At 69.9% G+C, this 56,867-nt stretch carries 49 protein-coding genes and 1 tRNA gene (2 of these 50 only partly in view); 26 read left to right on the top strand and 24 right to left on the bottom strand.

Annotated elements, in window-relative coordinates; all coding sequences use genetic code 11:
- Together GRI72_RS07015 and GRI72_RS07010 are read left to right on the top strand one after the other, a co-directional pair.
- On the top strand, window positions 1-280 hold the final stretch of the coding sequence (locus GRI72_RS07015) for an FAD-dependent oxidoreductase (protein WP_160733197.1). The gene continues 935 nt to the left of window position 1, outside the view; the window shows 280 of its 1,215 coding nt (coding positions 936-1,215); its start codon lies off the left edge, out of view; the stop codon is at window positions 278-280.
- Window positions 281-323: 43 nt separating this feature from the next.
- A complete protein-coding gene (locus GRI72_RS07010; protein WP_160733196.1) occupies window positions 324-689 on the top strand; it encodes a RidA family protein in 366 nt (121 codons plus the stop codon).
- A gap of 120 nt (window positions 690-809) precedes the next feature.
- Here GRI72_RS07010 and ggt read toward each other — a convergent pair whose 3' ends face one another.
- From ggt to GRI72_RS06945, 13 genes are all read right to left on the bottom strand, one after another.
- On the bottom strand, window positions 810-2,573 hold the full coding sequence (gene ggt, locus GRI72_RS07005; RefSeq protein WP_160733195.1) for a gamma-glutamyltransferase: 1,764 nt from the start codon (window positions 2,571-2,573) through the stop codon (window positions 810-812).
- A 14-nt stretch (window positions 2,574-2,587) separates the two neighbouring features.
- A complete protein-coding gene (locus tag GRI72_RS07000) occupies window positions 2,588-2,998 on the bottom strand; it encodes a VOC family protein (RefSeq protein ID WP_160733194.1) in 411 nt (136 codons plus the stop codon).
- Window positions 2,999-3,005: 7 nt separating this feature from the next.
- The gene (locus GRI72_RS06995) at window positions 3,006-4,262 is read right to left on the bottom strand and encodes a dicarboxylate/amino acid:cation symporter (RefSeq protein ID WP_160733193.1); all 1,257 of its coding nucleotides are present in this window, start codon (window positions 4,260-4,262) and stop codon (window positions 3,006-3,008) included.
- Window positions 4,263-4,550: 288 nt separating this feature from the next.
- On the bottom strand, window positions 4,551-7,631 hold the full coding sequence (locus GRI72_RS06990) for a TonB-dependent receptor domain-containing protein (RefSeq protein WP_160733192.1): 3,081 nt from the start codon (window positions 7,629-7,631) through the stop codon (window positions 4,551-4,553).
- Between the two features lie 127 nt (window positions 7,632-7,758).
- Window positions 7,759-8,658 carry a LysR family transcriptional regulator gene (locus tag GRI72_RS06985; protein ID WP_160733191.1) on the bottom strand — a complete coding sequence of 300 codons (900 nt, stop codon included), beginning with the start codon at window positions 8,656-8,658 and terminating at the stop codon, window positions 7,759-7,761.
- Between the two features lie 64 nt (window positions 8,659-8,722).
- Window positions 8,723-9,268, bottom strand: coding sequence for an NTP transferase domain-containing protein (gene mobA, locus GRI72_RS06980; RefSeq protein ID WP_160733190.1), 546 nt, complete (start codon window positions 9,266-9,268; stop codon window positions 8,723-8,725).
- A 4-nt stretch (window positions 9,269-9,272) separates the two neighbouring features.
- Entirely contained in the window at window positions 9,273-10,535 is a 1,263-nt protein-coding gene (locus tag GRI72_RS06975) for a molybdopterin-binding protein (RefSeq protein WP_160733189.1), read from the bottom strand.
- Window positions 10,532-11,323 carry a uroporphyrinogen-III C-methyltransferase gene (cobA, locus tag GRI72_RS06970; RefSeq protein WP_160733188.1) on the bottom strand — a complete coding sequence of 264 codons (792 nt, stop codon included), beginning with the start codon at window positions 11,321-11,323 and terminating at the stop codon, window positions 10,532-10,534. Before cobA ends, GRI72_RS06975 begins: the two co-directional genes overlap by 4 nt.
- Window positions 11,320-13,884: a nitrate reductase gene (locus tag GRI72_RS06965; RefSeq protein ID WP_160733187.1), complete on the bottom strand. Its 2,565-nt coding sequence runs from the start codon at window positions 13,882-13,884 to the stop codon at window positions 11,320-11,322. The genes cobA and GRI72_RS06965 overlap by 4 nt, the downstream gene beginning before the upstream one ends.
- A gap of 6 nt (window positions 13,885-13,890) precedes the next feature.
- Window positions 13,891-14,250, bottom strand: coding sequence for a nitrite reductase small subunit NirD (gene nirD / locus GRI72_RS06960; RefSeq protein ID WP_160733252.1), 360 nt, complete (start codon window positions 14,248-14,250; stop codon window positions 13,891-13,893).
- Entirely contained in the window at window positions 14,250-16,736 is a 2,487-nt protein-coding gene (gene nirB, locus GRI72_RS06955; protein ID WP_160733186.1) for a nitrite reductase large subunit NirB, read from the bottom strand. The genes nirD and nirB overlap by 1 nt, the downstream gene beginning before the upstream one ends.
- A 222-nt stretch (window positions 16,737-16,958) precedes the next feature.
- Window positions 16,959-18,299, bottom strand: coding sequence for an alginate export family protein (locus GRI72_RS06950; protein ID WP_160733185.1), 1,341 nt, complete (start codon window positions 18,297-18,299; stop codon window positions 16,959-16,961).
- Between the two features lie 82 nt (window positions 18,300-18,381).
- Complete coding sequence (locus GRI72_RS06945) at window positions 18,382-19,635, bottom strand: nitrate/nitrite transporter (protein WP_160733184.1); 1,254 nt, start codon at window positions 19,633-19,635, stop codon at window positions 18,382-18,384.
- Between the two features lie 98 nt (window positions 19,636-19,733).
- Here GRI72_RS06945 and GRI72_RS06940 point away from each other — a divergent pair, with 98 nt between their 5' ends.
- Entirely contained in the window at window positions 19,734-21,422 is a 1,689-nt protein-coding gene (locus tag GRI72_RS06940) for a bifunctional protein-serine/threonine kinase/phosphatase (RefSeq protein ID WP_160733183.1), read from the top strand.
- 233 nt (window positions 21,423-21,655) lie between these two features.
- On the opposite strand, the gene GRI72_RS06935 is transcribed toward GRI72_RS06940, so the two are convergent.
- The 4 genes from GRI72_RS06935 to yghU form a co-directional block, all read right to left on the bottom strand.
- Window positions 21,656-22,870, bottom strand: coding sequence for an ABC transporter substrate-binding protein (locus GRI72_RS06935; protein WP_160733182.1), 1,215 nt, complete (start codon window positions 22,868-22,870; stop codon window positions 21,656-21,658).
- Window positions 22,867-23,448: an ANTAR domain-containing response regulator gene (locus tag GRI72_RS06930; RefSeq protein ID WP_160733181.1), complete on the bottom strand. Its 582-nt coding sequence runs from the start codon at window positions 23,446-23,448 to the stop codon at window positions 22,867-22,869. The genes GRI72_RS06935 and GRI72_RS06930 overlap by 4 nt, the downstream gene beginning before the upstream one ends.
- Window positions 23,449-23,542: 94 nt before the next feature.
- A tRNA-Gln gene (locus GRI72_RS06925) sits at window positions 23,543-23,617 on the bottom strand.
- 88 nt (window positions 23,618-23,705) lie between these two features.
- A complete protein-coding gene (gene yghU, locus GRI72_RS06920; RefSeq protein WP_160733180.1) occupies window positions 23,706-24,551 on the bottom strand; it encodes a glutathione-dependent disulfide-bond oxidoreductase in 846 nt (281 codons plus the stop codon).
- A 96-nt stretch (window positions 24,552-24,647) separates the two neighbouring features.
- Between yghU and GRI72_RS06915 the strand changes: the two genes are divergently transcribed.
- The 4 genes from GRI72_RS06915 to GRI72_RS06900 are packed head-to-tail and all read left to right on the top strand — an operon-like array spanning window position 24,648 to window position 29,118.
- Window positions 24,648-25,649: a DNA topoisomerase IB gene (locus tag GRI72_RS06915; protein ID WP_160733179.1), complete on the top strand. Its 1,002-nt coding sequence runs from the start codon at window positions 24,648-24,650 to the stop codon at window positions 25,647-25,649.
- The gene (locus GRI72_RS06910) at window positions 25,646-26,161 is read left to right on the top strand and encodes a CinA family protein (protein WP_160733178.1); all 516 of its coding nucleotides are present in this window, start codon (window positions 25,646-25,648) and stop codon (window positions 26,159-26,161) included. Before GRI72_RS06915 ends, GRI72_RS06910 begins: the two co-directional genes overlap by 4 nt.
- A complete protein-coding gene (locus tag GRI72_RS06905) occupies window positions 26,158-28,227 on the top strand; it encodes an NAD(+) synthase (RefSeq protein WP_160733177.1) in 2,070 nt (689 codons plus the stop codon). Before GRI72_RS06910 ends, GRI72_RS06905 begins: the two co-directional genes overlap by 4 nt.
- A 3-nt stretch (window positions 28,228-28,230) precedes the next feature.
- Window positions 28,231-29,118, top strand: coding sequence for a DMT family transporter (locus GRI72_RS06900; RefSeq protein WP_160733176.1), 888 nt, complete (start codon window positions 28,231-28,233; stop codon window positions 29,116-29,118).
- 13 nt (window positions 29,119-29,131) lie between these two features.
- Here the strand turns inward: GRI72_RS06900 and GRI72_RS06895 are convergent, their stop codons facing one another.
- Entirely contained in the window at window positions 29,132-30,214 is a 1,083-nt protein-coding gene (locus tag GRI72_RS06895) for a branched-chain amino acid aminotransferase (RefSeq protein ID WP_160733175.1), read from the bottom strand.
- 522 nt (window positions 30,215-30,736) lie between these two features.
- Window positions 30,737-31,279 carry a hypothetical protein gene (locus GRI72_RS06890; protein ID WP_202388956.1) on the bottom strand — a complete coding sequence of 181 codons (543 nt, stop codon included), beginning with the start codon at window positions 31,277-31,279 and terminating at the stop codon, window positions 30,737-30,739.
- Between the two features lie 54 nt (window positions 31,280-31,333).
- Here GRI72_RS06890 and GRI72_RS06885 point away from each other — a divergent pair, with 54 nt between their 5' ends.
- The 6 genes from GRI72_RS06885 to GRI72_RS06860 all read left to right on the top strand — a co-directional run bounded on the left by GRI72_RS06885 (window position 31,334) and on the right by GRI72_RS06860 (window position 35,860).
- The gene (locus tag GRI72_RS06885; RefSeq protein ID WP_160733174.1) at window positions 31,334-32,071 is read left to right on the top strand and encodes a TlyA family RNA methyltransferase; all 738 of its coding nucleotides are present in this window, start codon (window positions 31,334-31,336) and stop codon (window positions 32,069-32,071) included.
- Between the two features lie 154 nt (window positions 32,072-32,225).
- A complete protein-coding gene (locus GRI72_RS06880) occupies window positions 32,226-32,777 on the top strand; it encodes a TspO/MBR family protein (protein ID WP_160733173.1) in 552 nt (183 codons plus the stop codon).
- A gap of 55 nt (window positions 32,778-32,832) precedes the next feature.
- Window positions 32,833-33,084, top strand: coding sequence for an accessory factor UbiK family protein (locus tag GRI72_RS06875; RefSeq protein ID WP_160733172.1), 252 nt, complete (start codon window positions 32,833-32,835; stop codon window positions 33,082-33,084).
- Window positions 33,085-33,114: 30 nt separating this feature from the next.
- Window positions 33,115-33,717, top strand: coding sequence for a DNA repair protein RecO (gene recO / locus GRI72_RS06870; RefSeq protein WP_160733171.1), 603 nt, complete (start codon window positions 33,115-33,117; stop codon window positions 33,715-33,717).
- The gene (gene leuB / locus GRI72_RS06865; RefSeq protein WP_160733170.1) at window positions 33,714-34,772 is read left to right on the top strand and encodes a 3-isopropylmalate dehydrogenase; all 1,059 of its coding nucleotides are present in this window, start codon (window positions 33,714-33,716) and stop codon (window positions 34,770-34,772) included. Before recO ends, leuB begins: the two co-directional genes overlap by 4 nt.
- Window positions 34,769-35,860 (top strand): glycosyltransferase, encoded by a 1,092-nt coding sequence (locus GRI72_RS06860; RefSeq protein WP_160733169.1) that lies wholly within the window; start codon window positions 34,769-34,771, stop codon window positions 35,858-35,860. Before leuB ends, GRI72_RS06860 begins: the two co-directional genes overlap by 4 nt.
- A gap of 4 nt (window positions 35,861-35,864) precedes the next feature.
- Here GRI72_RS06860 and GRI72_RS06855 read toward each other — a convergent pair whose 3' ends face one another.
- Window positions 35,865-37,136: a phospholipid carrier-dependent glycosyltransferase gene (locus GRI72_RS06855; protein WP_160733168.1), complete on the bottom strand. Its 1,272-nt coding sequence runs from the start codon at window positions 37,134-37,136 to the stop codon at window positions 35,865-35,867.
- 523 nt (window positions 37,137-37,659) lie between these two features.
- Between GRI72_RS06855 and GRI72_RS06850 the strand changes: the two genes are divergently transcribed.
- The 4 genes from GRI72_RS06850 to apaG all read left to right on the top strand — a co-directional run bounded on the left by GRI72_RS06850 (window position 37,660) and on the right by apaG (window position 41,664).
- Entirely contained in the window at window positions 37,660-37,887 is a 228-nt protein-coding gene (locus tag GRI72_RS06850; protein WP_160733167.1) for a hypothetical protein, read from the top strand.
- Window positions 37,888-37,979: 92 nt separating this feature from the next.
- A complete protein-coding gene (locus GRI72_RS06845; protein ID WP_160733166.1) occupies window positions 37,980-39,185 on the top strand; it encodes a trans-sulfuration enzyme family protein in 1,206 nt (401 codons plus the stop codon).
- Between the two features lie 53 nt (window positions 39,186-39,238).
- Window positions 39,239-41,197 (top strand): alpha/beta hydrolase family protein, encoded by a 1,959-nt coding sequence (locus tag GRI72_RS06840; protein ID WP_160733165.1) that lies wholly within the window; start codon window positions 39,239-39,241, stop codon window positions 41,195-41,197.
- Window positions 41,198-41,265: 68 nt separating this feature from the next.
- On the top strand, window positions 41,266-41,664 hold the full coding sequence (gene apaG, locus GRI72_RS06835) for a Co2+/Mg2+ efflux protein ApaG (RefSeq protein ID WP_160733164.1): 399 nt from the start codon (window positions 41,266-41,268) through the stop codon (window positions 41,662-41,664).
- Window positions 41,665-41,713: 49 nt separating this feature from the next.
- Here the strand turns inward: apaG and GRI72_RS06830 are convergent, their stop codons facing one another.
- Window positions 41,714-43,213, bottom strand: coding sequence for a Ppx/GppA family phosphatase (locus tag GRI72_RS06830; protein WP_160733163.1), 1,500 nt, complete (start codon window positions 43,211-43,213; stop codon window positions 41,714-41,716).
- Window positions 43,210-45,393, bottom strand: a complete 2,184-nt coding sequence (locus GRI72_RS06825) for an RNA degradosome polyphosphate kinase (RefSeq protein WP_160733162.1) — start codon at window positions 45,391-45,393, stop codon at window positions 43,210-43,212. Before GRI72_RS06825 ends, GRI72_RS06830 begins: the two co-directional genes overlap by 4 nt.
- Window positions 45,394-45,498: 105 nt before the next feature.
- Between GRI72_RS06825 and GRI72_RS06820 the strand changes: the two genes are divergently transcribed.
- Window positions 45,499-46,323, top strand: coding sequence for a LysR substrate-binding domain-containing protein (locus GRI72_RS06820; RefSeq protein ID WP_160733161.1), 825 nt, complete (start codon window positions 45,499-45,501; stop codon window positions 46,321-46,323).
- Here the strand turns inward: GRI72_RS06820 and GRI72_RS06815 are convergent.
- Together GRI72_RS06815 and GRI72_RS06810 are read right to left on the bottom strand one after the other, a co-directional pair.
- The gene (locus GRI72_RS06815; protein WP_160733160.1) at window positions 46,320-46,625 is read right to left on the bottom strand and encodes a hypothetical protein; all 306 of its coding nucleotides are present in this window, start codon (window positions 46,623-46,625) and stop codon (window positions 46,320-46,322) included. The two genes, GRI72_RS06820 and GRI72_RS06815, sit on opposite strands and share 4 nt — an antisense overlap.
- 4 nt (window positions 46,626-46,629) lie before the next feature.
- Window positions 46,630-46,791 carry a peptide ABC transporter permease gene (locus GRI72_RS06810; RefSeq protein ID WP_160733159.1) on the bottom strand — a complete coding sequence of 54 codons (162 nt, stop codon included), beginning with the start codon at window positions 46,789-46,791 and terminating at the stop codon, window positions 46,630-46,632.
- Window positions 46,792-46,900: 109 nt separating this feature from the next.
- Between GRI72_RS06810 and smpB the strand changes: the two genes are divergently transcribed.
- The 8 genes from smpB to alaS all read left to right on the top strand — a co-directional run.
- Window positions 46,901-47,383, top strand: coding sequence for an SsrA-binding protein SmpB (smpB, locus tag GRI72_RS06805; protein ID WP_160733158.1), 483 nt, complete (start codon window positions 46,901-46,903; stop codon window positions 47,381-47,383).
- Between the two features lie 133 nt (window positions 47,384-47,516).
- Window positions 47,517-48,107, top strand: coding sequence for a DUF2062 domain-containing protein (locus GRI72_RS06800; protein WP_160733157.1), 591 nt, complete (start codon window positions 47,517-47,519; stop codon window positions 48,105-48,107).
- A gap of 32 nt (window positions 48,108-48,139) precedes the next feature.
- Window positions 48,140-50,569: a hybrid sensor histidine kinase/response regulator gene (locus tag GRI72_RS06795; RefSeq protein ID WP_160733250.1), complete on the top strand. Its 2,430-nt coding sequence runs from the start codon at window positions 48,140-48,142 to the stop codon at window positions 50,567-50,569.
- Between the two features lie 82 nt (window positions 50,570-50,651).
- The gene (locus tag GRI72_RS06790) at window positions 50,652-52,133 is read left to right on the top strand and encodes a DUF4139 domain-containing protein (protein WP_160733156.1); all 1,482 of its coding nucleotides are present in this window, start codon (window positions 50,652-50,654) and stop codon (window positions 52,131-52,133) included.
- Window positions 52,134-52,147: 14 nt separating this feature from the next.
- Window positions 52,148-53,731, top strand: coding sequence for a DUF4139 domain-containing protein (locus GRI72_RS06785; protein WP_160733155.1), 1,584 nt, complete (start codon window positions 52,148-52,150; stop codon window positions 53,729-53,731).
- A gap of 146 nt (window positions 53,732-53,877) precedes the next feature.
- Window positions 53,878-54,936: a recombinase RecA gene (gene recA, locus GRI72_RS06780; RefSeq protein ID WP_160733154.1), complete on the top strand. Its 1,059-nt coding sequence runs from the start codon at window positions 53,878-53,880 to the stop codon at window positions 54,934-54,936.
- Window positions 54,937-55,311: 375 nt separating this feature from the next.
- On the top strand, window positions 55,312-56,151 hold the full coding sequence (locus GRI72_RS06775; RefSeq protein WP_160733153.1) for a class I SAM-dependent methyltransferase: 840 nt from the start codon (window positions 55,312-55,314) through the stop codon (window positions 56,149-56,151).
- A 141-nt stretch (window positions 56,152-56,292) separates the two neighbouring features.
- Window positions 56,293-56,867, top strand: the 5' portion of a protein-coding gene (gene alaS / locus GRI72_RS06770) for an alanine--tRNA ligase (protein WP_160733152.1). The gene runs 2,113 nt beyond the window's last position; 575 of the gene's 2,688 nt are visible here — the first part of the coding sequence; the start codon lies at window positions 56,293-56,295; its stop codon lies off the right edge, out of view.

Below are 56,867 nucleotides of genomic sequence, written 5' to 3'. Positions count from 1 at the left end.
CCGCGTGGCCGGGCTGGCCGACCTTGGCAATTTCGACCGCGCGGTCGATCCGCGGCGCATGGCCGCGCTGGTCGACGGCGCGCGCCGATCCATGCCGCGCGCCGCCGCGTTCGACCGGGCCGGCGCGTTCTGGACCGGCCTGCGCCCGATGACGCCCGACGCGCAGCCGCGCATCGCCCGGCCGCACCCGCGGCTGGCCTACAACCTCGGCCACGGCGTGCTCGGCTGGACCCTGGCGATGGGTTCGGCCGAGCGCCTGGCCCGCCTGGTCCTGCGCTGAACGGCAGGGCCGGTTTCGCTTCCAGCCACAGGAGATAGTTTCGATGAGCACCGACCAGCCCGCCCCTGCCGGCCCCCCGCTGAGCAAGACCCGCCGCGCAGGCTCCCTGCTGTTCGTTTCCGGCCAGCTGCCCCGCACCTCCGAAGGCGGCATGTGCCAGGGCACGATCGAGGAACAGACCGAGCAGGCGATCGCCAACCTGCGCGCCGTCCTGCAGGGCGAAGGGCTGGACCTGGCGGACGTGGTCAAGACGACGGTCTGGATCACCCGCGCCGAGCTTTCGGCCGGCATGAACGCGGCCTATGCCCGGCTGTTCCCGACACCTTACCCGACGCGCTCGACCGTCGTCTCCGGCCTCGTCGCGCCGGCCGACGTGGAGATCGAGGCGATCGCCTTCGACCCGCGCTGACTTCCCGCCCGCACATCGAAAAGGCGCCGCCCGGCTGGACCGGACGGCGCCTTTTTCATGCCCGCTTGCCGGCCGGGGCCGCGGGCTGGCTCAGGCCAGGGCGGCTCAGGCCAGGGCGCCTCAGGGCAGCGCGGCGGCCCCTTCGCGGCTCTCGACCGCGAGGTTGCCGACGCCGGCCGCGCCCGAGCCGGGGCGGCGCGGGTCGGCCGCGCCGAGGACCTTGCCGCCTTCGAGCATGATGACCTGCGCGCTGCCGATCGTGTCGCGCACCTCGATCTCGTGGCCGAGCGACTGGAGCACGCGGACCGAATCGATGTTGAAGCCCGGCTCCAGCTCCAGTTCCGAGGGTTTCCAGTTCTGGTGCAGGCGCGGCGCGAACGTCGCCTCGGCCACGTTCATGTCGTGATCGGCGACGTTGAGGATGATCTGCAGCACGGTGTTGATGATCGTGCTGCCGCCGGGCGAGCCGACCACCAGGAACGGCTTGCCATCGCGGAAGACGATCGTCGGCGTCATGCTCGACATCATGCGCTTGCCGGGCGCGATCTTGTTCATCTCGCTGTTGGAATAAGTCGCGCCGGGCACGTTCACGCGCAGCGAGAAGTTCTTGATCTGGTTGTCGAGCAGGAAGCCCGCGCCTTCCACCAGCGCGCCCGATCCGAACGAGGAGCCGAGCGTGTAGGTGTTGGAAACGACGTTGCCCTGCCGGTCGACGATCGAGAAATGGGTCGTGTCCGGGCTCTCGTAAGCGAGCGGATCGAACGGCGAGATCGCTTCGGGCGGGGTGCTGCCCTGGCGCGAGATCTGCTGCGCGCGGCGGGCCGCGTAGTCCTTCGAAATCAGCAGTTCGACCGGGTTGTCGACGAAATCGGGATCGCCCATCGACTTGCGCCGGTCGGCATAGGCGAGCTTCATCGTTTCGGCCAGGATATGGACGGTGGAGGCGCTGTTGTGCCCCATTTCCTTGAGGTTGAAGCGTTCCAGCATGTTCAGCATCTGGAGCAGGGCGACCCCGCCCGAGCTGGCCGGCGGCATCGTGACGACGTGGAGCCCGCGGTAATCGGTCGCAATCGGTTCGCGCAGCTTCGCCTCGTAGGCGGCGAGGTCGCTCATCGCGATCAGCCCGCCCTGCGCCTCCATGTCGGCGACGATCCGCCGCGCGATCTCGCCGCGGTAGAAATCGTCCGCGCCGACGGTGGCGATCCGTTCCAGCGTCCAGGCCAGTTCGGGCTGCTTCAGCGTCTCGCCGTACATGTAGGGGCTGCCGTCGGGCTTGAAGAACGTCGCGATCGCGGCGTCCGAGCTTGCCAGCCGCTTGCGGCCCCAGCGCAGCGCCTCCGACAGGTCGCGGGTGACCACGATCCCGTCGCGCGCCAGCTCCACCGCCGGGCGCACGACGTCTTCCCACGGCAGCGAACCCCAGCGCTCGTGCGCCAGCTTCATGCCCGCCACGGTGCCGGGGACGGCGGCGGCCATGTGGCCATAGTCGGCGTTATCCTCGCGCCGGCCCTTGCGGTCGAGGAACAGCTTTGCCTCCGCCGCGGCGGGGGCGGCCGTGCGATAGTCGATCGCGACCGTGCGGTCCTCTTCCGCCAGGTAGACCAGCATGAAGCCGCCGCCGCCCAGGTTGCCCGCGCGCGGCAGGGTGACGGCGAGCGCGAAGGCCGTGGCAACCGCGGCATCGACGGCGTTGCCGCCCTGCGCGATGATCTGCGCGCCGATCCGGCTGGACAGCGCGTTCTGGCTGACCACCATGGCCTCGTCGTCGATCACCGGGTGGTGGATCGTGTCGTAGTCGAGCAGTTGCTGCGCGGCGAGCGGCGCCTGCACCACGGGCAGGCAGCAGACGGTGGCGGCCGCGAGCGCGGCGACGAAACGCTTCATCGGTTATCTCCCCCTCAGGTCGCGAAAAGGTGGTCCATGTCGCGAAAGGTCTTGAACTCCAGCGCGGTCCCGGCCGGATCGCGCACGAAGAAAGTGCCCTGTTCGCCCGGCTTGCCGGCGAAGCGGACGTAAGGCTCGATCACGAAGGGGACGCCGCGCTCGCGCAGCCGCTCGGCCAGCGCCTCCCACGCGTTCCAGTCCAGCACGACGCCGAAATGGAACGCGGGGACGGCTCGGCCGTCCACCGGGTTGGTCGGCGCGGCGCCTGCCGCATCGACCAGGTGGGCGGTGACCTGGTGCCCGAAGAGGTCGAAATCGACCCACCGTTCCGATTCGCGCCCCACCCGCGCGCCGATCGCATCGACCAGGAAGGCGCGGGTCGCGGCCAGGTCGGTGGTGGGGAAGGCGAGGTGGAACGGTTGCATCGGGTTCCTACTCCGTCGGCAGCGCGTTGTAGACGTCGCGGTCGATCTCGTCCTCCCACACGGCGACGACGGTCGCCACGGCCATGTCGCCGGTGATGTTGGCGACCGTGCGCATCATGTCGAGGATACGGTCGAACGGCAGGATGAAGCCGACGACGATGGCGGTCTGCGCCGCGCTCATCCCGATCACGTTCAGCACCGCGGCCATCAGGAACAGCGAGGCGGAAGGGACCGAGGCGGTGCCGACCGAGACGAGCGTGGTGGTGAGCCCGATCAGCAGGTAGTCGAACAGGTCGAGCGGCACGCCGAAGGCCTGCGCCGCGAAGATCGAGATCAGCGCGACGTAGAGCGCGGTGCCGTCCATGTTGATCGTCGCGCCCAGCGGCAGGACGGAGGACGCGACCGGCGGCTGGATGCCGAGGTTGTGCTCTGCCGCCGAGAGGCTGGCGGGCAGGGTGGCCGAGCTGGACGAGGTCGAATAGGCGACCAGCTGCGGTTCGCGCACCCCGCGGAAGAACGGCAGGACCGGCAGGCGGGCGAAGAACTTCACGATCGCCCCGTGCACGATCAGCATGTGCAGGAAACAGCCGAGATATACCGCCACCGCGAGCAGGAAGACGTTGAGGAACGTGCCCGGCCCCACGGTGCCCATGACCCAGGCGACCAGCGCGAAGACGCCGAAGGGGGCGAATTCCATCACGATGGCGGTCACCTTCAGCATCGTTTCCGATCCCGCCTCGAAGATCCGCGCCAGCGGCTGCCCGCGCTCGGCGGCCATGATCAGGCCGGCGCCGACCATGATCGCGAAGAAGATCACCGCCAGCACGTTGCCTTCGGCGAAGGCGGCGAAGGGGTTTTCGGGCACGATGCCCAGCAGGCGGTCGGCCAGCGATCCGGCCTCGTCCAGCGTCGTCGCCTCCGCGCCCGACAGGTCGATCCCGACGCCGGGGCGGAACAGCAGCGCCAGCCCGATCCCGATCACGATCGCCCCGAACGTGGTCCCCAGGTAGAGCGCGATCGCCTTGCTCCCGATCGATCCGAGTCGCTTCGGGTCCTTCATCGCGATCACGCCCGAAACCAGCGTGACGAAGACGAGCGGCACGATCAGCATCCGGATCATGCGGATGAACAGGTCGCCGATCCAGCGGATCTGTTCGGCCGATTCGCCCAGCGCCAGCCCGGCGAGGGCACCGAGGACGAGCGCGGCGAGAATGCGTTTCCACAGGACGATGGCAAACCATCGGCTGGCGAGCGAGCGTATCATTTAAAAGTCCTCCCGGGGGCGCTGCGCAATTGTGGTGCGACCGGCCAGCGCACCGGTCGCGGATGCGTTATCGAGCGCCGGAACCGCGTTGACAAACAGGAAGTTCGCTCCCTGTGGAAGAGCTTGCGGCGCAGCGGGGGCCCGAACCGCGATCGCGGCCGCCGCGCCCGGCGTCGCGCGGGCGGCCGCCCGGCCGCCGCGACCGGTCCCGCCGGGGCCGTTCCCGGGGGGAACGGCCGGTGGCGGGATCGCGGCCCGGCTGCCGGTGCGCGCCGCGCCGGCACGCGGTCAGAACCGCTTGCGGATCGAGCCGTACCAGTAACGGCCCCGGCTGGAGTGCAGCGAACCCAGGTAGCCGAAGCTGCTGTCGGCCAGCGGCGGGGCCTCGTTGGTGATGTTGCGCACGCCCAGCCGCAGGCGGGTGTTGTCGAGCGGCCCCTCGTCGAACGTGTACTGGACGTAGACGTTGGCATAGGCCCAGTCGTCGACGACGAACTGCGTCCCGTCGCTCAGCGTCGCGCCGGTGTCCTTCACCGAGCTGACATAGCGCCCGAACACGCCGGCACCGAAGTTGCCCATGCGCCAGGTGAGCGAGCTCGACAGGCGCCAGCGCGGGTTGCCTTCCTGCCGCAGCAGGCCTTCCGCGCCGTCCACGACGAAGCCCTGCGAGATCTCGCCCGCGGCCTGCGCGTCGATGATCTCCTGCGCCTCGGGCGAAGGCTCCTGGTCGAAGCGCAGCAGGTGTGCCGCGTTGACGTTGAGCGAGAAGTCGCCGATCGCCGTGTCGTCCAGCTCGTAGTGGACGGTGAAGTCGATCCCCTCGATCCGGCGCGGCAGCAGGTTCAGGTAGTTGTCGAGCACCCGCACGATCTCGCCCACCGGTTCCAGCCCGGTACCGGCGAAGTTGTCGATGTCTTCCTGCGTCGGCGCGTCGCGCACCACCGCCGGGTTGGACGAACCGCGCACGCGCAGCAGGTAGTCGTAGGCGATCTGGTTGTCGTCGCCGAAGATGCCGACCACGTCGGTCTGGTTGATGCGCCAGTAATCGACCGTCGCGGTGATCTGGCCGAAGCGGCCGTTGGCGATGTTCGGCTGCAGGACGACGCCGAGCGAGTAGGAGTTGTTCTCCTCCGGCCCCAGCTCGCTGGAACCCTGGCGTTCGCTGACGACCGACTGCGAGCGGCCGCAATCGTCGATCGTGTCGATCCGCCCGGCGCGGATATCCGCCTCGCAGCGGACGTAGTCGAGCCGGCCGTTGCTGCGTTCGAGGCCGTTCTCGTTGATCTGCACGAGGTTGGGCGCGCGGAACCCTTCGGAGTAGGAGCCGCGGAACTTCAGCCAGGGGAAGACGGTCCAGGCCGCCGCTACCTTGGGCTTCAGGATCTCGCCCACGTCGGAATAGCTTTCGAAACGGGCCGCGGCCTGCACTTCGAACGCCTCGACCAGCGGCACGTCCATGAACGGGCTGATCACCGGGATCGCGAACTCGAGGTAGGCAGAGGCCACGTCGCGATCGCCCGAGGAATCGGGGGTCGCGCTCGATCCGAGCAGGTCGTTGGTGTGGAACTCGCCCGAAACCGGGTTGGTGAAGGTGATCGTGCCGTCGAGCCGGTCGTCGCGATCGTCCTTGAACGCCTCGTACCGGTACTCCGCGCCGAAGGCGACGCCGACGTCGCCGGCCGGCAGGGCCAGCAGGTCGGGGCGCGAGACGCGCAGGTCCCACATGCCCAGCTGGCTCTTGTTCGTGCGATAGGCATCGACCGTGATCGCATCGATGATCGCCTGGTCGTTGGGCGTGCCGTCGCCGTTCGGGAAATCGGCCAGGTTGCCGCCGTTGAAGACGTTGTAGGCCATGGGCGTTTCAAGCGCGAGCGACTGCTGCAGCAAGGTGTTGCTGATGCGGTTCGACTTGTCCTCGGTCGTCGCTTCGGACCAGACGAACGCCGATTCCCAGTTCCACCCCTCGACTTCGCCGCGAAGGCCGGCGAGCAGGCGGTAATTGGTGTTCTTGACCTCGATCACTTCCGGTCCGGCATCGACGAAGCGGTAATCGTTGAGGATCATCGCCACGCCTTCGTCCGGGATGTCGAGCCCCGGCAGGCGGTTCGGGTTCTCGCTGCCGTCGGAAAAGTGCGTCGGCCCGAACGGGTTCCAGTAATTGTTCGCCGGAACGATGATGTCGACCGCGTTGAGCGGGGCGTCGGCCTCGCGGTGGGTCTTGTAGTCGGACAGGTAGAGGCCGGCTTCGGCGAAGACTTCCAGCCCGCTGTCGAACTCGTGGTTGGCGAACAGGAAGCCGTTGAACCGCTGGGTATCGCCGACGATCCAGCGATCGTTGGCGGTGTTGTAGCGGTAGAGGCGGTCTTCCTCGCTGTTGGAGTTCTGGGTCGAGTTGTCGGCGCACAGGCCGTTGCCCAGGTCCGCGACGCAGCCGGCGATCGTGTCGGGCTGGATATGCCAGTAATCGCTGGGCGAGGTGATCGCGTTGCCGTTCTGGCGCACGGTCGCGGTATAGTCGTAGAGCTGGAATTCGCCGAAAGGCGAGTTGGTCGAACGGTTGTCGAAATCGGTGTCGCCTTCGAACGGCGTGCCCTCGACGAACCGGCGGATGTCGTAGCTGCGCGAATATTCGCGGTCGCTTGCCGGCATACCTTCGCGGTTCAGGAAGTTGGCGAACAGCGAGATATTGGTCCGCCCCTGGTTGAAGGTGCGGCCCATCGCCAGCTCGGCATCGAACTCGCGCAGCGAGGTGCCTTCGGAGCCGCCGTATTGCACTTCGGCGGTGACGCCGTCGAAATTGTCGCGCAGCACGGTGTTGACCACGCCGCCGACCGCGTCGGTGCCGTAGATCGCGGCCGCGCCGTCGCGCAGGACCTCCAGCCGGCGGACGCCGGCGACGGGGATCGCGTTGGCGTTGACCGAGGTGACCGGGACCAGGTTCTCGGTCTGGTAGCCCGGGTGCAGGACCATGCGCCGGCCGTTGAGCAGGACCAGCGTGTTGCCGGTGCCGAGCGAGCGCAGGTTGATCGAGGCCACGTCGCCGCGCGCGTCGTTGATCCCGCCGGTCGTGCGCTGTTCGTTGAAGCCGACGTCGCCGGCCTGCGGGATCGCGCGGAACAGCTCGTCGCCCGAAGACGCGGCGATGGCGTCGATATTGTCGGTGTCGAGCACGGTCACCGGCAGGGTGTCGGTGATCTTCGAACCCTTGATCTGCGAGCCGACGACCACGATTTCGGCCGGCTCTTCGGGCGCGGCCTCCTGCGGTTCGCCCACGCCGATCGGCGCGGGCTGGGCGAGAGCGGGCGAGGCGAGACCGGCGGTGCCGGCCATGAAGAATGCGCGCAGCAAGATGCGCCGAGAGCGTGTCATGAACTTCCCCCCTTGGAAGATGCGTGGGTGTATGGCCAATTCGGCCTATGTCACTTTTGTGGCACCGGCGGCTTTGCGAAGACAAGGACGCTGCGGGATTAACACTTCGCTGCGCTATAGCCTGCGGTTATGCGCGCGGATCGGGCTTTGCGCCCAGCGTTTCCTCCACCGTGTCGAGAAAACCGGTCAGCAGCTCGGCCGCCGGGTTGTCGCGCAGGAAGTAGGCCGAAACCGGCGAGACGACCGGCTTGCGGAACGGGTAGAAGCCGACGTCCGCGCCCGGCATGGAGCGGGCGGTGAACTCGTCCACCACGGTCAGGCCCACGCCCCGCTGTACGAGGGCGAGCGCGACATAATAGGTGCGCGCGGTGACGACTTCGCGCGGGGTTATGCCCAGGCGGTCGATCTCGTCCAGCAGGACCGCGCCCGAAGGGCCGCTGTCGCGCAGGCCGATGAAGTCGCGCCCGTCGAGGTCCTCGAAATCGACCACCCCGCCCGCGGGGACGAAATCGGCCTTGCGCGCGGCGACGAGCAGCTCGATCTCGCCCACCTGGCGCACGGCCAGGCGCGACTTGGCCGCGCTGCCGTATCCGATCGCGAGGTCCAGCTCGCGCTCGTGCAGCGAGCTGGCGATGTCACGCGAATGGAGCGTGTCGAGCTCGAAGCTGACGTCGGGGTGTTCGTCGCGCAGCCGCGCGATCGCCTCCGGGATGACGCCGAAGCCGAGCGAGGGAAGCAGGCCCAGGCGGATATGGCCCCCGCGGCGCGCGCCGATGTTCTTGGCCGTCTGGCGCAGCGAGCGGACCTGGCGATAGACCTCGTCCACTTCGCCGAACAGCTCGTGCGCCGCCTCGGTCGGCTCCAGCCGCCCCTTGTTCCGCCGGAAGAGGGGATAGCCGAGCTGGTCCTCCGCATGGCGCAGGACCTTGCTGACCGAAGGCTGGGACACGTTCAGTTCCTGCGCCGCGCCGGTGACCGACCCGGTCCGGTAAACGGCATAGAACACTTCGATATGGCGCAATCGCATCGCGCCCCTCTATCGGGCAATCGGGCGCGCAGCAATGCGGGGGGCGCGGGCGGGGCCGGGGCGATCAGGGCGGTGCGCCGCCGGTTCTTCGCCGCGCCTCGGCCAGGTCGCCCGGGCGATTGATGTTCACCGGCGCCGTCTCGCATGGGATGCGGACCGCCCCGGTCGCGTCGATCCAGGAACGGAACGAGCGCCCGCCCCCGGCCAGGTGATCGACCAGCGGATCGGCCAGGCCGGCCGGCCAGAACCCCGCCGCGTGCTGGCCGTCGAGGACCGCGGGCGCGTGGTGGCCGAGCCGCCGGGCGAGGTCGTCGGGCACGGGGTGGAGGTCCACCGGCACGCACAGCACGCCGTCAAACCCCTCATGGCGCGCACATGACAGCGCCGCGGCGAGGCCGCCCAGTGGGCCCAGGCCCGGGCGCGGGACATCGGCCAGCGCGCGCAGGGCAGGGTGGGCGCGGCCGCAGACGACGACTGCGCTCACCTGCCGCGCCAGCGAGCTTGCGGCATGGTCCAGCAGGCTGCGCCCCCCGATCGTCGCCGCCGCCTTGTCGCTGCCGAAACGCCGCGATCGCCCGCCGGCCAGGATCGCACCGAGAACCGCCGTCACCGGGTCAGATCCGAAGCGCCTCGACCGTCGCGCCGGCCGGCGCCGGAAGGGCGCCGGGCGCGCGGCGCACGAGGTGGGTGGCGAGCGCGATCGCGCGCTGGCCCGATGCGTCCTGCCGCTGCGCGAGCGAAACGTGGCCGTTTGCGAACGTCGCGAGCAGGAAGGCTTCTCGCGGGCCGTTGGCGGGAATGGCGCGTGCCAGGGGCAGGGCGGTCCATGCCTCTTCCCGGGCGGCGTCGCGTCCCGAAAGGCGCCCGATCAACGGTTGCAGGAACAGCCGCGCGACCGTCAGCGCCGCGGTGGGATTGCCCGGCAGCCCCACGATCGGGCGGCCGGCGAGCTGCGCGCACCATACCGGCTTGCCCGGCTTCATGGCGACCCCGGCGAAGATTGTCTGCGCCCCCGCTTCGGCCGCGCCCTGGCGTGCGAAATCGCGATCCCCGCGCGATGCGCCGCCCGTGATGACGACGGCGTCGGCCCGCTGCGTTTCGCCGCGCGGGCCGAGGTGGGCGGCCAGGGCGCGTTCGATCGCGCCCCGTTCGTCGGGCAGGTGGCAGATTGCCGCGGGGGTCGCGCCGGCCGCGGCGATCATGGCGGCGAGCGCGGGCGTCACGCTGTCGGGAATGCCGTTCGCGCCGGACAGCGCCGACCCCGTGCCCGGCAATTCGTCCCCCGTGGCCAGGATCGCCACCCGCGGCCGGCGGCGGACGACGACCGCGTCGGCGGCAGAGGCCACGGCGGTTACGAGGGCCGCCGGCGTCAGTTGCATCCCGGCTGCCAGCACGGCCTCGCCGGCCGCGAAATCCGACGCTCGCCGCCTGACGTGGGGCTTGTCGCCGGGGGGGACGGCGAGGGCGACCGTGGACCCCGAGCGCACGGCCCGTTCGTCGATCACCACTTGCGCGGCGTTGGCGGGCAGCGGCGCCCCGGTCGTCACCCGGCAGGCGCCGCCGGGGGGCAGCGGCGGCGGGGGCGGCCCGCCCGGCAGCGAGCGCCCCTCTACCCGGAAGATCCGCCGGGGGCCCGGCGTGGCGGCCGCGATCGCGAACCCGTCCATGGCCGCCAGATCGCGGACGGGCGTGTCGCGGGCGGCCAGGACCGGCTCGGCAAGGACTCGGCCCGCTGCTTGTTCCGGACGGATCCGTTCCATCCCGTCGACCGGCCCGAAGGTGTCGAGCAGCGCGCGCGCTGCCGCGAAGGACAGGGCGGGCGGGGCGCAGCCGGAAGGCGCGCGCCGGTCGGTGCAGCGAGGGGCGGGTACCGTCACGCGGCACCCGCCGTCAGCGCGCGCGCGCTCCCACGACCGGGAGCTGCCGCCGGCTCGCGGGCGTAGTCGAGTGCCGGCCCCACCAGGATCACGGCCGGGCCTTCGCCCAGCACGGACCGGGCGGCGATCGGCAGCAGGTCGAGCCGGCTGTCGAACCGCCGCTCGTCAGGGAGGCTGGCATTTTCCACCAGGGCAACGGGCGTCGCCGGGTCCAGGCCGGCGGCGATCAGGCGGCGCGCAATGCGACCGGCCATTGCCTTGCCCATGTAGATCGCCAGCGTGGCCCCGGGGTCGGCCAGCGCCTGCCAGTCGACGTCCGCCGCATCGCCGGCGCAGGCATGGGCGGTCACGAAAGTCAGCGCCCGGGCCTGCCCCCGCAGCGTCAGCGGGGTGCCGAGGCTCGCCGCGGCGGCCGAGGCCGCGGTGATGCCCGGGCATATGCGGACGGGGACACCGGCGGCGCGGCAGGCGGCGAGCTCTTCCGCCGTGCGCGCGAAGACCGCGGGGTCGCCGCCCTTGAGCCGCACGACGCGTTGCCCGGCCCGCGCGGCGGCCACGATCATCCGGTCGATCCGCGCCTGGCTCTGCGAATGGCGGCCGGCGCGCTTGCCCACCGGAACCAGCCGCGCACCCGGGCGGGCGAGGGCGAGGACGCCGGGTCCGACGAGCGCGTCGTGGAAGACCACGTCGGCGCCGGAGAGCAGACGCTCCGCCTTGCGTGTCAGCAGCTCCGGATCGCCGGGGCCTGCGCCGACCAGCCATACGGTGCGCGGTTCGAAGTCGGTCATTCGGCAGGCTCCATTGTCGGGCGGGATTCCAGCATCCGGGCGATCACCGGGCGGCAGCTGCCGCAATTCGTCCCCGCCTTGGTCGCGGCCCCGACGGCGGCGGTGTCGCACGCGCCGGCGGCGATCGCGGCGGCGACCTGCCGCTCGCCGACGTCGTGGCACAGGCAGACCAGCGGCCCCTTGTCCGGCGCGGGAGCGGCCGATCGCCCGGCGAGCCATTCGGCGCCCGATCCGGGCATGCCGAGTTGCTCCGCGATCCATTCGCGCGCGGGCAGGGTGCCGCTGCGGGTGACGAACAGCACCGCGGCCAGGTCCCCTCCCTCGTCCGGCACGGCAATTCGCCGCATCCCGCGCTCACGGTCGGCCACTTCGATCCGCGGCCCGGCCGGTAGCAGGGCGTCGCAATCGACGGTGCCGAACCCGGCCAGCTCGGTCAGCCATCCACGGGCGACCCGCGAACGGACCCAGTAGGGGGCCTGCGGGGTCACGGTCCGGCGCGAGACGAGGAAGGCGCGCCAGTCCGGCTCGACCCGTGCGAGGCGGGCGGGCGTGTTCTTGAACCCGGGCTGGCCGGAATGGGGATCGGTCGCAGGCTGGGCCAGCTTCCCGGTCCGTCCGCCCCCGGCCAGCATGTCGGTCCAGTGCATCGGGACGAAGATCTCCCCCGGCCGCTGGCCCTCGCTGGTCGCGACGCGGAACAGCTCGGCGCCGAACGGCGTCTCGACCCGGGCGAGCCCGCCGTCGAGGAGCCGGTGGCGGCGGGCATCGGCCGGATGGACCTCGACGACCGGTTCGCGCCGGTGATGCGCGAGCCGGGGGCTGAGGCCGGTGCGGGTCATCGTGTGCCACTGATCGCGGTAGCGGCCGGTGTTGAGCCGGAGCGGGAAATCGGGATCGGGCGACCGGGCCGCAGGGGGGCTGACGGCGACGATCCGCGCCTTGCCGTCGGCCGTCGGAAACCGGCGCGCGAGCGGGTGCGGCCCGCCCCACTGGAACGGCGGCATCCGTTCGTATTCGCAATCGCTGCACCCGGCCCATTCGGCCAGGTCCAGGTGCTTTCCGTGCTCGCGTGCGAGCCGGGTCATCGCCGCATATTCCCGGAACACCTCGGCCGGCGACGACCATGCGAAGGATTCGCCCCAGCCCATGCGCGCGGCGACGTCGGCGACGATCCGCCAGTCGGCCCGGGCTTCGCCGGGCGCCGGAAAGAGCCGGCGCTGGCGGCTGACGCGCCGTTCCGAATTGGTGACCGTGCCGTCCTTCTCCCCCCAGGCCAGCGCCGGCAGGCGGACATGGGCCAGGCGCGCCGTGTCGGTCTGCGCGATCACATCCGACACGACGACGTGGGGACAGCGTGCCAGCGCTTCGCGCACGAAGCCGGCATCGGGCATCGAGACGGCGGGATTGGTCGCCATGATCCACACGAACCTGACCTTGCCCGAATGGACCGCACGAAACAGGTCCACCGCCTTCCGGCCCGGCTCGCGGCAGAGCCGGTCGGTGCCCCAGAACCGCGCGACCGAGGCGCGTTCTTCGGCGGAGAAGCCCAGGTGGCAGGCAAGCGTGCTGGCCAGCCCGCCGACCTCGCGGCCGCCCATGGCGTTCGGCTGCCCGGTGATCGAGAAAGGCCCCGCGCCGGGGCGGTTGATGCGGCCGGTGGCGAGGTGGAGGTTGATGATCGCATTGCCCTTGTCGGTGCCGCCGACCGACTGGTTTGCGCCCTGGCTGAACATCGTGATCGCGCGCGGGCTCGCGGCGAACAGGTCGGCGAGCCGTGCGAAAAGGGCGCGATCGATCGCCGGATCGTGGTTGAGATCGTCCCAGAAGCCCGGCGGCACCGAACAGGCATCGCGCAGGAAGGCGTCGTCGAGCGCGCCCCGGCGGGCCATCTCGGCAAGCAGCGCGGTGAACAGCGCCGTGTCGCCGTCGGGCGCGAGCGGGATGTGGAGGTCTGCCCGCTCGGCGGTTTCCGTCCGTCGCGGGTCGATCACCACCAGTTTCGTGCCGCGTCGTTCGCGCGCCGCCTCCATCGCTTGCCACGCGACCGGATGGCACCAGGCGGTGTTCGACCCGACCAGCAGGATCAGGTCGGCCGCGGCGATATCGTCGTAGGAGCAGGGGACGACGTCTTCACCCCAGGCGCGGTTGTGGGCGGCGACCGCGCTGGCCATGCACAGGCGCGAATTGGTGTCGATGTTGGCGCTGCCGACGAAGCCCTTCATCAGCTTGTTGGCGACGTAGTAGTCTTCGGTCAGCAACTGGCCGGAAACATAGAAGGCCACGCTGTCCGGCCCGTGACGTTCGATGCAGGCGCGCATGCGCGAGGCCACCTGGCCAAGCGCCTCGTTCCACGAGACGCGCGCCTCCCCGACCATCGGGTGCAGCAGGCGCCCGCCGAGCCCGACGGTCTCGCCCAGGTGCGTGCCTTTCGAACACAGCCGGCCGCGATTGGCCGGATGATCGGGGTCGCCGGCGATCGCGACCGAACGGGTGCCGTCCACTTCCGCGCGGATCCCGCAGCCGACGCCGCAATAGGCACAGGTCGTGCGGATCGCGCCCATCGGCGATCAGGCCGCCCGCGGGCCGGCCGCCCCGCGCGGGGCCACCACGGCTTCGCGCAGGAGGAACAGGCGGCCGCCGTCGATCTTGAGCGGGATGGTCGGGGTGCAACCGCTGTCGTCCCCCAGCGCCGCCCCCGTGCTCAGCGAGATGCGCCAGTTGTGCAGCGGGCAGGTCACGCTGTCGCCGTGGACGATTCCCTGGCTGAGCGGCCCCTGCCGGTGGGGGCAGCTGTTGACCAGCGCGTAGAAGCGCCCGTTCACGGTGTGGAAGACCGCAATCTCCTCCCCGCCTTCGACCGGCAGGGTGGCGGCCATTCCCGGTTCGATCTGCGTGGTCGGACCGATATCGAGCCACTTGCCGGGCATCATGCGTACTCCGTTTCCATCGGCCGGACCGTGGCCAGGTGCCGGTGCAGGTCGGCCCGCTCGCCCGCGGCGCGCCTGGCCCAGGGATCGTCCTGCATGAACTGTTGCGAATAGCGGAAGCGGCGGGCCAGGCGCCCGACCCGTTCGGGATCGTCGAACATCTGCGCCTTGATCCAGTCCAGCCCCTTGCGCTCGAGCCAGGGGGCCGTGCGTTCGAGATAGTGCGCATCCTCGCGGTAGAGCTGGATGAAGGCGGCGCAGTGCTCCATCGCCTCCTCCTCGGTCTCGACCTTGCACAAAAGGTCGGTGGCGCGGACCTTGATCCCGCCATTGCCGCCCACATGCAGCTCGTATCCGCTGTCGACGCAGACCACGCCGAAATCCTTGATCGTCGCCTCGGCGCAATTGCGCGGGCAACCGCTGACGGCGATCTTGAACTTGTGCGGCATCCAGCTGCCCCAGGTCATCTGCTCGATCTTGATGCCAAGCCCGGTCGAATCCTGCGTGCCGAAGCGGCACCATTCGCTGCCGACGCAGGTCTTCACCGTGCGCAGCGACTTGCCATAGGCGTGGCCGGACACCATGCCCGCGGCATTGAGGTCGGCCCAGACCGCGGGCAGGTCTTCCTTGCGAATGCCAAAGATGTCGAGCCGCTGGCCGCCGGTGACCTTGACCATCCGGGCATCGTATTTCTCGACCACGTCGGCGATCGCGCGCAGTTCCTTCGGGCTGGTCACCCCGCCCCACATGCGCGGAACGACGGAATAGGTGCCGTCCTTCTGGATATTGGCGTGGAGGCGCTCATTGACGAAGCGGCTCTTCTGGTCGTCCTCGTATTCGCCGGGCCAGGCGCAGAGCAGGTAATAGTTCAGCGCAGGCCGGCAGGAGGAACAGCCGTCCGGCGTGGTCCAGTGCAGCTCCTGCATGACCTGCGGGATTTCCTTGAGCTGCTTTTCCACGATCAGGCGGCGCACGTCGTCATGCGTGAAACTGGTGCATTTGCACGTGCTGGCAGGGCCGCTCTCGACCTCGCCGCCTAGCGTCAGGGACAGCAGGCTTTCGACAAGGCCGGTGCACGAACCGCAGCTCGCGCTGGCCTTGCACTGCGAGCGCACCGCATCGAGGCTGTGCGCGCCATCATTGATGCACTGGACGACCTTGCCCTTGGATACGCCGTTGCAGCCGCAGATTTCTGCGTCGTCCGAAAGGGCCGCAACGGCGGCATTAGGGTCCGCAAGGGCACCCCCGCTGGCAAAGGCCTGGCCGAAGATCAGCCCTTCGCGGATATCGGAGACATCCTCTTCCTTCTTGAGCAGGTCGAAATACCAGTTGCCGTCGGCCGTATCGCCGTAAAGCACCGCTCCGATGAGCTTGTTGTCCTTCAAGACCACGCGCTTGTAGACGCCGCGCGCGGCATCGCGCATCACGATGTCCTCGCAATCGTCTCCGCCGGAGAAATCGCCGGCAGAGAACAGGTCGATCCCCGATACTTTGAGCTTGGTCGAGGTAACCGAACCGGCATAGCCGGTGGGCGCGTCGGTCAGGTGATCGGCCAGAGACCGGCACATTTCCCAAAGCGGCGCGACTAGGCCGTAGCAGGCCCCGCGATGCTGCACGCATTCGCCCACGGCCAGGATGTCCGGGTCGGAGGTGACCATGTGATCGTCCACCACGATGCCGCGCTCGCATTCGAGACCGGCGGACTTGGCAAGGCCGGTGGCCGGCTTGATGCCTGCCGCCATGACCACGATATCCGCCTTCAGGCGTGTCCCGTCTTCCAGCTCGATCCCGGCGACATGGCCTTCCATGCCGTGGATCACCTTGGTGTTGGCACCGGTCAGGATCGTCTGGCCACGCTTTTCCAGTTCCTGCCGCAGCAAATAGCCCGCGGCTTCGTCGAGCTGGCGCTCCATTAGCGTGGGCATGAGGTGAACGACGGTGACCTTCATGCCGCGCAGCGAAAGGCCGTGCGCAGCCTCAAGACCCAGCAGGCCACCGCCGATCACCACCGCGTCGCCGCCCTTCTCCGCAGCGGCGAGCATCTTGTCGACATCGTCGAGATCGCGGAAGGTGATGACGCCGGCAAGGTCGTTGCCGGGAATGGGAACGATGAAAGGGTCCGAGCCGGTCGCGATCAGCAGCTTGTCATAGGGTTCGACCCGTCCAGACTGGCTGAGTACCGTCTTTGCCGTGCGGTCGATATGGCTGACAGGGTCTCCGCTCACCAGTTCGATATCGTTCTCGGCATACCATTCGGCGCTGTTGATCACGATCTCGTCGAAGGTCTTCTCCCCCGCGAGTACCGGCGAGAGCATGATGCGGTTGTAGTTCACCCGCGGCTCGGCCCCGAAAATGGTAATGTCGTAGCGATCGCCGTCGCGTTCGAGAATTTCCTCGACCGCCCGGCAGCCCGCCATGCCGTTGCCGATGACGACCAGCTTCTCGCGGGCCGAGACCATGTCTTCCATCCGGGTCTGTGCGTTCATCTCTGCCTCCGCGGGGCCGGACCCCGATTACGCAAGCAAAAAAGCCGCCAAGCCCGGCCCGAAGGCGAGACTGGCGGCGTCATTGCCACGTTTTGCGTCTTTTCGTTCGAAAGCGGCCGTGGTCGTCCGGCGTTGGACGGGCGCGCTTGTCGGCGTGGAGCCGAGGGTAACCGATTGCCGGCGCCCCTCGCAAGGCCTTTTCGCATGGCGGTGCGGGGGCTGTCAGAACGCATATTCGGCCTGCAACCAGAACTTGCGCGTGTCCGCGCCGAAATCGCGTGCGTCGTAGTGGGCATATTTCGCCAGCAGGGCCACCGGCCCGAGGCGGGTGCCCAGCGACAGGTTCCATTCCTGTCCGTAGGCGATATCCGCGTAATCGCTGTCGAACCGGTGATAGGCGATCTGTGCGTCGATCGCGGCCTCTCCGTCCGCCCCGCCGAACCGCGCGGACAGCCGGACGTGGCGGTCGCGCAGACCGGCCGGCGGCGTGGCCAGGAACATGTCCGCCCAGCCGTTGAAGGCATGAAGCGTGGCGAGCGGTGTCTGGAACGCGGCGACCCCCTCGTCGCTGCCGAGCTTCTCGTAACCGGCGGCGAGCGTGAACGGTCCGCTCGCCGCGGCCACTTCGGCGTCGACGTAGTCGGCGCGATAGGCGACCGGGCCGGACCCGTGATCCGACTGCACGGCGTAGCCGGCGCGGTATCGCAGCTCCAGCCGGCCCAGCGCGGTCGCGCCGCTGGCAATGGCGCCGTACGTCTGGCTGGAGAAGGCCGGACGCCGGTCGTAGTCGACGAGATAGGCGAAGGCCCGGCCTTCGAACGGCCCCCGGCGGACAGTGCCGCTGGCGAGCCAGAAATCGCCGTCGTGGCTCTCGCCGGGGCTGTAGGCGCCGAAAATCGTGCGCTGGGCGGCTGCATAGGCGAAGTCGATCGCGACCGGGCCGATTGCGGCCTCGCCTCGCACGGCGTCGAACGTCTGTTCATTCTGCCGCCATCCGACGTTGCCGACGAACCGGGCATTGCCGTGCACGATCCGCTGCCGGCCGACGGTGACCGTCGCCGGGCCGCCCCGCCACGATAGTTGCGCCCGGTTCAGTTCCAGCGTCTCGGGGTCGGCGATCACGGGGAAAGGCTCGGCGCCGTTGCCGGGCAGCGTGTCGTTGTATCCGTCGGCGAGCGCGGCCGTGCCTTCGCCCTCTACCAGCAGCGACAGGCCGTCGCGGCGCGCCTCCAGCCCGAACCGGGCGCGCAGGGTCACGGCTTCCGCGTGGCGGCCCGCCCCTTCCGACGCGACCCCTTCGTAGCGCAGGCGAGCCGTGAACAGGGGCGCGAGGCGCCAGGCATCCGGGGTGTGGACGGCAGGGGCGGGTGTTCCGCCCGCCTGCCGCGGCGCCCTGTTGGCGGCGTCCGGCGCGACGTGCGCCGGGGCGTCCGGGGCGGCGTCCGGGGCGGCGTCCGGCGCGGCATCTTGTGCCGCGTCCCGCGCCGCGAGAGGCGCGGGGGCGATAGCGGAGGATGCCGTGGCGGCAGCGAACAGGATCGGGCGGTGGTGGAATCTCATCATGGTTCTCCCCTTGCGGGCCCGCCGGCATCCTCTCCCGCCGGGGCGGGCCGCTCGCGGGCCCGTCCCCGGTCCTGCCCGGGCGTCAGATGCGAACGCCCTGGACGGCGGCGCCCCACGTCGTGCGCCAGCGGCCCTTGACCGCCGTCAGCCCGACCAGCGCGACCAGCGCGATCGCGGCGAAGACGAGGAACCCCAGCTGGGGGCTCCCGGCATGCTGCTTGGCCAGGCCGAGCGAGCTGGCCAGAAAGAAGCCGCCGATCCCGCCGCCACAGCCCACCAGCCCGGTCATGACGCCGATTTCCTTGCGGAAGCGCTGGGGGACGAGCTGGAAGACCGCGCCGTTGCCGGTCCCGAACGAGAGCATGGCGATCACGAAGAGACCGAGGGCGAGTGCCAGCGAACCCGGCCCGGTGCTGATCGCCACCAGCGCGCCGCCGGCGATGACATAGACCGCGGTGAGCGTCCGGATTCCCCCGAAGCGATCGGCCAGCCCGCCGCCCAGGGGCCGCACCAGCGATCCGGCGAAGACGCACCCGGCGGTGCAGTATCCGGCCTGCACGGCGGTAAGGCCGAACTGGTCGACGAAATAGATCGAGAGCGAGGCGGCGAGCCCCACGAAGCCGCCGAACGTCACGCCGTAGAACAGCATGAACCACCACGCGTCGCGGTCGCCGAGCGGCTCGAGATAGGCCGAGAGCCGCATGGGGGCCGGCTGTTCGGGCGAATCCTTCGCCATTCCGAGATAGAGCGCGAGGACGATTGCGAGCGGGATGCAGGCCAGGCCGAGAACGCCGGTCCAGCCGGCGAGCAGGGCCAGCCCGGGGGCGAAGAGCGAGGCGATGACAGTGCCCGAATTGCCCATGCCCGCGACACCCATGGCCTTGCCCTGGTGTTCGGGCGGATACCAGCGGCTGGCCAACGGCAGCGCGACGGCGAAGCTCGCCCCGGCAAAGCCCAGTACCAGGCCCAGCGCGATCGTGGCGGCGAACGATCCGACGCCCAGCAGCCATGCCGCCAGCAGGCCGGCGATGACGATCACCTGCCCGATCGCGCCGGTCTTCTTGGGTCCGATCCGGTCGCCGAGGAAACCCATCGGGATGCGCAGCAGCGCCCCGGCCAGCGTCGGCACGGCGACCATGAACCCCTTCTGCGCCGCGTTCAGGCCCAGGTCTTCCGCGACCAGTGGCGCCAGCGGGCCGAGTATGACCCAGACCATGAAGGCGAGGTCGAAATAGAGGAAGGCGGCGACGAGCGTGGGCCAGTGGCCCGATTGCCAGAAACCTGCCTTGCCCGTTCGCGGGGAAGGGCTGTCCGGAGGAGCGAAACTTGCCATCATGCTGTCCTTTCGATGCTTGACGTCGGGCCCCGGCGGGGGAAGCTCGTGCGGGCGGGTGCAGCGTGCACGCGCACGCGGAGGGCGGGGGGAAGCCAGCAATGCAGAATTGGAACGAACTGGTCCTCGCCGTGGGATTCGCCAGCGACGCCGGCCCGCGCGAGCGGAACGAGGATTTCGGCGCGGCCTATCTCGGTACGGCCCTGGAACGCGCACGCCACGGCGCAGTGGCGGCCGTGGCCGACGGGGTGAGCGAGGGGCGGGGCGGCCGTCAGGCGGCCGAACTGGCGGTCAGGGCCCTGATCGACGGGTTCTATGCCGTGCCCGAAACGCTCGGTGCCGGGCGGGCGATGCAGGTGCCACTGGCAGCCTACAACCGCTGGCTGCATTCGCAGGGCCGCGGCGAGGCCATGCGCGGTGGGGCCACGACTTTCACCGCGATGGCCCTCCGCGGCCGGCGGGCGGACATCGTCCACGTCGGCGACAGCCGCGCCTGGCGTTTCGCCGGCGACCGGCTGGTGCAGCTGACGAGCGACCACGTCCGGCCGGAACCGGACCTCAACCATGTCCTGATCCGGGCGATCGGCCTCGAGCCGGAACTGCGCCTCGACCACCTGCCGATCGAACTGGCGGAACACGATCGCCTGGTCCTGACGACCGACGGCATCCACGCCCCGCTGGGGGAGCGGCGCATTGCCGCGGTCCTGGCCGCGAACGGTTCGGCCGAAGCGGCGGCGCAGGCGCTGGTCCGCGAGGCCTTGCGCGCCGGCGGGCGCGACAATGCCACGGCGATCGTGGTCGACGTCGTGCGGCTCCCTCCGCCGGACTACGATTTCGTGCTCGCCGGGATCGAGGACCTGCCGGCGGTCGCCGTTCCCCGCCCGGGCGCCACGATCGACGGCTTCCGGATCGACAGGGTGATCAGCGAGGGGCGCTATGCCGTGCTCCTGGCCGGGTGGGACGGCGAGGCCGGGGAATCGGTGGCGCTGAAGTTTCCCCGACCCGGCGCGCTGGCCGACCGTGCCATTCGCATGGCCTTTGCCCGCGAGATGCTGATCGCGCGGCGGGTGGACAGCCCGTTCCTCGCCGCCTCGCACCCGGTGCGGCCGGGGCGCCAGACCGCGCTCTACGGGGTCCAGCCCCTGCTGGAAGGGGATACGCTGGAAACGCGCCTCGCGCAGGGGACACTGCCGCTCGCCGGCGCGCTCGACCACGCGATCCAGCTGACCCGGGCGGTGGCGGCGCTGCACCGGCTGGAGATCGTCCATCGCGACATCAAGCCGGACAACTGCATCCTCACCGCGCAAGGCCTGAAGCTGATCGATCTCGGCGTGGCGCGCCTCCCGCGGGTGGAGGACTTTCGCGGCGACGAGATACCGGGCACGCCCGGATACATGGCGCCCGAACAGTTTGCCGGGCACGGCGGCGACGCCCAGACGGATATCTTCGCGCTCGGCGTGACGCTCTACCGCCTGTTCGCGGGCACCTGGCCGTTCGGCGAGCAGGAGGCTTTCCAGCGCCCGCGGTTCGCCCGCCCGCTCCCGCCCTCGCGCCACCGCCCGGATATCCCCAGCTGGCTCGACGACGCGATCCTGACGGCCATCGCACCCCGGCGGGAGGACCGTTTCGACGATGCCGTGGGGCTCCTGCGCCGGCTCGAAGGCGGCGGTGCCGTCCCGCGCGGCGTCCCGCGCCACGTGCCCCTGGCCCAGCGCGACCCCGTCCGGTTCTGGCAGGCCGTCAGCGCCGTCCTCGCGGCTGCGCTGGTCCTGGCCCTGGTACTGCGCTGAACGCACCGGTCGTTCCCCCGTCTGCCGTGGGCGCACGCAAAAAAGCCGCCTCGGACCCGGTCTGGCGACCGGATACGGGCGGCGACGTTGCCACGCGCTGTCTGCAATAGGACTGGCCGGCCGCATGACCATCCGCCAATGGATGGCAAGCCGGCAATCGCCCGGATGGTAAGCGCACCCGGGGGCGCTTGCCAAGCCTCTTTTCGCAATTGCAGCATCGGGGCTTGCCGGCGCTAGCGCGGCAAGGCGGCGAAATAGCTTTCCATATCGTCGGGATCGAACGTGCGCCCGTCGAAAAAGCGGTTCGATTTCAGGACCATGGCGCCCTGTTGCGCGGTTACAGCCGTCGGCCGGTCGAGGCTCCCCTCGACTTTCGAACTGGCGCCCGGCAGGGCATCTTCGCTGCCGATCAGCGCGTGCCGGTAGATGTCGGGGCGAAAGACCCGGCCGGCAATTCGCGCCTCCTGCGCGTCGAAGGGCGTGTCGTCGCCGAGCGCCATCTGGGTGTAGAGCCACTGTGCCTGGCTGACCCAGGGGAAGTTGGCCGCTTCGGCATATTGGAACATGAAATCGGGGAAGTGGGTCGGGGCCGCCCCGCGCGCGAGCACGAGCCGGTCCGAAATCGCCCGCAGCACCAGCTCGCTATCGGCATCGAGATAGGCGGGGGCCGCCAGGATTCGCGCGTTTTCCTGCCAGTTGGCAGGGTCCACGAAATGGCGCCCGGCCGCCCGCATCGCGCGGATCAGCGCCTCCGCTGCGTCGCGCCGACGGTCGAGCACGGTTTCGCGCAGGGCAAGGACCTTTTCCACCCCGCGGCGCCAGATCTGGGCCGTCGCGAGGACGATTTCGCCCACCCCGCGGGTCACGGCCACGCTGTTCCACGGCTCCCCGACGCAGGCCCCGTCGATTTCGCCAGCCGCGATCGCATCGGACACGAACGGTGGAGGAACGGTCACGATTTCCACCTCGCGATCGGGCCGGATGCCGCAGGCCGCCAGCCAGTAACGCAGCATGTAGTTGTGGCTGGAATAGCGATGGACCACGCCGAACCGCAGCGGCTTTCCGGCGGTGCGGCGTTCCCCCGCGAGGTCCGCCAGGCGCGCGCCCACCTGGACGGGGTCGCCCAGGGCCCCGTTCCCGGCCGCCACGCGCGGCGCGAGCGCGCTGGAAAGCGTGATCGCGTTGCCGTTGAGGCCGAGGACGAAAGGCGCGGCAAGCGGGGTTGCCGGGCGTCCGCGGCCCAGCGTCGTCGCGATCGCCAGCGGCGCCAGGAGATGGGCGGCATCGGTATGGCCGTAGAGGAGGCGGTCAAGCACGGTCGCCCACGACACGTCGCGCACGAAGGCCAGTTCCAGCCCTTCCTGTGCGGCGAAGCCATGTTCGTGCGCGAGGATCGGCAGGCAGGCATCGACAAGGGGCATGAAGCCGATCGTCATGCGTTCGCTCATGCAGGGCCTCCCATCAGTTCGTGTGCGGTGACGACGGCCTCGGCGATCTCGACGATGCGCTTGTTCGAATCCATCGCCTTGCGCCGCAGCTCGGCATAAGCCTGCGGCTCGCTCAGCCCGCGGCCGTCCATCAGGAGGCGCTTCGCGCGGTCGATCGTTTCCCGCTCGGCCAGCTTGCCCTGGGCTTCGGCCAGTTCGTCCTGCAGCCGGGCGAAGGCGTTGAAGCGGCGCACGGCGAGATCCAGCAGGGGGCGAATGCGGCTGGCGGCCAGCCCGTCGACGACATAGGCGGAAACGCCGGCGTCGATCGACGCGGCAATCGCGTCGTCGTCGCTTTCATCGACGAACATCGCGATCGGGCGGGCGAGGGCGCGGCTGACGGCGAAGTATTCCTCCAGCACGTCGCGCGACGGGTTGCCGAGATCCATCAGGACGATATCGGGATCGAACTCCGCGATCCGGGCGAGCAGCCCGGCCCGCTCGGTCAGGCGCACGACGCGGGCGCCGGGGACGCCGGCCAGACCCTCCTCGATGATCGAGGCGCGCGCCGCGCTTTCGTCGATGACCGCGATCCGCATGGGCCGTTTGTGCATTGCAACACGCGCAGGCACAAGAACGTATCCGCGTCCGTGCGTGCTGCCGGCGGCCCGCAGGGGTGCAAGGGGGAAGGGCTGGCTGGGGTGGCAGGATTCGAACCTGCGCATGGCGGTACCAAAAACCGCTGCCTTACCACTTGGCTACACCCCATCAGGCGCGGGTCCGCCGTGGCGGAACCCGCGCCCCTATAGCGAAGGGCGCGCCAATGTGAAGGGGGCGATCGGCGGGCCCGGCGCGGTTACAGCGTCTTGCCGTCGAAATCGGCGGCGGAGTGGCGTTCGCGCAGCTGTTCGCCCTCTTCGCCCCAGGTCCGGTTGACGATCCGGCCGCGGCGGACCGCCGGGCGCCCGGCGATCCGGTTCACCCACCGTTCGACGTGCTCGTACTCGTGGATCGAGAGGAACTTGCGCGCCTCGCCGTAGATCGTGCCCTGCACGAAGGGGGCGAACCACGGGAAAGTCGCGATGTCGGCGACGGTGTAGTCGTCGCCGCCCAGGTATTCGCTTTCGCCAAGGCGCCGGTTGGCGACGTCGAACAGCCGCTTCGTCTCCATCGCGTAGCGGTTGATCGGATATTCATACTTTTCCGGCGCATAGGCATAGAAATGGCCGAAGCCGCCGCCGATGAAAGGCGCGCTGCCGACTTGCCAGAACAGCCAGCTCAGCACTTCGGCGCGGTTCGCGCCGGTCGGCAGGAAGGCGCCGAACTTCTCCGCCAGGTGGACCAGGATCGCGCCGCTTTCGAACACGCGCACCGGCTCCGGCCCGCTGCGGTCGAGCAGGGCGGGGATCTTCGAATTGGGATTGAGCCCGACGAAGCCGCTGGTGAACTGGTCGCCTTCGGAAATGTCGACGTGCCAGGCATCGTATTCGGCCGCGTGCCCGGCCTCGAGCAGCTCCTCCAGCATGATCGACGCCTTCACCCCGTTGGGCGTGGCGAGCGAATAGAGCTGGAAGGGATGGTCGCCGGCCGGCAGGTCGCGCTCTTCGCGCGCGCCGGCGGTCGGCCGGTTGATATTGGCGAACTTGCCGCCGCTTTCGGTGTTGGTCCAGACTTCGGGCGGGGTATAGGTCGGATCGGCCAAGGCGGGTCTCCTGATATCTAGCTGCCGCCCAAGGTGGTGGCGGTTCTTTTTCGCACAAGCGGAACCGCCTGCAAGGCCGGGCAGTTTCGCCTTCGCATGACGAAGCTGATCTATGTCGACGACGACCTCCCCGGCATCTCGCGCAGGCGGGCGGGGCGCGGCTGGGCCTATTACGACCCGCAGGGAAAGCTGATCCGCGACCCGGAGGAACGCCGCCGGCTGAACGCGATCGCCCTTCCGCCGGCCTATCGCGATGCCTGGTTCTGCCCCGCGCCCAACGGCCATATCCTCGCCACCGGGATCGATGCGCGCGGGCGCAAGCAATACCGCTATCACCCGGAATTTCGCGCCGCGCGCGAAAGCGAGAAGTTCGACGGGTGCCTGGCCTTCGGCGGCCTGCTGCCGCTGGTCCGCAAGCGGGTGGAAAGCGATCTTTCCGGCCGCAGGCTGACGCGCGAGCGCGCGATCGCCAGCGTTGTGCGCCTGCTGGATCTCGGTGCCGTGCGGATCGGCAACGAGGGATATGCGCGCGACAACCGCAGTTACGGCGCGACCACGCTGCGCCAGCGCCACGCCGAGGTGACCGGGCGGACCCTGCGCCTGCGCTACAAGGCCAAGGGCGGCAAGCTGCGCGAAGTCGCGCTGACCGACGGCAGCCTGGCGCGGGTCGTGCGCCGGATGCAGGACCTGCCGGGCCAGAACGTGTTCAAGTACGTCGACGACGAGGGCGACCTGCACACCGTGTGCTCGCACGACGTGAACGAGTACCTGTGCGACACGATGGGGGAGCGGTTCACGGCCAAGAACTTCCGCACCTGGCATGCCAGCGTCCTCGCGTTTCAGATCCTGGCCGGGGCGCAGGAGACGCTGACGATCAAGGCCGTGCTCGACGTCGTCGCCCGGCGGCTGGGCAATACGCCGGCGGTGACCCGCAGGTCTTACGTCCACCCGGCGGTGATCGACCTGGTCGAGCGGCAGGAGAGGTGGCGCGAGGCGCTGCGCCTGCCGCGCGAGACCCGCTGGCTGACGCGCGAGGAGCGCGGGCTGATCGCCCTGCTGGAAGCGGCGCCCTGCGCGCAGGAGCTGCTCGCGGCATGAGCGGGACCGAGACGCTCGACCCGATCCTGCCGCCCGACCTCGCGCGGCGCGCGCGCGCCGTGCTCGACCTCGCCTGCGAGCGCGAGATGCCGCTGATCACCGCGGAAAGCTGCACCGGCGGGCTGCTCGCCGCGCTGCTGACCGACGTGCCCGGCTGCAGCCATATCTTCGAACGCGGCTTCGTCGTCTATTCGGACGACGCCAAGTGCGACCTGCTGGCGGTCGACCGGGCGCAGATCGACCGGTGCGGCGCGGTCAGCCGCGAAGTCGCCGTGGCCATGGTGCGCGGCGCGCTGGAACGGTCGGGCAAGGGGGTCGGGGTCGCGATTACCGGCTTCGCCGGCCCGGGGGGCGAGAACGACGAGGAAGGCCTGGTCCACTTCGCCTGCGGCCGTCGCGACGGGCCGATCGCCCACCGCGAAGAGCATTTCGGCGCGATCGGCCGCGACGGGGTCCGCATCGCGGCGCTTGCAGTCGCGCTGGACATGATGGACAACGCCCTTCGCGCATGACCGACACCACCGATCACCCCTTCTTCGACCGACGCACGCACGGCTTCGTGCGCGTCGCCACCGCCACTCCGCGCGTCCGCACGGCCGACGTTGCGGGCAATGTCGCGGGCATTCTCGACGAATGGCGCAAGGCAGGCCGGGCGGGGGCCGACCTGGTGCTCTATCCCGAGCTGTGCATTTCGTCCTACGCGCTCGACGACCTGCACCTGCAGGCGGCGCTGCTGGAAGCGGTCGAGCGCGGGATCGCCGACCTGGTCGAGGCGAGCCGCGATCTCGCCCCGGTGGCCGTGGTCGGCGCGCCGCTGCGGCGCAACGGGCGGGTTTACAACTGCGCCCTGGCGATTGCCGGCGGCCGCGTGCTGGGCGCCGTGCCCAAGAGCTTCCTGCCCAATTACCGCGAGTTCTACGAGAAACGCTGGTTTTCCCACGGGCGCGGCTGCATCGGCCTGGCGATCGGGCTGAACGGCGAAAGCGTGCCCTTCGGCACCGACCTGCTGTTCGAGGCGCCCGAACGGCCGGGTTTCACGTTCGCGATGGAAGTGTGCGAGGACGTCTGGGCCCCCGATCCCCCTTCGACCCGGGCCGCGCTGGCCGGCGCGACGATCGTGCTCAACCTCTCCGCCTCCAACATCACGATCGGCAAGTCCGACGAACGGCACATGCTCTGCCGGATGCAGTCGAGCCGCGCGGTCTGCGCCTATGCCTATTCGGCCGCCGGCCACGGCGAAAGCACGACCGACCTCGCGTGGGACGGGCAGGGGATGGTCTACGAGCTCGGCGACCTGCTGGTCGAAAGCTCGCGCTTCGACCTGGAGCCCGAGCTGTGCCTGGCCGATGTCGATACCCGCCGCATCCTGGGCGACCGGATGCGGATGCAGACGTTCGGCGACGCGGCAGAGGCGGCCGGCCGGCCGGAGGACACGTTCCGCCGCGTGCGTTTCGATGCCCCGTCGGCGCCGGCGCCCGACGATCGCCTGCTGCGCCCGATCCGCCGGTTCCCCTTCGTTCCCAACCGCGCGCACAAGCTGGACGAGGATTGTTACGAGGCGTTCAACATCCAGGTCGATGCCCTGCTGCGCCGGTTCCAGGCGACCCGGGGCAAGCACATGATCCTGGGCGTTTCGGGCGGGCTCGATTCGACCCATGCCCTGCTGGTCGCGGCCAAGGTCTGCGACCGGCTGGGCCTGCCGCGCACGACCATTCGCGGCTATACGATGCCCGGGTTCGGCACGTCCGAAGGGACGAAGTCCAACGCCTGGAAGCTGATGGAAGCCACCGGGATCGCGGCCGAGGAAATCGACATCAGGCCCGCCGCGCGCCGGATGCTGGAGGATATCGGCCACCCCTTCGCCGATGGCGAGCCGGTCTACGATACCACGTTCGAGAACGTGCAGGCCGGTCTGCGCACCGATTACCTGTTCCGCCTGGCCGGGCAGCATTCGGGTTTCGTCCTGGGCACGGGCGACCTGTCCGAACTGGCGCTGGGCTGGTGCACCTACGGCGTGGGCGACCAGATGAGCCACTACGCGGTCAACGCCGGCGTGCCCAAGACCCTGATCCAGTACCTGATCCGCTGGGCCACGCGGACCGACCAGTTCGACCGCGCGACCGACGCGGTGCTGGAGGCGATCGTCGATACCGAGATCAGCCCCGAACTGGTCCCCGCGGGCGAGGATGGCGAGATCCAGAGCACCGAGAACGCGATCGGCCCGTACGAGCTGAACGATTTCTTCCTCCACCACACGATCCGCTGGGGCCAGTCGCCCAGCCACGTCGCCTTCCTGGCCTGGCACGCCTGGCGCGACGCGGGGGAAGGCCTGTGGCCTGCCGGTTTTCCCGAGGCGGCGAAGAACGAATACGACCTGCCGACGATCGCCCACTGGCTGGAACGGTTCCTGCAGCGGTTCTTCGCCTTCAGCCAGTTCAAGCGCAGCGCGCTGCCCAATGGGCCGAAAGTCAGCGCCGGCGGGGCGTTGAGCCCGCGCGGGGACTGGCGCGCGCCGAGCGATGCCGTGGCCGGGCCGTGGCTGGAGGAACTGCGGCGCGCCCTGCCGCCGGCCGCCTGACCGATGCCGGCCCGCGCGGTCGCCATACTCGTCCTGTGCAACGTGGTCTGGGCGCTGAACGTCGTGGTCAGCAAGATCGCGGTGGACCAGCTCGGCGCCCCGCCGCTGGCCTATGCCTTCGCCCGCTCGGCGCTGGTCATGGTCGTCCTGCTGCCGCTGCTGCGCCCGCTGCCGGCGAACCTGCCGCGCGTCATGCTGGTCGGGCTGGCGATCAGCGGCGGCTCCTTCGCGCTGCTGTTCATGGGGCTGGAGACCGCGAGCCCCTCTTCCGCCGGCGTCGTCAGCCTCTCGGGCGCGCCGATGACGGTGCTGTTCGCGATCCTCTTCCTCGGCGAACGGGTGCGTTGGCGGCGCGGGCTGGGCATCGCCCTGGCGTTCGGCGGGGTCCTGATCTCGGTCATGTCCGACAGCGCGCTGGAGGCGGGGCCGGGTCTGGTCCTCGTCTTCGCATCGGCCGCGGTCGGGGCGCTCGGCTCGGTCTTCGTCAAGCGGATCGAGCTGTCCTCGATCCGGCTGCAGGCCTGGGCGGCGGTGGCCTCCAGCTTCGTCCTGCTGCCGCTGTCGCTGACGATCGAAAGCGGGCAGGTGGCGGCTTTCGCCGACCAACCGCTGCTGCTGGCCGGGTGCGTCGTCTTTGCCGGGCTGGTCGTCTCGGTGGGCGCGCACACCGCCTATTTCCGCATCCTGCAGGCGAACGATGCCAACGCGGTCGTGCCGATGACGCTGCTGACGCCGCTGTTCACGATCGCCCTGGGGGCATGGCTGACCGGCGATCCGGTCGGCTATCGCCTGCTGCTGGGCGGGGCGATCGCGATCGCCGGGGTGGCGATCATCCTCGTCCGCCCGAGCGAGACCTTCACCAAGCGGTTCCTGGTCCGCAACCGGCTCTAGCCGCAGGTACGCTTCAGGTGAGGCGCGCGATCCAGTCGTAGGTGTCGTCCACCCGGCCGCGCTGGATGCCGACCAGCTTGTCGCGCAGCTTGCTGGTCAGCTGGCCCGGCCCGCCGCTGCCGATGGTGAATTCGCCGTCGTGCCCGGCGACCGTGCCGACCGGCGTGACGACCGCGGCCGTGCCGCAGGCCATCGTCTCCACCAGGCGGCCGCTGGCCGCGTCCGCGCGCCACTGGTCGATCGAATAGGCCTCCTCGCGCACGGTCAGCCCTTCCTCGCGCAAGAGCCGGATCAGGCTGTCGCGGGTGATGCCGGGCAGGATCGTGCCGGTCAGCGGGGGTGTGACGACGGTGCCGTCGTCGAACACGAAGAACAGGTTCATCCCGCCCAGTTCCTCGATCCATTTCTTCTCGACCGCGTCGAGGAACACGACCTGGTCGCAGCCTTTCTCGATCGCTTCGGCCTGGGGCACCAGGCTGGCGGCATAGTTGCCGCCGGTCTTGGCCGCGCCGGTCCCGCCCGGGGCGGCGCGGACATAGTCGCTGCTGACCCAGATCTTCACCGCCGGCGCGCCGGACTTGAAATAGCTGCCCGCCGGGCTGGCGATGACGAGGAACTTGTATTCGCGCGCCGGCCGCACCCCGAGGAAGGCCTCGCTCGCGAACATGAAGGGGCGCAGGTATAGCGAACCGCCCTCGATCGTCGGGATCCAGTCCCGGTCGACCGAGATCAGGCGGCGGATCGACTCGATGAACAGTTCTTCCGGCAGTTGCGGCATCGCCATGCGCTCGGCGCTGGCGTTGAAGCGGCGGGCGTTCGCCTCGGGCCGGAACAGGGCGACGCCGCCGTCTTCCTGGCGATAGGCCTTCATCCCTTCGAAGATTTCCTGCGCGTAGTGCAGGACGGCCGCCGCCGGGTCGAGCGCGATCGGCTCGCGCGGGCATACCCGCGCCGAATGCCACCCGCCCTTGTCGGCGTGGTAATCGATCACGACCATGTGATCGGTGAACAGCGTGCCGAAACCGGGGTTGGCGAGCGCCTCGTCGCGCGTGGCGGACGGGACGGGGGCGGCATGGGGGATGTGCTCGAAATCCATGCGCGCCGGGTAATGGGGCGAAGCGGGCAGGGCAAGTCCCCGCCGATGCCCGCGATGCCGGTGGGGCGGGCGGGCCCGGGCGGGCGGCCGCGTGCGGGACAGCGGCGATCGAAGAAGCCGCCGTAAGATAAGCCCCCGAAGAAATGAGCCCCGCAAAAATGAGAAGGGCAGTTCCGCCCGTCGGGGAACTGCCCTTCGCATGGTCAGCGGCCGATAGCGCCGCTCACGTAGCCTCTATCGCTGTCTGTTCAGCGATAGTGCTCCGTGCGGAAACGTACCGACCTCCCTGCTGAACCATGAGACATCGGATCACCTCCTTTCGCGCTATTTAGCCGAACCCCGCGTTTCACCCCGGGGTGAGTGCCGCGCTCGCCGCTGGCCTCGGGCACCAATTTGAGTCAGCGATTCGGTTAATACAAGCCTTGAAAAAAACTTATCCCACGTCAGAATTGGTCGCTGTGGCTCGCGAGGTTTCGCGGGCCTTTTTCATGCTATCCCCTTTACACCGTCCGCGAAGGGCCCTCACAGGCAATCCTCGATCACCCGCGTCACTTCGGGCCAGGCGGGGATGTAGAGCGTCGGCAGGCCCGGCGTTTCCACGGCGAAGCGCCCCTTGGAAAATGCCATGGCCGCCAGCAGCGGGTCGTTCGCCGGCAGGGTGGCGGCGAGCGTCTGCGAGGTGCCGGCGGCCGCGGGCACGGTGCGGTCGCGCGTCTCGGTGCGGATATGCATCGCCGGCTCCGCCCCCGGGGCGCCCGCGCGCGTCAGCGTGACGGTGCGCTGCGCGCGGTTGCAGGTCAGCGCGAAGGCCGCGGCGCCGCTGGTCGGGCCGAAGACCGCCTGCGACCGGCCCTCGGCCATGCGGAAATGCCAGTCGCCCGGGGTCGCCGGGGCATCCATCCAGTTGTCGTAAGTCGGCTGCACGACCGGCGGCGGCGCCGGTTCGGGCGTCGGCGTCGGTGTCGGGGGCGCGGGGGTCGGCTCGGGCGCGGGCTGGACACAGCCGGCCAGCGCGAGGCAGGCGGCAAAGGCAAGGGTGCGGGAGCGGGCGCGGATCGGGGTCAAGCGAATCTCCAAGGTTTCTCAACTGGACAATGATCGCTAACCGCGTTCGGGTCCATGCCTGCCAAGCAACGCCTCGACCAGCTTCTCGTCAGCCGCGGCCTTGCCGAGAGCCGCACCCGCGCGCAGGCGCTGGTCATGGCGGGCCTCGTGTTCTCGGGCGAGACGAAGCTGGCCAAGCCCGGTCAGCAATTGCGCGCGGACGCGCCGCTCGAAGTGCGCGGGCGCGATCACCCGTGGGTTTCGCGCGGCGGGATCAAGCTGGCCCACGCGATCGGGCATTTCGCGCTCGACCCGGCCGGCGCGGTGGCGATGGACGTCGGCAGCTCGACCGGCGGGTTCACCGATGTCCTGCTGGCCGGGGGGGCGGAGCATGTCTTCGCGATCGACAGCGGGACCAACCAGCTGGCGTGGAAACTGCGGCAGGACCCGCGCGTCACCGTGCTGGAGAAGACCAGCGCGCGCATCCTCACCCGCGAGCAGATCGATCGCCCCTGCGACTGGATCGTCTGCGACGCCTCCTTCATTTCGCTCGCCAAGGTCCTGGAAAGGCCGATGGAACTGGCCGCGCCGCGGTGTCGTCTGGTGGCCCTGATCAAGCCGCAGTTCGAGGTCGGGCGCGAGGAAGTGGGCAAGGGCGGGGTCGTGCGCGACCCCGCGCTGCACGCGAGGGTCTGCGACGAAGTGCGCGAATGGCTGACGGGCGCGGGCTGGCGGGTCGAGGGGATCGTGGAAAGCCCGATCACCGGGCCCGAGGGCAACGTGGAATTCCTCGTTTCCGCGCTGCGCGGCTGAATCGCGCCCTCGCATCGCATCTCTGGATCGCACCGCAATCGCGCGGCCATCCCGGCGCGGCACAGGTTGCGCGGGCGCGCTTGCGCGCGGCCCGGGGCCCCGTCACTATCCCCGCGGTCGAATCGACCGGGTCACGCATTTTCGGGGGATATAGATGACCACTCTCGCCTCGCGCGGACAGTTGCGCGCCAGCTTCATTCGCTGGGCGCTTTTCACCGTGCCGGTGTGCCTCCTGCTCGGCGTCCTGCCGGGCCGGATCTGGACCGCCGACAGCGAGTGGTTCCGCGCGCTGGCCAAGCCCGCGATCTTCCCCGAGCCGATGTGGTTCGGCATCGTCTGGACCGCGCTGTTCATCCTCATGGGCCTCGCCCTCGCGCTCGTCTGCAGCGCCTGGGGCGCGCGCGGACGGACCGCGGCGATCGCGCTGTTCGCGGTGCAGTTCGCGCTCAACCTGACATGGACGCCGGCTTTCTTCGGCGCGCACGAGATGACGCTGGCGCTGGGCATTCTCGTCGTGCTGGACCTGCTCGTCATCGCCACGGTCGCGCTGTTCTGGCGCGTGCGGCGGCTGGCCGGGATACTGCTGCTGCCCTACCTGGCGTGGATCCTCTTCGCGACCGTGCTCAATTACGAGTTCCTGCGCATGAACCCCGGCGCCGACGGGGCCGCGGGCGGCAACGGCGCGGTTGAACGTATCGCGCTCTGAAGCCGGGGGGCGCTTGGGACTGGACAATAAATCCCCGCGGGCCCATCTGGTGCCCATGCAGAGCCAGAACCCGATGATCGCCGATTTCGTCAAGCTGCTCAACGGCGCGGCCGGCACGTTCGCCGGCATGACCCGCGAGGCGCGCGAGAGTGCGCGCGAGCGGGTCAAGGAAGCGATGGGCGGGATGGACTTCGTCAGCCGCGAGGAATTCGACGCGGTCAAGGCGATGGCCGCCCGCGCGCGCGAAGAGAACGAGGCGCTGGCCGATCGCGTCGCCGCGCTGGAGGCGCGCATCGGCGGCGGCTGACGCAGGGCGCCTTCGACGCGGGGAAACGCGTTGCAACTGACAGCACCGGCCATTGTCGTCGCCGCGCGCCCGCATGGGGAAACGGCGGTGATCGTGCGCGCGATGACCGAGGGGCACGGCCTCGTCGCCGGCTATGTCGCGGGCGGGCGCGGGCGCGCGCTGCGGCCGGTGGTGATCCCGGGCAATGTAGTGGAAATCGACTTGCGCGCGCGCTCCGAAAGCCAGCTGCCTTTCGCGCGCCTCGAACTGGTCGAAAGCCGGGGGCCGTGGCTGGGCGAGCCGCTGCCCGCGGCGGCGATCGGGTGGGTCACCGCGCTGACCGCGACCGCCCTGCCGGAACGCAACGCCTACCCCAATATCTACCGCGCGCTGGCGGCCGTGCTCGACGCGATCTGCCATGCGCCCTCGGCGCGCGGCTGGCTCCAGGGCCTGGTCGCCTACGAGGCGCTGCTGCTGCGCGAACTGGGCTATGGGGGCGCGCCGCCCCCGGCCGAAGCAGGGCTTGAGCCGCTGCTGGAAATCTTTGCCGCCCACGGCCCCCTGCTCGAACGCTACCTGCTTGCCGACCGGCGGGGCGATGTTATGGCCGCGCGCACCATGCTGCACGAGCGACTGGGGCGGATGAGATCATGAAGATTGCGGTATTTCCCGGCGACGGGATCGGCCCCGAGGTGACGCGGCAGGCGCTGCGCGTGCTCGAGGCGCTCGACCTGCCGGGGCTGACCCTGTTCGAAGGCGACGTGGGCGGGATCGCCTATCGCCGCCATGGGCACCCGCTGCCCGCCGAAACGCTGGAGATGGCGCGCGCGGCCGACGCCGTGCTGTTCGGCGCGGTCGGCGACCCGGCCTGCGACGGGCTGGAGCGCCACTTGCGCCCCGAACAGGCGATCCTGGGCCTGCGCGCGCAGCTCGGCCTGTTCGCCAACTTGCGCCCGGCGACGACCTTCGCCGGGCTCGAGACGATGTCTGCTCTGAGGCCCGAGGTCGCCGCGGCGATCGACCTGCTGATCGTGCGCGAGCTGAACGGCGACGTCTATTTCGGCGACAAGGGCACGCGCACGCTCGACGACGGGCAGCGGCAGGGCTGGGACATGATGGCCTATGCCGAGGGCGAGGTGCGCCGGATCGCGCATATCGCCTTCCGCGCGGCGCAGGGGCGCAAGGGCCGGCTGGTCAGCGTGGACAAGGCCAACGTGCTCGAAACCAGCCAGCTCTGGCGCGACGTGGTGAACGCGGTCGCCGCCGACTATCCCGACGTCACGCTCGAACACATGTACGTCGACAATGCGGCGATGCAGCTCGTGCGCGAACCAGGCCGGTTCGACGTGATCGTGACCGGCAACCTCTTCGGCGACATCCTGTCCGACCAGGCGAGCATGTGCGTGGGGTCGATCGGGCTCCTGGCCAGCGCCTCGCTCGGCGAGCGCGCGACCGATTTCGGCACGTTCGGCCTCTACGAGCCGATCCATGGCAGCGCGCCCGACATCGCCGGGCAGGGGCGGGCCAACCCGATGGCCACGATCCTGTCCGCGGCCATGATGCTGCGCCATTCCTTCGGCCGCGAAGCCGATGCCGCGCGGATCGAGAGCGCGGTGGCGCGCGCGCTGGCCGACGGCGTGCGCGGGGGCGACCTGGGCGGCGATGCCGGGACGGCCGCAATCGGCGACGCGGTGCTGGAGCGCCTTTGACGCTGCGGCTCGCCATCGTCCTGCCCACGCTCGACGAACGCGAGAACGTCGCGCCGCTGCTGGCGCGGATCGAACAGGCGCTGGGCCCGCGCGGCTGGGAAGCGATCGTGGTCGACGACGCGAGCGCCGACGGCACGGCGGACGAGGCGCGCCGCATTGCCCGCGCCGATCCGCGCCTGCGAGTGATCGAACGGATCGGCCGCCGCGGCCTCTCCTCCGCCGCGATCGAGGGGATCTGCGCGACCGCCGCGCCTTTCGTGGCAGTGATGGATGCCGACCACCAGCACGATCCCGCCCTTCTGCCCGCGATGCTGGCCGCGCTCGAGGGTGGCGAATGCGATGTCGCGGTTGCCAGCCGATATATCCCCGGGGCGAGCGCCGCGGGGCTGGCCGGGGCGGGGCGCGAGCGCGGCTCGCGCCTGGCCGGGCGCCTCGCGCGGCGGCTGGCGCGGGTGGACCTCAGCGATCCGCTGAGCGGATATTTCGCGCTGCCGACCGCGCGCGCGCGGGCGATCGCCCCGCGCATGTCGCAGATCGGCTTCAAGGTCCTGCTCGATCTCCTCGCCAGCGCGCCCGAACCGCTGCGGGTGCGCGAGTTTCCGCTGCATTTCGCCGCCCGGCGCAGCGGAGCGAGCAAGCTCGACCGGGCGGTCGCGTTCGATTTCCTCGTCGGGCTCTACGACAAGACCTTCGGCCGCATCGTGCCGACCCGCTTCGCGCTGTTCGGCACGGTCGGCGGGCTGGGCGTGCTGGTCCATCTCGCCGTGCTGGCCCTGCTGTTCCGCGCCGGCGACGCGGCTTTCGTCCCGGCGCAGGCCGCGGCGACCTTCGCCGCGATGACGTTCAATTTCTGGCTCAACAACTGGCTGACCTATCGCGACCGGCGGCTGCGGGGGGCAGTTGCCCTCCTGCGCGGCTGGGCGGGATTCTGCGCGGCCTGCGCGGTCGGCGCGCTGGCCAATGTCGCGGTGGCCGGGCTGCTCGAGGGGCACGGCGTTCACTGGCTCGCCGCCGCGGGGGCGGGCATCGTGGTCGGGGCCGTGTGGAACTACGCCCTGTCGAGCCGCTTCGTCTGGAAGCGTCGCTGAGGCCCTAGCGCCAGCCGGGCAGCCAGGTCCAGGCGACGAAGGCGTGCCTGTCCGCCAGCGGCGCGGCGCTGAGGATCGGGTAGAACCAGGCGAACAGCGCCAGGCTGGCGGCCAGCGTCCCCGCCGCGAGGCCGCGCCGGCCGCGCTGCCACAGCGCGTCGAGCGCGAGGGCCAGCGCACCGAGCAGGAAGCAGCTCGGCAGGAAATAGTGGTAATAGAACTGGACCGGCTTGTTCACCACTATCCAGAAACCGAGGCTGACCGCATAGAGCACGACGATGGCCAGCGCCGCGCGCTCGCCTGCCAGCGCGCGCCACGCGGCCCAGCCAAGCGCGGGGAGGCCGAGCAGCATCGTCAGCGGGTTGCCCAGCAGCACGATCCCGCGGTGCGCGCCCTCGATCGGCTCGTAGAGATACCAGATGGCACGCAGGTTCAGCACCCATTCGGCCCAGCGCGACTGGTAGGGGTGCGGTTCGACCACGCTTTCCTGCAGGGCGACGATCTCGCGGTGCAGGGCGACGAAGCCGTTGGCCGGCAGGGCCCCGGTGGACAGGAAATAGGCCGGCAGGAACGTCAGCCAGTAGACCGCCAGCGGCACGAGGCCGAGCCAGATCGCCGCCTCGGCCAGCGAAAGGCCGGGAACGGGAATGCCGCGCCGGCTGGTCAGCAGGCGCCGCCGGCCCGCCGCCAGCCGCGCGGCGAAGAAAGCGAGACCCGGCACGACTGCCAGCGGCACCGCGTTCCACTTCGCCGCCATCGACAGGCCCAGCGCGACCCCGGCGACCGCCAGCCGCCGGCGGCCCGTTTCCGGCTCGCGCACCGCAGCCGCGCATTGCCACAGCGCCAGCGCGAAGAAAGCGACGGAGAACACGTCGAGCATGGCGATCCGGCTGTGAACGAACAGCGCGAATCCGCTGGCGAGCAGGATGGCGTAGGCGATCGCCGCAAAGCGCGATGCGGTCGCGAACCAGGCCGCGCGGGAGAACGCGAACAGCGCGCCCGCACCGGCGAGCGCGGGCATCGTCCGCCAGCCCCAGGCGTGGTCGCCGAACAGCGCGATGCCCAGCGCGATGAGTTCCTTGCCCAGCAGCGGATGCTCGCGGTTGAGGTACGCCCCCCCTCCCAGCAGCTCGCGTGCCGCGGGAAGATAGTGGATCTCGTCGAAATAGGGATCGCCGGGGACCGAGATGCGCACGAGGCACAGGCCGAGGAAAGCGATTGCGATTGCGGCGCAGGCTCCGATCGGGTCGCGCTGGTGATCGTGCGCCGGGCTCATCGCGCGGACGGATAGTGTCCGTCCCGCGATGGGGCAAGTCCGGGCACCCGGGGATTTATACTTAACAGGCGGTGCACGCCCGGTGTATGCAGCCGCCAAAGAGAACAGCCCGCCGCTGCGCGCGATTCGCGCAACGAGCGGGACAACTTTTCCGAAGGCACTTGGTCGGGGCGCTCCACAACGGAGGGATTCGATGGCTCGTCACTGGGCATGTACGCTATTCGGTCACAAGGTTCGGCGAAAACGCGTTCGCCGCGAAGGCACGACATACGTCGGCAGGTGCCGCTGGTGCCGCACTCTCATGGTCCGCACGCCGGACGGATGGACACCGGGCACGCCCGAGTCGCCCGACCTTCCCGGCAGCTCCCACCTCAGCCCGTCCTGATCCACGAGGCGTTGTATCTATACGACGGGCCGAGTTCATGTATTTTCACAAAAGGGCTTGGAGTTACGGGAACGATCTGCTTAGGTCCTTCATTGTCCTCGGTGATGTAACATCCATGGAACGGAAGGGTCAGTTTGTATGAAGCTTCGTAATTTCTTTTTCGCGACCGCCGCGGCATCGCTCGCGGCTGCTCCGGTGGCGGCGCAGGCCCAGGCGGCCGATCGCGCCGCGCAGCCGGTTGCCGGTGAGTCGGAACTGGCCGGTTCGGGGATCAGCGCCGGCCTGATCATCGCCGCGCTGGCGGCTATCGGCATGGTCATCCTGATCGTCTCCGAAGACGATGACGAGGATCCGGTCAGCGTCTGACGCGCCGATCGCTTGGAATAGGGAAAGGGCGGCGCCGCGGCGCCGCCCTTTTTCGTTGCGCTGCCCGCCCGCGCGCCGTTAGAGCGCCGGCGATGAAGAAGACGATCGGCATGGATCGCGCGGTGACCCGCAAATGGCGCCCGGCCACCCGGGCCGTGCGCGGCGGCACCTGGCGCAGCGAGCACGGGGAAACGAGCGAGGCGCTGTTCCTCACCTCCGGCTATACCTACGACGACGCGGCCACCGTCGCCGCCCGTTTCGCGGGGGAGGAGGAGGGGATGACCTATTCCCGCCTGCAGAACCCGACGGTCGCCATGCTGGAGGAACGCATCGCCCTGATGGAAGGGGCGGAGGCCTGCCGCGCCCAGGCCAGCGGCATGGCGGCGATGACCGCGGCGCTGCTGTGCCAGCTTTCGGTCGGCGATCACGTCGTGGCCGCCCGTGCCGCCTTCGGCTCTTGCCGTTGGCTGGTCGATCACCTGTGCCCCCGCTTCGGGATCGAGACGACCGTGATCGACAGCGCGGACAATGCCGCGTGGGAAGCGGCGATCCGCCCGAACACCAAAGTCTTCTTCTTCGAGACCCCGGCCAACCCGACGCTTGACGTCGTCGATCTCGCCCATGTCTGCGGCCTCGCGCGGGCGAAGGGGATCACCACGGTGGTAGACAATGCCTTCGCCACCGCCGCGCTGCAGCGCCCGCTCGAATTCGGGGCCGACATCGTCGCCTACAGCGCGACCAAGCTGATGGATGGCCAGGGGCGCGTGCTGGCCGGCGCGGTCTGCGGCAGCCGCGAGTTCATCGATGAAACGCTGCTGCCGTTCCAGCGCAACACCGGGCCCAGCCTTTCCCCGTTCAACGCCTGGATCGTGCACAAGGGGCTGGAAACGCTGGACCTGCGCGCCCACCGGCAGAGCGAGAACGCGCTGGAACTCGGCCGGTTCGTCGAAGAACGCGGCCCCCGGGTGCTGCACCCGGGGCTCGAAAGCCATCCCGGCCATGCCCTCGCGGCGCGGCAGATGGATGCCTTCGGCCCGATCTTCGCGCTCGACCTCGGCAGCCGGGAGAAAGCCTTCGCCCTGCTCGACGCGCTCGAGCTGATCGACATCTCCAACAACATCGGCGATGCCCGCAGCCTCATGTGCCACCCGGCCAGCACGACCCACGCGGGCATGAGCGAGGACGCGCGCGCCGAGATGGGCGTGACCGAGGGGCTCCTGCGGATCAACGTCGGCCTCGAAGACCCGGAAGACCTGCGCGAAGACCTCGACCGCGCCCTGTCCGCGGCGGGCTTTTAATCGGGCGGACCCGGCGCTAGCTTTTCCCCCGGGAGCGAAACGGGGGGGAAGCAATGCGATCGTGGTCCGTCGGCCTGTTCACCGCGCTGCTGTCGCTGGCCGGTCCGGACGCGGCCACGGCGTCCGGGGTGGCGGTGCCCGAAGCCGGAGCGGAAACCGCCCCGCCCACGATCCCGGTCGAGGCCTTCACTGCGCCTGCCGGGCTTGCCGACGCCGAGCTTTCGGCCACGGGGGCCGCATTCGCCTATGTGCGGGTCGAGGACGGGAGGGCGATCCTCAAAGTCCATTCTTCCGACGACTTGCGGGCGCTTTCGGCGGTCGACCTGGGCAGTGCGGACGACGTCAACTGGTTCCGCTGGGCAGGGGACGACACCCTGCTCGTCTCGGTCATGCTGGAGCAGGAGAACAACCGCTATCACGCGCGCTTTTCGCGCCTCATGGCCTTCGATGTCCCGCGGCAGACGCTTCGCTACGTCGGGCTGAAGCAAGGGATCGTCGGCGATGACGTGATCCACGTCGATCGCGCGGGACGTTACTTCCTCCTCTCGGTACGGCGGGACCAGACCGCCAGCCCGGAAGTCTGGCGCGTGTCGCTGGACCAGGGCGAGGGCGCCGAACCCGAACGCGTGCAGGAAAAGACCCGAGGCGTGGACCGCTGGTGGGCCGACAATGCCGGGGTGGTGCGGCTGGGGATGCGGTTCAGCGAATACGGTTCGGCCCGGATATGGTATCGTTCGGGGCCCGGCGAGCCGTTCCGCAAGATCACGCGCGTTTCGGCTGGCAGCGATGCATGGTCGTACTGGCGCGAACCGAGCTTTAGGGCAGGCAGCGATCTCGGCTACGTCATGGCATCCGGCGACGGCGGACGCCGCGTCCTGCGAGAGATCGACTATCGCACGGGGGAACTGGGCCGCGTGGTCTACGAACATGCGGAATGGGATCTCGACCGTGCGGTCTACGACGCGTCCGGTCGGCTCCTGGGCGTCGTCTATACGGATGACGAGCCGCGCACCCACTGGTTCGACGGGGAATTGCGCGCGCTCCAGCAGCGGTTGCAGCAGGTTCTGCCGGGTAGCAACGTGAGGATGATCGACCTCGCCGGCACCGACCGGATGCTCGTGCGGCAGTCGGGGCCGGCCGATCCCGGCGGTCTCTATGTCTTCACGCCGGGCGAGGGCCGGCTCGACCTGGTCGGCAATATCAGGCCGCAGATCGACATCCGTCACCTGGCTCCATCGAGCGCGCATAGCTTCACTGCCCGCGACGGGACCGAGATTCGCGCCTACCTGACCCTGCCGCGCGGGAGCGGGCGCGAGCGACTGCCGTTGATCGTCATGCCTCACGGCGGACCCTTCGGCGTGCGCGACGCACTGGTCTACAGCGACTGGGTGCAGCTTCTCGCCAATCGTGGCTATGCCGTTCTCCAGCCCAATTTCCGCGGTTCCTCCGGCAGGGGCGAAGCGTTCGAGGCGCTGGGTGCCGGGCAGATCGGGGGCGCGATGCAGGACGACCTCGACGACGCGATGGACTGGGCGGTGGAAGCCGGATTCGCCGATCCCGCGCGCGTGTGCCTGGTGGGCGCCAGCTATGGCGGCTACGCGGCCCTCTGGGGTGCCATCCGCAACCCGGAGCGTTATCGCTGCGCGGCCAGTTACTCGGGCGTTACCGACTGGGAGGACATGCTGCGCCACGACCGGCGTTTCCTCCATCGTTCGACCTATTCGCAATGGCGCGAGCGCGTTCGGGGCGAGGAAGACTTCGACGAAGATGCGATATCCCCGGCGCGCCAGGCTCGCCGGCTGTCCCGGCCGGTGTTCCTTGCCCAGGGGCGCCATGACAAGGTCGTGCCGCTGCGCCAGTTCACCCTGATGGTCGATGCCGCGAAGGACGCCGGCGTGGCCCTTGAAACTCTGGTGCTGGACGACACGCACCACCTCGAAGACCCCGAGAACGAGGCCGAGTTCCTGTCGGCCCTGCTCGATTTTCTTCATCGGCATAACCCGGCGGATTGAGATTTGCCGCCCGGCGCGCAATCCGGCCTTTACCGTCCGCCACCGGTGCCTCTATCCTTGGTGTCGCGATGAAACAGCTGTTCCAACACGCCGCGATCACTGAGGGGATCACCGTTCGGGTGGCGGTGAATTTCCTGCCCGAGCAGTCGCAGCCCGAGGCGGGGAAGTGGTTCTGGGTCTATCATATCCGGATCGAGAACGGATCGACCGAGCGGGTCCAGCTGATGACCCGGCACTGGCGAATCACCGATGCGCGCGGGGCGGTGAACCTCGTCGATGGCGAGGGCGTGGTGGGTGAAATGCCGGTCCTGACCCCGGGCGAAAGCCACGATTACGTGTCGGGCTGCCCGCTGCCGACTCCGCACGGGTCGATGGAAGGGTTCTATACCTTCCATCGCGCCGACGGCACGCCGCTGGAAGTGCGAATTCCCTATTTTCCGCTCGCCGCCCCCGCCACCGCGGACTAGCGCGCCCGGTATCGCGCCGGCGGGCCCGCGAAAGGCGCCCTCCGCGCGGCTAGGCCGTAATCTGCAACTCGGGCGCGAGGTCCATCCAGTCCGACAGCCCGGCGAGGTCGCGCATGACCCCTTCGCCGGCCAGCGCGGCGCGGCTTTCGTCGAGCCGCAGGACCAGTTTCTTCTTCGTGCGGGCCAGCGCGCTGGTCATCAGCGATACGCGCGAGGTCGCGCCCAGCCGCCGGGCGAGGCGCATGGCGAGGCCCCAGGCCATGGCCTCGCGCAAGTCCTCCTCGCTCGCCAGGGCACCGACGCGCGTGGGCCAGGCGGTCTTGTTGCAACTGCCCAGAAGCATGGCCGCGATCATGGCCCGCCCGCGCGCGTCGAGGCCGACCCAGCGCTTGTCCAGCGCCCATTCGAGTGCCTGGCTGGTGCGGAAATTGGGCTCCACCCGGTGCAGCGCCAACGACAGGAGCGCCCCGGCGAGGCGCAGGCGTTCGCTCTGCGGTCCGCCGCCGTCCGCGATATCGACGACCCAGGCGCTCATCAGCGCGGCATCGGTGATTGCGCTCTTCATCGGGGCGGCGAAGTCGGCCACGGCGACGATCAGCGGATCCTTGTCGCGTTCCAGCGGTTCGAGCCGCTGGTAGAGCAGCCCTTCGCGCAGGCCCCAGCTGGAAAAGACCAGCCCTTCGGGCTCCAGTTCGCGCAGCATGACCTGCAGCAGGGCCGCGGCATCGGGCAGGGCCCCCGCGCGCGCGGAGCCGATCCCGTCGATCTCCGCCAGCTGCGCCGGATCGCTCCCGGCCACCTTGCCGGCGACTTTCGCCGCCTGCCCGCGCGTGAGGCGGAAGCCGTGCGGATCGGTAAGGGGGTAGTCGTCGGAGCGCATGGCATAGGCCGCGAGCGCGCGCCAGGTGCCGCCGACCATGTAGAGCGGCCCCGGCTGCGCGGCGGCCCAGCCGGCTTTCTTCAGCGTCTTTTCCACCGCCCGTTCGAACGCGCCCGCCTTGCCGGCGCGCAGGGCCGGCAACCGCAGCGTGCCGAGCGGCAGGCTGTCCCCGTCGCGGCACTGGCCGTCCTCTATCCCGACCAGCTCGAGGCTGCCGCCGCCGAGGTCGGCGATGACCCCGCGCGCCCCGGCAAATGCGCCGATGACGCCGTAGGCCGAGGCGATCGCCTCTTCCTCCCCCGTCAGCAGGCGTGGTTCCAGCCCCAGGGCCCGGACGCTTTCGAGGAACTCGGGGCCGTTTTCCGCCTCGCGCGCGGCGGCCGTGGCCACGGTCTGGACGTCGTGGACGTCGAGCTCGCGCGTCAGCAGGGCGAAGCGGGCCAGCGCGGCCAGCGCCTGTTCGCGGGCCTCGCCCGGAATGCGCCCGGTCGCCGCCAGGTCGCGCCCGAGGCGGGCGACGACTTTCTCGTTCCACATCGTGCGCGGGCTGCGCGGCGGGCCATCGTAGACCACCAGCCGCACGGTGTTGGAGCCGATGTCGATCACCGCGCGGCGATCGTCGTGGCCGGGGCGCAGCGCGCGCAGGGACAGGGGGCGATAGGCGGTCATGCGGGATCGTCCTCCAGCCGCAGCTTGGGCACGGCCCCGGCCTTCAGCGCGGCGCCGCGGCCGGAAAGCGACGGATTGCTCATGAAATAGTCGTGGCAGTTGAAGCCTTCGGCCTCGCCCCCTTCGGCGCCGGGCGGCACGCGCATCCGTTCATACTGCCCGTCGGGCCGCAGGAGCCAGCTCTGTTCGGTGTCGAGGATATTGGCCAGCATGACCTGGTCCAGCACCTGGTCGTGCACGGTCCGGTTCACCATCGGCACCATGACTTCCACCCGCCGGTCGAGGTTGCGGCTCATCGCGTCGGCCGAGGTCAGGTAGACCTGTGCGTGCTTGCTGGGCAGGCGGTGCCCGTTGGCGAAGGCCCAGATGCGGCTGTGTTCGAGGAAGCGGCCGATGATCGACTTGACCTGGATGTTCTCCGACAGGCCGGGCACCCCGGCACGCAGCGAGCAGATGCCGCGCACGACGAGCTGGATCTCGACCCCGGCGGCGCTCGCCTCGTAGAGCTTGTCGATCACCTCGCGGTGGGTGATCGCGTTCAGCTTGGCCCAGATCCCGGCCGGCTTGCCCGCGCGGGCATTGGCGATCTCGCGGTCGATCAGTTCGAACAGGCGCTGCTTCAGGCCCAGGGGCGAGATCGCGATCCGCTCGGTCCCGCGCGGCTCGACATAGCCGGTGACGAAGTTGAACAGCTTGGCCGCGTCGCGCCCCAGCGCAGGGTCGGCGGTGAAATAGCTGAGATCGGTGTAAATCCGCGCATTGGTGGGGTGATAGTTGCCCGTGCCGAAATGGCAGTAGGTGCGGTAGCCGTCCTCCTCGCGGCGGACCACGAGGCTGACCTTGGCGTGGGTCTTCCACTCCATGAAACCGTAAATCACCTGCACGCCGGCCCGTTCCAGCTCGGTCGCCCAGCGAATATTGCGTTCTTCGTCGAAGCGGGCCTTCAGTTCGACCACCGCGGTCACCGCCTTGCCCGCCTGCGCGGCGTCGATCAGCGCCGCGATCACCGGCGATTGGTCGCCCGCGCGGTAGAGCGTCTGCTTGATCGAGACGACTGCCGGGTCGGTCGCTGCCTGGTGCAGGAAATCGACCACCACCTCGAAGCTCTCGTAAGGGTGGTGGATCACGATGTCCTTCTCGCGGATCGCGGAAAAGCAGTCGCCGTCGTGCGCCAGGATCCGTTCGGGGTAGCGGGGGGAAAAGGGCGCGAACTTCAGATCCGGGCGCGGTTCGGCGCAGATCGCGTCGAGATGGCGCAGCCCCAGCATCCCTTCGGACTTGATGGTCATGGCCGCGTCGACGTCGAACTGTTCGCGCAGCAGCGTCTCGGCCGCGGGGTCGCATTCGCGGTCCAGCTCCAGCAGGACCGCGCGGCCGCGGCGGCGGCGCTGGATCGCGGTGCGGAAGAACCGGACGAGGTCCTCCGCCTCTTCCTCCACCTCGATGTCGCTGTCGCGCAGGACGCGGAACAGCCCGTCGCCCAGGATCTTGAAGCCGGGGAAAAGCTGCGCGGCATAGCGCACGATCAGCTTCTCGATCGCGACGTAGACCGCTTGCTTGCCCGGCAGCCGGACGAAGCGCGGGGCGCCGCTGGGTATCAGGACCATTTCGACCAGGTCCGCCTGCCGCCGGCCGCGCTTGAGCCGGAACAGCACCCCCATCCCGAGGTTCGCGACGAAGGGGAAGGGGTGCGACGGGTCGATCGCCTGCGGGGTGATCAGCGGCAGGATGTCGGTGGTGAAATAGTCTTCCAGCCAGGCCTGCTGCCGATCGTCGAGCTGGTCGATCTCGGCGATCAGGATCCCTTCGTCGGCCAGCAGGCCGCGCAGCGTGCCCAGCGCGCGCTGCTGGCGCGCCTCGACCGCCAGGACCTGTTCGCGGATCGCGGCCAGTTGCTGGCGGGGATCGAGCCCGTCGATCGCGGTCGTTTCGATCCCGCGGTTGGCCTGGCCTTCCAGCCCGGCGACGCGAATCATCGTGAATTCGTCGAGGTTGCTGGCCGAAATCGACAGGAACCGCAGCCGCTCGAGCAGCGGATAGCGTTCGTTTTCCGACTCGGCCAGGACGCGGCGATTGAACGAGAGCCACGACAGTTCGCGGTTCACGTAGCGTTCGCCCGCCGCCGCCGCGGCGCTGCCCCCTTCGGCCGGTTCGGCCGCGCCTTGCGTGAATGCGTTCATGCGACGTGCCAAGCTCCGCCGCCCCCTTGGTGGCTGCGTGTTACCGATCTGTTACACCCGGCGAGATTGCGGCGCCAGCGCCTTGGCGCTATCCGCATCGGCACGATGAAGCGTACGCACCTGCCCTTGAACGCGCTGCGCGTCTACGACGCGGCTGCCCGCCACCTGAGCTTTACCCGCGCCGCGGACGAGCTTGCCGTGACCCCGGCCGCGGTCGGCCAGCAGATTCGCGCGCTGGAAGATCATCTCGGCACCGTCCTGTTCCGCCGCACGTCCAAGGGGCTGGAACTGACCGAAGAGGGGATGGCCGGGCTCGATTCGCTGCGCGAAGGGTTCCTGAAGTTCGAGGAATCGGTCCAGTCGATGCAGGCCGGCCAGGCCAGCGACCGCTACACGATCGCGGCCCCGCGCGAGTTCTACGCCCAGTGGCTGGCCCCGCGCCTGGCCGCCTTCCGCGAGGATAACCCGGGCATCCGGTTCCGCTTCGTCGCCGACGAGAACGCCGATTTCACCGAGACGAACCTCGATTTCGCGGTTCGCCTGGTCGATGGGCCGGGCGAGCTGGAAGGGGTCGAGCTGGCGCCCGCGCGCCGCGTGGTGGTCGCGGCCAGCGGCGCCTCTGCCGAAGTGCTCGACAACTGGATCGACTGGCCGGGCGCCCCGCTGCCCGAAGGCGCGGAAGCGAGCGTGGAAGTCGGCAATGCCGGGCAGGCGCTGTCGAGCGCGGTCGCCGGGCTCGGCAAGGCGGTCCTGCCGTACCTGCTGGTCGAGGACGCGCTGGCCGACGGCCGGCTGGAGGCGCTGGAGGGCCCGGACGAGGGGCGCCGTGCGTACTGGCTCGTCGCGCCGATGCCGCAGTGGCGGCAGAAGAAAGTGAAGGCGCTGGTCGCCTTCCTCACCGCGCAGGACGACCAGGGCCGCTTCGCCTAGCCCGCTTCGCCCGCGCGCAGCCAGGCGAGCGCGCCGGGGGCGAGCCCCTTGAACTTGGGCCAGCCGTCGCGCTGGTCGGCGAGCGGCGCGAGCAGCAGCGCGGCCCCTTCGGGCAATTGCCACTTGATCCGGTGATAGAGGCCGGACCTGTCCAGCGCGCTGCGGACCAGCCACAGGCCGTCGGCCAGCGGGTGCCCGTCGCCGTTGAGGTCGATCGCCTCGCCCTGCGCCGTCGGGTCGATCCACAGCAGGTAAAGGCGCGCGGGCCCGTCCGCCGCTTCTTCCGCGCTTTCCCCCGGCATCGCCTCAGCCGAACAGGCGCAGCGCGATCGCCAGGACGGCGAAGGCGACCAGCCCGGCGATGAAGATCGTGCGGTTGCGGCGCCGGCGCAGGATCACTTCGCCGCCGCGGGCATCGCGCGCGTCGATCCGCACGCGGTCTTCCGAATTGTGGTCGGGTTCGTGCATCTTCGGGTCTCCTTGTCCTGCCAACGGACGGGGGAGGGGGGGCGGTTCCCGCGCGCAGTGCCGATGGGGCTTTTCCATCGGCCCGCGAACCCCTACATGCCGCGGCCTTATGGCCCGTCCCAAGCCCGCCACGTTCGACAAGCAAAAGACCGTCGCCGAGAACCGGCGCGCGCGGTTCGATTATCATATCGAGGACAAGTTCGAGGCGGGGATCGCGCTCCAGGGGACCGAGGTGAAATCGCTGCGCGCGGGCGAGGCCTCGATCGCCGAAAGCTATGCCGAGGTGCGCGAGGGCGAAGTCTGGCTGGTCAACGCCAATATCCCCGAGTTCAGCCACGGCAACCGGTTCAACCACGAGCCGCGCCGCCCGCGCAAGCTGCTGCTCCACGCGCGCGAGATCGAACGCCTGTTCGGCGCGGTCGAGCGCAAGGGCATGACGCTGGTGCCGCTGTCGGTCTATTTCAACGCGACCGGGCGGGCGAAAGTGGAACTGGCCCTGGCCAAGGGCAAGCAGGCGCACGACAAGCGCCAGACGATCAAGGAGCGCGACTGGAAGCGCGACAAGGCGCGCCTCCTTCGCGAAAACCGCTGACCGCGCGCGCCGGCGTTCACGCGGTGGCCATCCGCGCGTTCGTACCCATATCGCGCGTGATGACCGGTTCGCCAGATTTCGCCGTGCCGCCCTTGCCCTCGCGCGGTGCCGCGCCCATTGCGATTGCAGGACGATGACCGGCAAGCCTTCCAAGACCTTCCTCGCCGACTGGCTGCGCAAGCACATGCCCACGCGCGAGACGATGGCGCGCAACAAGTACCTGGCGCCGATCGCCCACCGGTTCCTGACGCCCGAACTGTGGCGCTTCACCCGCCGCTCCGTCCCGCGGGGCGTCGCGCTGGGGCTGTTCGCCGCCTTCATCGTGCCGGTGGGCCAGATCTTCCTCGCCGCCTTCCTCGCCCTGCCGGCGCGGGCCAACGTGCCGGTTTCCGCGCTGGTGACATTCGTCACCAATCCCTTCACCCTGCCGTTCTGGCTGCTGGTGGCGAACAAGGTCGGGCGCTTCGTGCTGAAAGTGGACGCGGTGACGGTGGGCTTTGCCAACGACGAACTGGCCAGCGGCCGCTGGGCCTTCGCCATCGATGCCTTCCAGGTCGCGGGCGTGACGGCCTTCGGCTTCGTCGTCCTGTCGGTCGTCTCGGCGGCGCTGGGATACTTGTTGTCGAGCGTGATCTGGCGTCTGATCGTGGCGCGCAAGCGGGCGCGGCGGCTGCGCCAGATGGAGGCGCGGCTCGACCGGCGCCTGGAGGCGGGCGAGAGGTGAAGCCGGGGCAGGTGACCCGATCGCTCGGCGAAATGCCGCTGATCGCGGCGATCGCCGCCGCGCTGGTGGCCAGCGCGGGGCTGATCTGGCTGATCACGCGCGACGGTTCGATCGCGCTCGGCTATGCCGTCGGTCTGGCCGCGCTGATGGCCGCCGGCTACGCGATCGCGCGCATCCGGCCGAACACCCGGGAAGAGGCCTTCGCCGCGCCCGACTGGTCGGTGACGGTCGCCGCGATCGAACAGCCGGGCACCGCGATCGCCGTGACCGACCGGGCCAACCGGCTGGTCTGCGCCAATTCCGCCTATACCGACTGGTTCGGCATTGCCCAGGCACCGCCGAACCTCGCGCTCGACCGCGAATCGATGGAACGCCTGGTCCGCGCCGCGCGCGAGGCCTGGCGCGACGGGCGCGGCCTGGCCGAGCCGCTGGGCCGCGAAGGCGGCCCGGCCGGCTGGCGGGGGGAGGCCGAACGGGTCGGCCGCGGCAGCGATTACCTGGTCTGGCGCTTCACCCCGCTGACGCTGGAAGACCCGGTGGCGCGCATCGGCGAGTGGATCGCCGGCCCGCTGGGCGCGTTCCTGTCGCATTCGGGAATAGAGGCGGCGGTCGTCGGCACCGACGGCGCGATCCGCGCGGTCAGCACCGGTTTCGCCGAACGCGCGACCGGCGATCCCTCGGCCACGCTGGCGGGACAGGATTTCGTCGCCCAGCTGCGGTCCGACGATCGCGAGCGGATCTATTTCGCGCGCGAGGGGCGCCGCGGCACGCCGCAGATGCTGGTCCAGGTGGCGCTGGGCGATCCCGACGATGCCCGGCCCGCGCGCGCGGACGAGGTGCCTTCGCTGATGCTGCTGGTCGATAGCGGGGTGGGCATAGGCGGCGGCTGGGAAGGCGGCGGCAGCGTGGCCGCGACCCCGCAGCTGGAGGCGCTGCTCGGCGCCCTGCCGCTGGGCCTGGCGATGACCGACCGCGACGGCCGCTTCCTGTTCGCCAACGACGCCTTCCTGCGCGCCGTCGCGCGGGAAGAGGAAGGGCTGCCCCCGTTCCCGTCCGACCTCGTCGTGCGCGAAGACAAGAGCGCGCTGATCGACGCGGTCCGCCGGTTCGCCCGCGGGCCCGCGACCAGCGGAGACATGGCCGTGCGGCTGGTCCACCAGGCGGACGAGCCGGTTTCGCTGGGCCTCGCCGGGGTGCGCGGGCTGGGCGAGGCGGCGGTCCTGCTGAGCCTGGTCGACACGACCGAGGAAACCCGGCTGAAGCGCCAGGTCGCGCAGGCCACGAAGATGCAGGCCGTGGGCCAGCTGGCAGGCGGCGTGGCGCACGATTTCAACAACGTGCTGACCGCGATCATCGGTTACTGCGATCTCATGCTGCTGCGCCATACGCCGGGCGACAGCGATTACGACGATATCCAGCAGATCCGGGCCAATTCCAACCGCGCCGCCAGCCTGACGCGCCAGTTGCTCGCCTTCAGCCGCCAGCAGACGCTGCGGCCCGAGGTCCTGCAACTGCCCGACGTGGTGAGCGAGGTCAGCCAGCTGTTGAAACGGCTGCTGGGCGAAAAGATCGTGTTCCGCGTCCACCACGACCGCGACCTGGGCCCTGTGCGCGCCGACCCGCAGCAGCTCGAACAGGTGATCGTCAACCTCGCCGTCAACGCGCGCGACGCGATCCACGCGCGCGGCGACGGGACGGGCAAGCTCACGCTCGCCACGCGCCGCGTCTCCGCGGCGGACGTGCGCAAGATGGGGTCCGACATCATCCCGGTGGCCGATTACACCGTGCTGGTGGTGCAGGATAACGGCGGCGGCATTCCGCAAAGCCTGCTGGGCAAGATCTTCGAACCGTTCTTCACCACCAAGGAGCAGGGCAAGGGGACGGGCCTGGGCCTTTCGACCGTCTATGGCATCGTCAAGCAGTCGGGCGGGTTCATCTTCGCCGACAACGTCGCGGGGCCGGGCGGCGAGCCCGAAGGGGCGCGGTTCACGATCTACCTGCCGGTCCACCGCGGCACCGAACGGCGCGAGGCGCGCGAGGATGCCGCCGCGCGCGCCAGCGGCTGGTCGTCGGGCGGGCGCGTCCTGCTGGTGGAGGACGAGGACATGGTCCGCGCCGTCGCCGAACGCGCGCTCTCGCGCGCCGGGTACGAGGTGACGACGGCCTGCGACGGCGAGGAAGGGCTGGCCGCGATCGCCAACGGCGGGGCCTTCGACCTGATCGTGTCCGACGTCGTCATGCCGGGCATGGACGGCCCGGCGATGGTCCGCGCGGTCCGCAAGGTGCGGCCCGACCTGCCGGTCCTGTTCATGTCGGGCTACGCCGAAGAGCAGCTTCGCAGCGAGATCGACGTGGACGACATGCATTTCATCGCCAAGCCGTTCAGCGTCCAGCAGATCAGCGACGAGGTGGCGCGCGTCCTGGCCGAGAGCCGGGGCCGGGCGGGCGCAGATTCCACCTGACAGGGCGGGCGGGGGGCGTTAGCTTCCCTTCCCGGAGCCCTCCGGCACGATCGCCGGGGCCGGCCAGGGAGGGACTGCACCGATGCTTCGCACTTTCGCCGCCTGCAGCGCACTGTCTTTCACGCTCCTCACGCCCGCCGCGGTGGGCCAGGATGCCGCCGGGCAGACGGCGCAGGGCGATGTCTCGGTCACCATCTACAGCGATGGGCAGGCGCTGGTGCAGGACGTGCGCCAGCTGCCGATCGCGCGCGGGCGCAGCCGGATCGAGTTTCCCGACGTCTCGGGCGACATCCGGCCCGAAACGCTGAGCTTCAACGCCCCGGGCGCGGCGATCGTCGAGCAGAACTTCGACTTCGACCTGCTGACGCCGGGCAAGCTGATGGAAAAGGCGATCGGGCAGACCATCACGCTCGTGCGCACCAACCCGGCCACCGGCGCCGAGACCCGCGAACGCGCGACCGTGCTGTCCACCGCGGGCGGCGTCGTGGTGCGGATCGGCGACCGGATAGAGATCCTGCGCGACGACGGGTTGCCGGTGCGCGCGGTGTTCGACCGGGTGCCGCCCAACTTGCGCGCGCGGCCCACGCTGTCGGTCACGGTCGACAGTTCGGAGGCGGGCACGCGGCCGGCCGCGATCCGCTATCTCACCAGCGGGCTCGACTGGTCGGCCGATTACGTCGCGCTCTACGACGAAGGGGCCGGGACGATCGACATGCAGGGCTGGGTCACCCTGACGAACGAGACCGGCACGACCTTCCACGCCGCCGACACCCTGCTGGTCGCCGGCGACCCCGGCGGCGGCAGCTATCGCCGGGCGGGCCGCGGCGGCATGGTGCGGCCGGGGACCGAGAGCGCGGGGCGCGAGCGGGTCGGCGATTTCTACCTCTACCCGATCGGCGCGCGCACGACGATCGCGAACAACCAGACCAAGCAGGTCAGCTTTCTCGACGTGCAGGGCGTGCCCGCGCGCAAGGTCTATGCGCGCACGGTCGGCTGGCTGGCGAGCGACAGCGATCCGGTCAACGTGGCGAGCGAGATCGCCTTCTCCTCCTCGCGCGAGGGCGGGCTTGGCGATGCCCTGCCGGAAGGGGCGGTCCGCTTCTACCAGCGCGACAGCCGCGGGAACGCCCAGTTCATCGGCGAGAACTTCATCGATCACACGCCGATGGGCAGCGAGCTGAGCCTGCGCACCGGCCAGGCCTTCGACATCTTCGTGCAGGCCGAAGTCGAAAGCCGCGAGACGATCAGCGCCGCCGAATGGCAGCGCAGCGCGCGCTATCGCGTGATCCGCGAAGGCGAGACGGTGGAGGAAGTCGAGGTCGAACGGCCGACGAATTTCTACCGCACGACGATGCGCTACACCTTCACCAACGCCAAGGCCGCGCCGGTCGAGGTCGATCTCGTCCAGGCCGGGCTCGACCGTGGCTGGTGGGGCAACGACTATCGCATCGTCAGCGAGGACCTGCCCGGGCAGCAACTGAACATCGACCGGCGCAAGTGGACGGTCCCCGTCCCGGCCGAAGGCGAGCGCGTCGTCCGCGTCACTTACGAAACCCGGTTCTGAGCGGGTCGGCTGCGATGCGGCGCGGTGCCATCCTGCTGGCCCTGGCCCTCCTGCCTGGCGCCGCGGGCGCGCGGACCGCGGTGGACGCTTCCGCGCCCGAAGGGCTGGCGGTCACCGTCTATCGCGACCCCGCGCGCGGCGCGGACGAGGCGATGGATCGCGACTGGCCGCGCGGATTCGCGATGATCAGCGAGACGCGCACCGTCACCCTGCCGCCGGGGGAAAGCACGGTGCGGTTCGACGGCGTGGCCGAAGGCATGGTCGCCGTCAGCGCGATCGTGACCGGGCTGCCGGGCGGCACGATCGAGAAGAACCGCAATGCGGAGCTGCTGTCCCCGGCCGCGCTGGTCAACGGCGCGCTGGGCAACAGGGTCACGATCACCCGCACCAACCCCGCCACCGGGCAGACGCAGAGCGAGCAAGCGGTCGTGCGGACCCGGGCCGACGGCGGGCTGGTCCTGCAAACGCGCGAGGGGTTCGAGGCGGTGCGCTGCGCCGGCCTGCCGGAGAAGCTGACGTTCGACCGCGTGCCGGAAGGGCTTTCGGCGCAGCCGGTGTTCTCGATCGACACGCACGATCCCGGCGGCGGGACCTACCGCGTGGTGCTGACTTATCTCGCCTGGGGGTTCGACTGGCAGGCGAACTATGTCGCGACGCTGGGGGCGGGGGACGGGCGCGGGGGCGTGGACCTGGCGCTCACCTCGTGGCTCACCCTGCTCAACGACAATGCCCAGGGCTTTCCCGATGCCGAGCTGATGGCCGTGGCGGGCACGCTCAACGTCGAAAGCGATTTCCAGGCGCTGGCCGATCCCCCGCAGGCGGAGCGGCTGCGCCTGACCTGCTATCCGCTGGGCAGCACGGCCGCCGGCTCGCCGATACCCCGCCGGGTGCCGCCACCGGCCCCGCCGCCGGTGATGGCGCCGCAGGCGGACATGGCGATCGAGGTAACCGCGGCGCGCCGCACCGAAGGCGCGGGCGCCGCGGTCATGGCCGGGGAGGAAGCGCTCGGCGATCTCAAGCTCTACCGCGTGCCCGAACCGGTCACCGTGGCGGCCAAGGGGCTGAAGCAGGTCGCGTTCCTGCGCAAGGACAGGGTCGAAGGGCGCTTCCTGTACGAGGTTGCCTGCCTGCCCGGTGCCGGGCGCGCCGATTTCCAGCCGGCGGCGCGGGTCCTCGAAACGGTGAACGACGCGGATCACGGCCTCGGCCTCGCCCTGCCTTCGGGCGGGGTGACGATCTTCGAGCCGTCGTCGCGCGGGCCGCTGCTCGTCGGGGAGGAACGGCTGCGCGACCACGCGGAGGGGCAGGATGTCGAGATTGCGCTCGGCACCAGCGCGCAAGTGCAGGTCGCGTGCCGCCGCACGAGCGAACACGATCCGGGGGAGGCGCCGCGCAAGTGGACGCGGATGGAGGCGGAGCTGGCCAATGCCCTGCCGATCCCGGTCACCGTGCGGGTTGCGCTCGGCCCCACCGCGGCGTGGGAAGTGCGCGGCCGGGGCACCGGGCAGGTCCGCGACGGGATGCACGAGATCGAGACGAAAATTCCCGCCAATTCGGATCGGAAAATTCGCTGGCGCGTGCGGCGTTCGGGCGAATAATGGCGCGCAACCCCCTGTTTAAACGCAATTAACTGGCCTTCGCGAAGAATGTTTGTTCCGCTCTTGTTCTTATGGAACAAATCGGATACAACGGGCTCCGGTCGATAACGGGATCGAGGCCCTAGGCAAGCGAAGGAGGCCATGCGATGGCGGCGGAACTGAAGCTGGTTGAGAAGGAAAGCAACGTGGACCGTCAAAAGGCACTCGATGCCGCGCTGGCGCAGATCGATCGCGCGTTCGGCAAGGGCTCGGCGATGAAACTGGGCCAGAAAGAGGCGATGCAGGTGGAGGCGATCTCCACCGGGTCGCTCGGGCTCGACATCGCGCTCGGCGTCGGCGGCCTGCCGAAAGGCCGCGTGATCGAGGTGTACGGGCCGGAAAGCTCGGGCAAGACGACGCTGGCGCTGCACGTGATCGCCGAAGCGCAGAAGAACGGTGGCACCGCCGCCTTCGTCGATGCCGAACACGCGCTGGACCCGGTCTATGCCAAGAAGCTGGGCGTCGATATCGACGAACTGGTCGTCTCGCAGCCCGACACCGGCGAACAGGCGCTGGAAATCACCGACACGCTGGTGCGTTCGAACGCGATCGACGTGCTGGTGGTCGATTCGGTTGCCGCGCTGGTCCCTCGGGCGGAGATCGAGGGCGAGATGGGCGACAGCCACGTCGGCCTCCAGGCGCGGCTGATGTCGCAGTCGCTGCGCAAGCTGACCGGGTCGATCAGCCGGTCGAAGACCATGGTGATCTTCATCAACCAGCTGCGGATGAAGATCGGCGTGATGTACGGCAACCCGGAGACGACGACCGGCGGCAACGCGCTGAAGTTCTATGCCAGCGTCCGCCTCGACATTCGCCGCACGGGCCAGATCAAGGACCGTGACGAGATCATTGGTAACTCGACCCGGGTGAAAGTGGTCAAGAACAAGGTCGCCCCGCCGTTCAAGCAGGTCGAGTTCGACATCATGTACGGCCAGGGCATTTCCAAGATCGGCGAGATCCTCGACCTGGGGGTCAAGGCCGGGCTGGTCGAGAAATCGGGCAGCTGGTTCAGCTACGATTCGATCCGCATCGGCCAGGGCCGCGAGAACGCGAAGAAGTACCTGACCGAGAACCCCGAAGTTTGCGACAGGTTGGAAGCCGCGATCCGCGGCCGGACCGACGAAGTCGCCGAGGAGATGATGACGGGTCCGGACGCGGACGACTGACATCCATCGCCTCAAGCGGGTGCGCCCCAGCACCCGGGAAAATGGAAAGCCGGCGCGCGCACCCCATGGTGCCGCGCCGGTTTTTCGTCGGGCAGGGGCGCGGGGTTCCCCTCCCGAAACGGCCACGACGCTGGCCCGCGCGCCGGGATCGCGGCGCTGGGCGCGATGTCGCCTGCCATGCTGCCCGCCGCGCTGCCCCCCTTCGCGCTGCCCCTGCCACTCGCGCACGACGCAGCCGGGCGTTCCCGCGCTGCCCCGGCCACCGGTGCGCGCACAGCGCCCCCGCGCGGCGATATTTCGATTGGCCAGCCGCGTCGCCCGCCCTAGCAAGGGCGGACGCCCGGACGACGCGGCGGGAAAGGGCCGGCACGACGCATGACCGAGAAACTCGAATGGGAAGGGCGCGTCGGGCGCAGCTGGGCCGGCGAATGGCACCGGACCGATCGCAGCTTCGCCGCGCTCACTCGGCGGCTGGTCGCGGCGGCCGCGGCCGAACCGTTCGCCCGCGCGCTCGATATCGGCTGCGGGGCCGGCGAGGTCTCGCTGGCGCTGGCAGAGCGCAGGCCCGATGGGCAGGTCGTCGGGGTCGATGTCAGCGAGGACCTGCTTTCCGTGGCGCGAGACCGCGCCCAGGGTCGCGCCCCGGACCGGGGCAGCGTCTGGTTCGAATGCGCCGATGCCGCCGCCTGGTCGCGGCCCGGCTTCGCGCCGGACCTGCTCGTATCGCGGCACGGGGTCATGTTCTTCGCCGACCCGGTGGCGGCCTTCGCCCACCTGGCCGCGATCGCCGCCCCGGGCGCCCGGCTCGCCTTCACCTGTTTCCGCGCGGCGGCCGAGAACGAATGGGCGCGCGGTCTTGCCTCGCTCCTCCCGGATGGTGCGGGCGCGCCGCCCCCGCCGGGCCAGCCGGGCCCCTTCGCCTTCGCCGATCCGGACCATGTCGAGCAGGTCCTGGGCCGTACGGGCTGGCGCGACGCCACGTTCGAGCCGGTCGATTTCCCCTACCTCGCCGGCGAGGGGGCGGAAGCGGTCGAGGATGCCCTGTCGTACTTCCTCGTCATCGGGCCCGCCGCGCGCGCCGCCGCGCAGCTGGAGGGGCCGGCGCGGGCGGACTTCATCACCCGCCTGCGCGCCTTGCTCGCCGGGTGGGAGAATGGCGGGCGCATCGCGCCGCAGGCCGCGGCCTGGCTGGTGGAGGCCCGCGCCCCGGGATGACGTCGTGGAAATCGCGCCGCGCCCGGTGCAGCCTTCGGCCCCTGCCGTGCACCCTTGGCGACCCCGGCGCCCGTGCAGTGCCGGGGATCGCGGGGCTTAATCCGCTTGTCGCGCGGTGCGCCAGCAACTAACTGCGCTGGCATGACCTCGACCAACGACATACGCCGGTCCTTCATCGACTATTTCGCCGGCCACGGCCACGCCACGGTGCCAAGCGCCCCGCTGGTGCCGTACAACGATCCCACGCTGATGTTCGTCAACGCCGGGATGGTGCCGTTCAAGAACGTCTTCACCGGGCTCGAAACCCCGCCCGGGCCGACCGCGGTCAGCAGCCAGAAGTGCGTCCGCGCCGGGGGCAAGCACAACGATCTCGACAATGTCGGCTATACCGCGCGGCACCACACGTTCTTCGAGATGCTCGGCAATTTCTCGTTCGGCGATTATTTCAAGGAACAGGCGATCGAACATGCCTGGACCCTGCTGACGAAAGAATGGGGCCTGCCGGCGGAGCGGCTGACGGCGACCGTCTATCACACCGACGACGAGGCTTACGATCTCTGGCGCAGGATCTCGGGCCTGCCCGAAGACCGTATCATCCGCATCGCCACCAGCGACAATTTCTGGTCGATGGGCGAAACCGGCCCGTGCGGCCCGTGCAGCGAGGTATTCTACGACCACGGCGACCATATCCCCGGCGGCCCCCCGGGATCGCCCGA

The sequence above is a fragment of the Pelagerythrobacter marinus genome, assembly GCF_009827515.1.
Taxonomy (GTDB): domain Bacteria; phylum Pseudomonadota; class Alphaproteobacteria; order Sphingomonadales; family Sphingomonadaceae; genus Pelagerythrobacter; species Pelagerythrobacter marinus.
The sequence above is the reverse complement of the archived record's forward strand: the minus strand, read 5'-3'. Positions and strand labels throughout refer to the sequence as shown.

Coding starts and splice junctions, on each gene's coding strand:
- GRI72_RS06900 (WP_160733176.1), top strand. CDS start 28,231: ATGCCGGCCCGCGCGGTCGCCATACTCGTCCTGTGCAACGTGGTCTGG.
- nirD (WP_160733252.1), bottom strand. CDS start 14,250: ATGCCCGGCAAGTGGCTCGATATCGGTCCGACCACGCAGATCGAACCG.
- GRI72_RS06845 (WP_160733166.1), top strand. CDS start 37,980: ATGAAGAAGACGATCGGCATGGATCGCGCGGTGACCCGCAAATGGCGC.
- GRI72_RS06850 (WP_160733167.1), top strand. CDS start 37,660: ATGAAGCTTCGTAATTTCTTTTTCGCGACCGCCGCGGCATCGCTCGCG.
- GRI72_RS06840 (WP_160733165.1), top strand. CDS start 39,239: ATGCGATCGTGGTCCGTCGGCCTGTTCACCGCGCTGCTGTCGCTGGCC.
- GRI72_RS06915 (WP_160733179.1), top strand. CDS start 24,648: ATGACGAAGCTGATCTATGTCGACGACGACCTCCCCGGCATCTCGCGC.
- GRI72_RS06800 (WP_160733157.1), top strand. CDS start 47,517: ATGACCGGCAAGCCTTCCAAGACCTTCCTCGCCGACTGGCTGCGCAAG.
- leuB (WP_160733170.1), top strand. CDS start 33,714: ATGAAGATTGCGGTATTTCCCGGCGACGGGATCGGCCCCGAGGTGACG.
- GRI72_RS06990 (WP_160733192.1), bottom strand. CDS start 7,631: ATGACACGCTCTCGGCGCATCTTGCTGCGCGCATTCTTCATGGCCGGC.
- GRI72_RS06810 (WP_160733159.1), bottom strand. CDS start 46,791: ATGCACGAACCCGACCACAATTCGGAAGACCGCGTGCGGATCGACGCG.
- GRI72_RS06985 (WP_160733191.1), bottom strand. CDS start 8,658: ATGCGATTGCGCCATATCGAAGTGTTCTATGCCGTTTACCGGACCGGG.
- GRI72_RS06905 (WP_160733177.1), top strand. CDS start 26,158: ATGACCGACACCACCGATCACCCCTTCTTCGACCGACGCACGCACGGC.
- GRI72_RS06940 (WP_160733183.1), top strand. CDS start 19,734: ATGCAGAATTGGAACGAACTGGTCCTCGCCGTGGGATTCGCCAGCGAC.
- GRI72_RS06875 (WP_160733172.1), top strand. CDS start 32,833: ATGCAGAGCCAGAACCCGATGATCGCCGATTTCGTCAAGCTGCTCAAC.
- smpB (WP_160733158.1), top strand. CDS start 46,901: ATGGCCCGTCCCAAGCCCGCCACGTTCGACAAGCAAAAGACCGTCGCC.
- GRI72_RS06795 (WP_160733250.1), top strand. CDS start 48,140: ATGCCGCTGATCGCGGCGATCGCCGCCGCGCTGGTGGCCAGCGCGGGG.
- recA (WP_160733154.1), top strand. CDS start 53,878: ATGGCGGCGGAACTGAAGCTGGTTGAGAAGGAAAGCAACGTGGACCGT.
- GRI72_RS06785 (WP_160733155.1), top strand. CDS start 52,148: ATGCGGCGCGGTGCCATCCTGCTGGCCCTGGCCCTCCTGCCTGGCGCC.
- GRI72_RS06775 (WP_160733153.1), top strand. CDS start 55,312: ATGACCGAGAAACTCGAATGGGAAGGGCGCGTCGGGCGCAGCTGGGCC.
- GRI72_RS06815 (WP_160733160.1), bottom strand. CDS start 46,625: ATGCCGGGGGAAAGCGCGGAAGAAGCGGCGGACGGGCCCGCGCGCCTT.
- GRI72_RS07000 (WP_160733194.1), bottom strand. CDS start 2,998: ATGCAACCGTTCCACCTCGCCTTCCCCACCACCGACCTGGCCGCGACC.
- GRI72_RS06885 (WP_160733174.1), top strand. CDS start 31,334: ATGCCTGCCAAGCAACGCCTCGACCAGCTTCTCGTCAGCCGCGGCCTT.
- GRI72_RS06855 (WP_160733168.1), bottom strand. CDS start 37,136: ATGAGCCCGGCGCACGATCACCAGCGCGACCCGATCGGAGCCTGCGCC.
- nirB (WP_160733186.1), bottom strand. CDS start 16,736: ATGAACGCACAGACCCGGATGGAAGACATGGTCTCGGCCCGCGAGAAG.
- GRI72_RS06945 (WP_160733184.1), bottom strand. CDS start 19,635: ATGATGGCAAGTTTCGCTCCTCCGGACAGCCCTTCCCCGCGAACGGGC.
- GRI72_RS07010 (WP_160733196.1), top strand. CDS start 324: ATGAGCACCGACCAGCCCGCCCCTGCCGGCCCCCCGCTGAGCAAGACC.
- GRI72_RS06790 (WP_160733156.1), top strand. CDS start 50,652: ATGCTTCGCACTTTCGCCGCCTGCAGCGCACTGTCTTTCACGCTCCTC.
- apaG (WP_160733164.1), top strand. CDS start 41,266: ATGAAACAGCTGTTCCAACACGCCGCGATCACTGAGGGGATCACCGTT.
- ggt (WP_160733195.1), bottom strand. CDS start 2,573: ATGAAGCGTTTCGTCGCCGCGCTCGCGGCCGCCACCGTCTGCTGCCTG.
- GRI72_RS06910 (WP_160733178.1), top strand. CDS start 25,646: ATGAGCGGGACCGAGACGCTCGACCCGATCCTGCCGCCCGACCTCGCG.
- GRI72_RS06895 (WP_160733175.1), bottom strand. CDS start 30,214: ATGGATTTCGAGCACATCCCCCATGCCGCCCCCGTCCCGTCCGCCACG.
- GRI72_RS06950 (WP_160733185.1), bottom strand. CDS start 18,299: ATGATGAGATTCCACCACCGCCCGATCCTGTTCGCTGCCGCCACGGCA.
- GRI72_RS06965 (WP_160733187.1), bottom strand. CDS start 13,884: ATGGGCGCGATCCGCACGACCTGTGCCTATTGCGGCGTCGGCTGCGGG.
- GRI72_RS06825 (WP_160733162.1), bottom strand. CDS start 45,393: ATGAACGCATTCACGCAAGGCGCGGCCGAACCGGCCGAAGGGGGCAGC.
- cobA (WP_160733188.1), bottom strand. CDS start 11,323: ATGACCGACTTCGAACCGCGCACCGTATGGCTGGTCGGCGCAGGCCCC.
- GRI72_RS06930 (WP_160733181.1), bottom strand. CDS start 23,448: ATGCGGATCGCGGTCATCGACGAAAGCGCGGCGCGCGCCTCGATCATC.
- GRI72_RS06820 (WP_160733161.1), top strand. CDS start 45,499: ATGAAGCGTACGCACCTGCCCTTGAACGCGCTGCGCGTCTACGACGCG.
- GRI72_RS06880 (WP_160733173.1), top strand. CDS start 32,226: ATGACCACTCTCGCCTCGCGCGGACAGTTGCGCGCCAGCTTCATTCGC.
- GRI72_RS06995 (WP_160733193.1), bottom strand. CDS start 4,262: ATGATACGCTCGCTCGCCAGCCGATGGTTTGCCATCGTCCTGTGGAAA.
- GRI72_RS06830 (WP_160733163.1), bottom strand. CDS start 43,213: ATGACCGCCTATCGCCCCCTGTCCCTGCGCGCGCTGCGCCCCGGCCAC.
- GRI72_RS06935 (WP_160733182.1), bottom strand. CDS start 22,870: ATGAGCGAACGCATGACGATCGGCTTCATGCCCCTTGTCGATGCCTGC.